The 57671-nt window shown below is 46.1% G+C and carries 54 protein-coding genes and 1 tRNA gene (1 of these 55 running past the window's edge); 26 read left to right on the top strand and 29 right to left on the bottom strand.

Annotated elements, in window-relative coordinates; genetic code table 11:
* The 3 genes from pyrE to KVT36_RS27845 form a co-directional block, all read left to right on the top strand.
* Positions 1 to 196 carry the final stretch of an orotate phosphoribosyltransferase gene (pyrE, locus tag KVT36_RS27855; RefSeq protein WP_217606719.1) on the top strand. The gene continues 440 nt to the left of window position 1, outside the view, so the window shows 196 of its 636 coding nt (coding positions 441–636); its start codon lies off the left edge, out of view; its stop codon occupies positions 194 to 196.
* A 40-nt stretch (positions 197 to 236) separates the two neighbouring features.
* Complete coding sequence (locus KVT36_RS27850; protein WP_217606718.1) at positions 237 to 614, top strand: heavy-metal-associated domain-containing protein; 378 nt, start codon at positions 237 to 239, stop codon at positions 612 to 614.
* Positions 615 to 678: 64 nt separating this feature from the next.
* Positions 679 to 1236 (top strand): hypothetical protein, encoded by a 558-nt coding sequence (locus KVT36_RS27845; protein WP_217606717.1) that lies wholly within the window; start codon positions 679 to 681, stop codon positions 1234 to 1236.
* A 41-nt stretch (positions 1237 to 1277) separates the two neighbouring features.
* On the opposite strand, the gene KVT36_RS27840 is transcribed toward KVT36_RS27845, so the two are convergent.
* Complete coding sequence (locus KVT36_RS27840) at positions 1278 to 1754, bottom strand: LEA type 2 family protein (protein ID WP_217606716.1); 477 nt, start codon at positions 1752 to 1754, stop codon at positions 1278 to 1280.
* Positions 1755 to 2206: 452 nt separating this feature from the next.
* Positions 2207 to 2389 carry a hypothetical protein gene (locus KVT36_RS27835; protein ID WP_217606715.1) on the bottom strand — a complete coding sequence of 61 codons (183 nt, stop codon included), beginning with the start codon at positions 2387 to 2389 and terminating at the stop codon, positions 2207 to 2209.
* Between the two features lie 319 nt (positions 2390 to 2708).
* Here KVT36_RS27835 and KVT36_RS27830 point away from each other — a divergent pair, with 319 nt between their 5' ends.
* The gene (locus KVT36_RS27830) at positions 2709 to 3365 is read left to right on the top strand and encodes a WbqC family protein (protein WP_217606714.1); all 657 of its coding nucleotides are present in this window, start codon (positions 2709 to 2711) and stop codon (positions 3363 to 3365) included.
* A gap of 556 nt (positions 3366 to 3921) precedes the next feature.
* Positions 3922 to 5319: an arginine decarboxylase gene (locus KVT36_RS27825; RefSeq protein WP_217606713.1), complete on the top strand. Its 1398-nt coding sequence runs from the start codon at positions 3922 to 3924 to the stop codon at positions 5317 to 5319.
* A 108-nt stretch (positions 5320 to 5427) separates the two neighbouring features.
* Here KVT36_RS27825 and KVT36_RS27820 read toward each other — a convergent pair whose 3' ends face one another.
* The 3 genes from KVT36_RS27820 to KVT36_RS27810 all read right to left on the bottom strand — a co-directional run bounded on the left by KVT36_RS27820 (position 5428) and on the right by KVT36_RS27810 (position 7693).
* Positions 5428 to 5904: a nuclear transport factor 2 family protein gene (locus KVT36_RS27820; RefSeq protein ID WP_217606712.1), complete on the bottom strand. Its 477-nt coding sequence runs from the start codon at positions 5902 to 5904 to the stop codon at positions 5428 to 5430.
* Positions 5905 to 6212: 308 nt separating this feature from the next.
* A complete protein-coding gene (locus KVT36_RS27815; protein ID WP_217606711.1) occupies positions 6213 to 7079 on the bottom strand; it encodes a hypothetical protein in 867 nt (288 codons plus the stop codon).
* Between the two features lie 164 nt (positions 7080 to 7243).
* Positions 7244 to 7693, bottom strand: a complete 450-nt coding sequence (locus KVT36_RS27810) for an Hsp20/alpha crystallin family protein (RefSeq protein ID WP_217606710.1) — start codon at positions 7691 to 7693, stop codon at positions 7244 to 7246.
* Positions 7694 to 7947: 254 nt separating this feature from the next.
* On the opposite strand from KVT36_RS27810, the gene KVT36_RS27805 reads away from it, so the two are divergent.
* The 14 genes from KVT36_RS27805 to KVT36_RS27740 all read left to right on the top strand — a co-directional run bounded on the left by KVT36_RS27805 (position 7948) and on the right by KVT36_RS27740 (position 20974).
* Entirely contained in the window at positions 7948 to 8361 is a 414-nt protein-coding gene (locus KVT36_RS27805) for a BrxA/BrxB family bacilliredoxin (protein ID WP_217606709.1), read from the top strand.
* 136 nt (positions 8362 to 8497) lie between these two features.
* Positions 8498 to 9661 carry a prolipoprotein diacylglyceryl transferase gene (locus tag KVT36_RS27800; protein WP_217606708.1) on the top strand — a complete coding sequence of 388 codons (1164 nt, stop codon included), beginning with the start codon at positions 8498 to 8500 and terminating at the stop codon, positions 9659 to 9661.
* A 7-nt stretch (positions 9662 to 9668) separates the two neighbouring features.
* Positions 9669 to 10100 carry a hemerythrin domain-containing protein gene (locus tag KVT36_RS27795; protein WP_217606707.1) on the top strand — a complete coding sequence of 144 codons (432 nt, stop codon included), beginning with the start codon at positions 9669 to 9671 and terminating at the stop codon, positions 10098 to 10100.
* Between the two features lie 399 nt (positions 10101 to 10499).
* Positions 10500 to 12968: a TonB-dependent receptor gene (locus KVT36_RS27790; RefSeq protein ID WP_217606706.1), complete on the top strand. Its 2469-nt coding sequence runs from the start codon at positions 10500 to 10502 to the stop codon at positions 12966 to 12968.
* A gap of 291 nt (positions 12969 to 13259) precedes the next feature.
* The gene (locus KVT36_RS27785) at positions 13260 to 13796 is read left to right on the top strand and encodes an RNA polymerase sigma factor (RefSeq protein ID WP_217606705.1); all 537 of its coding nucleotides are present in this window, start codon (positions 13260 to 13262) and stop codon (positions 13794 to 13796) included.
* A 13-nt stretch (positions 13797 to 13809) separates the two neighbouring features.
* A complete protein-coding gene (locus KVT36_RS27780; protein WP_217606704.1) occupies positions 13810 to 14370 on the top strand; it encodes a hypothetical protein in 561 nt (186 codons plus the stop codon).
* Entirely contained in the window at positions 14354 to 15436 is a 1083-nt protein-coding gene (locus tag KVT36_RS27775; RefSeq protein WP_217606703.1) for a DUF4097 domain-containing protein, read from the top strand. Before KVT36_RS27780 ends, KVT36_RS27775 begins: the two co-directional genes overlap by 17 nt.
* Before the next feature lie 75 nt (positions 15437 to 15511).
* Complete coding sequence (locus KVT36_RS27770) at positions 15512 to 16246, top strand: head GIN domain-containing protein (protein ID WP_217606702.1); 735 nt, start codon at positions 15512 to 15514, stop codon at positions 16244 to 16246.
* A 137-nt stretch (positions 16247 to 16383) separates the two neighbouring features.
* Positions 16384 to 16875: a YajQ family cyclic di-GMP-binding protein gene (locus KVT36_RS27765; protein ID WP_217606701.1), complete on the top strand. Its 492-nt coding sequence runs from the start codon at positions 16384 to 16386 to the stop codon at positions 16873 to 16875.
* A 116-nt stretch (positions 16876 to 16991) separates the two neighbouring features.
* Entirely contained in the window at positions 16992 to 17246 is a 255-nt protein-coding gene (locus KVT36_RS27760) for a type B 50S ribosomal protein L31 (RefSeq protein ID WP_217606730.1), read from the top strand.
* Between the two features lie 69 nt (positions 17247 to 17315).
* Positions 17316 to 18491 (top strand): putative sugar nucleotidyl transferase, encoded by a 1176-nt coding sequence (locus KVT36_RS27755; RefSeq protein ID WP_217606700.1) that lies wholly within the window; start codon positions 17316 to 17318, stop codon positions 18489 to 18491.
* A 72-nt stretch (positions 18492 to 18563) separates the two neighbouring features.
* The gene (gene tpiA, locus KVT36_RS27750; protein ID WP_217606699.1) at positions 18564 to 19325 is read left to right on the top strand and encodes a triose-phosphate isomerase; all 762 of its coding nucleotides are present in this window, start codon (positions 18564 to 18566) and stop codon (positions 19323 to 19325) included.
* 137 nt (positions 19326 to 19462) lie between these two features.
* Positions 19463 to 20068, top strand: a complete 606-nt coding sequence (locus tag KVT36_RS27745) for a 2'-5' RNA ligase family protein (RefSeq protein WP_217606698.1) — start codon at positions 19463 to 19465, stop codon at positions 20066 to 20068.
* A 630-nt stretch (positions 20069 to 20698) separates the two neighbouring features.
* Positions 20699 to 20974 carry an acylphosphatase gene (locus tag KVT36_RS27740; RefSeq protein ID WP_217606697.1) on the top strand — a complete coding sequence of 92 codons (276 nt, stop codon included), beginning with the start codon at positions 20699 to 20701 and terminating at the stop codon, positions 20972 to 20974.
* A 235-nt stretch (positions 20975 to 21209) separates the two neighbouring features.
* On the opposite strand, the gene KVT36_RS27735 is transcribed toward KVT36_RS27740, so the two are convergent.
* The 8 genes from KVT36_RS27735 to KVT36_RS27700 all read right to left on the bottom strand — a co-directional run bounded on the left by KVT36_RS27735 (position 21210) and on the right by KVT36_RS27700 (position 31103).
* Complete coding sequence (locus tag KVT36_RS27735; protein ID WP_217606696.1) at positions 21210 to 22331, bottom strand: C1 family peptidase; 1122 nt, start codon at positions 22329 to 22331, stop codon at positions 21210 to 21212.
* A gap of 151 nt (positions 22332 to 22482) precedes the next feature.
* On the bottom strand, positions 22483 to 24534 hold the full coding sequence (locus KVT36_RS27730; protein WP_217606695.1) for a M56 family metallopeptidase: 2052 nt from the start codon (positions 24532 to 24534) through the stop codon (positions 22483 to 22485).
* Between the two features lie 38 nt (positions 24535 to 24572).
* The gene (locus KVT36_RS27725) at positions 24573 to 24965 is read right to left on the bottom strand and encodes a BlaI/MecI/CopY family transcriptional regulator (protein ID WP_217606694.1); all 393 of its coding nucleotides are present in this window, start codon (positions 24963 to 24965) and stop codon (positions 24573 to 24575) included.
* A gap of 326 nt (positions 24966 to 25291) precedes the next feature.
* The gene (locus KVT36_RS27720) at positions 25292 to 26161 is read right to left on the bottom strand and encodes a sterol desaturase family protein (protein WP_217606693.1); all 870 of its coding nucleotides are present in this window, start codon (positions 26159 to 26161) and stop codon (positions 25292 to 25294) included.
* 298 nt (positions 26162 to 26459) lie between these two features.
* Positions 26460 to 27104 carry a hypothetical protein gene (locus KVT36_RS27715; RefSeq protein ID WP_217606692.1) on the bottom strand — a complete coding sequence of 215 codons (645 nt, stop codon included), beginning with the start codon at positions 27102 to 27104 and terminating at the stop codon, positions 26460 to 26462.
* Between the two features lie 151 nt (positions 27105 to 27255).
* On the bottom strand, positions 27256 to 28128 hold the full coding sequence (locus KVT36_RS27710; protein WP_217606691.1) for a DUF4249 domain-containing protein: 873 nt from the start codon (positions 28126 to 28128) through the stop codon (positions 27256 to 27258).
* 61 nt (positions 28129 to 28189) lie between these two features.
* Positions 28190 to 30565 (bottom strand): TonB-dependent receptor, encoded by a 2376-nt coding sequence (locus KVT36_RS27705; RefSeq protein WP_217606690.1) that lies wholly within the window; start codon positions 30563 to 30565, stop codon positions 28190 to 28192.
* Positions 30566 to 30893: 328 nt separating this feature from the next.
* Positions 30894 to 31103 (bottom strand): hypothetical protein, encoded by a 210-nt coding sequence (locus tag KVT36_RS27700; protein ID WP_089915749.1) that lies wholly within the window; start codon positions 31101 to 31103, stop codon positions 30894 to 30896.
* 105 nt (positions 31104 to 31208) lie between these two features.
* Between KVT36_RS27700 and KVT36_RS27695 the strand changes: the two genes are divergently transcribed.
* Positions 31209 to 32219 carry a helix-turn-helix transcriptional regulator gene (locus KVT36_RS27695; RefSeq protein ID WP_217606689.1) on the top strand — a complete coding sequence of 337 codons (1011 nt, stop codon included), beginning with the start codon at positions 31209 to 31211 and terminating at the stop codon, positions 32217 to 32219.
* Between the two features lie 2 nt (positions 32220 to 32221).
* Here KVT36_RS27695 and KVT36_RS27690 read toward each other — a convergent pair whose 3' ends face one another.
* The 9 genes from KVT36_RS27690 to KVT36_RS27650 form a co-directional block, all read right to left on the bottom strand.
* Positions 32222 to 32644 (bottom strand): Rrf2 family transcriptional regulator, encoded by a 423-nt coding sequence (locus KVT36_RS27690; protein ID WP_089915746.1) that lies wholly within the window; start codon positions 32642 to 32644, stop codon positions 32222 to 32224.
* Between the two features lie 119 nt (positions 32645 to 32763).
* Complete coding sequence (locus KVT36_RS27685) at positions 32764 to 34962, bottom strand: sodium-translocating pyrophosphatase (protein WP_217606688.1); 2199 nt, start codon at positions 34960 to 34962, stop codon at positions 32764 to 32766.
* A 139-nt stretch (positions 34963 to 35101) separates the two neighbouring features.
* Complete coding sequence (locus KVT36_RS27680) at positions 35102 to 36628, bottom strand: NAD(P)H-hydrate dehydratase (protein ID WP_217606687.1); 1527 nt, start codon at positions 36626 to 36628, stop codon at positions 35102 to 35104.
* A 102-nt stretch (positions 36629 to 36730) separates the two neighbouring features.
* Complete coding sequence (locus KVT36_RS27675) at positions 36731 to 37258, bottom strand: hypothetical protein (protein ID WP_217606686.1); 528 nt, start codon at positions 37256 to 37258, stop codon at positions 36731 to 36733.
* A 42-nt stretch (positions 37259 to 37300) separates the two neighbouring features.
* Positions 37301 to 37726 (bottom strand): hypothetical protein, encoded by a 426-nt coding sequence (locus KVT36_RS27670; protein ID WP_217606685.1) that lies wholly within the window; start codon positions 37724 to 37726, stop codon positions 37301 to 37303.
* Between the two features lie 170 nt (positions 37727 to 37896).
* The gene (gene nhaA / locus KVT36_RS27665) at positions 37897 to 39066 is read right to left on the bottom strand and encodes a Na+/H+ antiporter NhaA (RefSeq protein WP_217606684.1); all 1170 of its coding nucleotides are present in this window, start codon (positions 39064 to 39066) and stop codon (positions 37897 to 37899) included.
* A 40-nt stretch (positions 39067 to 39106) separates the two neighbouring features.
* Positions 39107 to 40996 carry an OstA-like protein gene (locus KVT36_RS27660; protein ID WP_217606683.1) on the bottom strand — a complete coding sequence of 630 codons (1890 nt, stop codon included), beginning with the start codon at positions 40994 to 40996 and terminating at the stop codon, positions 39107 to 39109.
* A gap of 11 nt (positions 40997 to 41007) precedes the next feature.
* Positions 41008 to 42006 (bottom strand): MlaD family protein, encoded by a 999-nt coding sequence (locus KVT36_RS27655; RefSeq protein ID WP_217606682.1) that lies wholly within the window; start codon positions 42004 to 42006, stop codon positions 41008 to 41010.
* 164 nt (positions 42007 to 42170) lie between these two features.
* Complete coding sequence (locus tag KVT36_RS27650) at positions 42171 to 43442, bottom strand: N-acetylmuramoyl-L-alanine amidase (protein ID WP_217606681.1); 1272 nt, start codon at positions 43440 to 43442, stop codon at positions 42171 to 42173.
* 420 nt (positions 43443 to 43862) lie between these two features.
* Between KVT36_RS27650 and KVT36_RS27645 the strand changes: the two genes are divergently transcribed.
* Positions 43863 to 46484 carry a putative LPS assembly protein LptD gene (locus KVT36_RS27645; protein ID WP_217606680.1) on the top strand — a complete coding sequence of 874 codons (2622 nt, stop codon included), beginning with the start codon at positions 43863 to 43865 and terminating at the stop codon, positions 46482 to 46484.
* Here KVT36_RS27645 and KVT36_RS27640 read toward each other — a convergent pair.
* Together KVT36_RS27640 and ung are read right to left on the bottom strand one after the other, a co-directional pair.
* Positions 46472 to 47218 carry a 1-acyl-sn-glycerol-3-phosphate acyltransferase gene (locus KVT36_RS27640; protein WP_217606679.1) on the bottom strand — a complete coding sequence of 249 codons (747 nt, stop codon included), beginning with the start codon at positions 47216 to 47218 and terminating at the stop codon, positions 46472 to 46474. The genes KVT36_RS27645 and KVT36_RS27640 overlap by 13 nt on opposite strands.
* A 147-nt stretch (positions 47219 to 47365) precedes the next feature.
* Positions 47366 to 48040 carry a uracil-DNA glycosylase gene (gene ung, locus KVT36_RS27635; protein ID WP_217606678.1) on the bottom strand — a complete coding sequence of 225 codons (675 nt, stop codon included), beginning with the start codon at positions 48038 to 48040 and terminating at the stop codon, positions 47366 to 47368.
* A 114-nt stretch (positions 48041 to 48154) separates the two neighbouring features.
* Between ung and KVT36_RS27630 the strand changes: the two genes are divergently transcribed.
* Together KVT36_RS27630 and KVT36_RS27625 are read left to right on the top strand one after the other, a co-directional pair.
* Positions 48155 to 48228, top strand: a tRNA-Arg gene (locus KVT36_RS27630).
* A gap of 249 nt (positions 48229 to 48477) precedes the next feature.
* Positions 48478 to 49272, top strand: coding sequence for an arginase family protein (locus tag KVT36_RS27625; protein WP_217606677.1), 795 nt, complete (start codon positions 48478 to 48480; stop codon positions 49270 to 49272).
* Between the two features lie 163 nt (positions 49273 to 49435).
* On the opposite strand, the gene KVT36_RS27620 is transcribed toward KVT36_RS27625, so the two are convergent.
* A complete protein-coding gene (locus KVT36_RS27620; RefSeq protein ID WP_217606676.1) occupies positions 49436 to 50245 on the bottom strand; it encodes an endonuclease/exonuclease/phosphatase family protein in 810 nt (269 codons plus the stop codon).
* 170 nt (positions 50246 to 50415) lie between these two features.
* On the opposite strand from KVT36_RS27620, the gene KVT36_RS27615 reads away from it, so the two are divergent.
* Together KVT36_RS27615 and KVT36_RS27610 are read left to right on the top strand one after the other, a co-directional pair.
* The gene (locus KVT36_RS27615) at positions 50416 to 51654 is read left to right on the top strand and encodes a hypothetical protein (RefSeq protein ID WP_217606675.1); all 1239 of its coding nucleotides are present in this window, start codon (positions 50416 to 50418) and stop codon (positions 51652 to 51654) included.
* A gap of 107 nt (positions 51655 to 51761) precedes the next feature.
* Complete coding sequence (locus KVT36_RS27610) at positions 51762 to 52268, top strand: hypothetical protein (protein ID WP_217606674.1); 507 nt, start codon at positions 51762 to 51764, stop codon at positions 52266 to 52268.
* Between the two features lie 50 nt (positions 52269 to 52318).
* Here the strand turns inward: KVT36_RS27610 and KVT36_RS27605 are convergent, their stop codons facing one another.
* Entirely contained in the window at positions 52319 to 52699 is a 381-nt protein-coding gene (locus tag KVT36_RS27605; protein ID WP_217606673.1) for a hypothetical protein, read from the bottom strand.
* Positions 52700 to 52785: 86 nt separating this feature from the next.
* Positions 52786 to 53085, bottom strand: coding sequence for a hypothetical protein (locus KVT36_RS27600; RefSeq protein WP_217606672.1), 300 nt, complete (start codon positions 53083 to 53085; stop codon positions 52786 to 52788).
* 178 nt (positions 53086 to 53263) lie between these two features.
* On the opposite strand from KVT36_RS27600, the gene KVT36_RS27595 reads away from it, so the two are divergent.
* A complete protein-coding gene (locus tag KVT36_RS27595) occupies positions 53264 to 54022 on the top strand; it encodes a hypothetical protein (protein WP_217606671.1) in 759 nt (252 codons plus the stop codon).
* A gap of 170 nt (positions 54023 to 54192) precedes the next feature.
* Here KVT36_RS27595 and KVT36_RS27590 read toward each other — a convergent pair whose 3' ends face one another.
* Together KVT36_RS27590 and KVT36_RS27585 are read right to left on the bottom strand one after the other, a co-directional pair.
* Positions 54193 to 55620, bottom strand: a complete 1428-nt coding sequence (locus KVT36_RS27590) for an efflux transporter outer membrane subunit (RefSeq protein WP_217606670.1) — start codon at positions 55618 to 55620, stop codon at positions 54193 to 54195.
* Positions 55621 to 55683: 63 nt separating this feature from the next.
* On the bottom strand, positions 55684 to 57671 hold a 1988-nt coding region (locus KVT36_RS27585), incomplete at its 5' end, for an efflux RND transporter permease subunit (RefSeq protein ID WP_217606669.1).

Raw genomic sequence — 57671 nt, 5'->3', positions numbered from 1 at the left:
AATAGGCATGGTATCTATCTTTAATTATGGTTTTGATATAGCGGTGCAGGCATTTGAAAAAGCCGGCGTACCCTACCGCTCACTCAGTAATTACAACGCATTAATAGAGCTGGCGGTTGAAAAAGGGATGGTATCTGCCGCAGAACAATCTACCCTGCAATCCTGGCGCAGCACTCCGGATCAATGGGGGAAGTGATTACATTTATGATTATCTTCGGGTATCAAAACAATTTTTTATGCGTATCATCAAGCTCGTAATGGTAATGCTGCTGGTTGCTGTAGGCACCACTACCATGGCGCAATCCAAAAAAGGCACTCTCGTAACGGCAAAGATCAGCACACCGACCGTACAATGCCAACAATGTAAGGACAGGATTGAAAAATACATGCTGCAGGAAGAAGGCATAGCCTCTACCAAAGTGGATGTTAAAAAGCACATTACTACGGTAAAGTTCTTTACGGACCGTACCAATATTGAAAATGTGAAAACAGCCATTGCCAACGCAGGTTATGATGCGGATAATGTAACCGCTAACCCGGAAACATACGCCAAGCTGCCCACCTGCTGCAAGAAACCTGAAGATGGTGGCGGGCATCCCGACAAAAAACACTAAAATTTCTTGTAACTGTAAATTGAATAGCTCCCGTTCCGGCCCTCCGGAACGGGACTTTTTTTAGATGTCAGCCGCCGGATTACATAATATACAGTTCAACGCGCTCAAGCACCACCTGGGCGCCATAGGTAATTTTATAGCTACCTGCCCGGTAGCAGAGCTATCTCAACACCTGAAGGTGCTGGGCAATTCCCAGATGGACCTGTACCTGGGCCACCTGCAGGTAGCAGAAATTGGCCAGGAAACCCTGGATGCCCTGTGGGAGCGGGATATCAATACCCTGCCGGAATACGCCCACTGGCTGGATCAGGAGGAGGGTTATCAGTCCCTTACATTATCCGATCAATCAACCTGGATCTTAAGAATGGGGCAGGAGGAAACCGGCAAATACATTCACCTGCACCCCGGCCGTTATTCCCCGCACTCCGTACGGGTAAAAGCCACGGTATTAAAAACCGCCATAGCCCTGGCCAGTTATTATGAGCATGGATTAATAAAAGAATTGGATCTGCAGGCCCTGAACCAGGTGCGCACTGCTGTGGTGGAGCTGCCACCCATAAAAGACCTTTCCGAAAGCCGGCACATTTTAACCATTATGGAATTGGTAACCGGCAGCTGGTAGGCAGCTGCCCGCTTTTGGAGACCCTATAGGAGGGCTGCTTTTTAGAAGAAATTCAGCGGTTGTTTAGTTTCACACTTAATAGGGAAAGGGAAATATAACCCGCCTTTACCCACCTTGCAATTACCCGTAGCCTTAATAGTTACCTCTTTATTGGCAAAAGCGCTCCAGGCATTTTTGAGCACATTAGCCATGCTTACCTCCAGCTTTACAGGGAAGTAAAAAGTGTCTTTAGCCGGTATGCGGATGAGGGTATCCTGTACGGAATGGCCTACCTGGGTATCGTCAAAGAAGAGATCAAAATTGGCATCTTTCAGCTGCAGGTTAAAGTTATTAGGGTTATAATAGGCGAGGGTCATGCGGACAATGCTGGTGCTCATACCCAGTTCGTCAAAGCTAACGCCAGCTACCCGGATAAATTCCAGGTCCTTCATTTTTTCGCAGGAGCTGGCCATGCCCCAGGTAAGCAGCACTAAAACGGAGAGGCGTATATATTGAGTAAAACGGGTCATTTGTTGCATGAGGCAAAATTAGCGAAATACATTTTTCCGGGGTAAGCCGGCTAATAAATTCACAAAATCTAAACAAATCGATCCCTACTATTTTAAGTAATAAAAAGTGTGCTTGTCCACGGTCAACCGGCTTTAGTTTTTAGCGCCGGAACCGGCCTGCATTTTTGGGTGCTTTTGTATAAACAGCAATTCAACAGCTACCCCAAAACGCCAGATCTATTTTTTGCTATCCGGTAATTTGGCCATGTTAACGATCGTTTTTCAGGGGCAGAGCCCATCACCAATTACCCCAAAAAATGGCTTTTTCAGGCGCCGGGTTTCCCGTTTTTTGACTACCGGAAAATGGACTTTTCTGAAAATTCCAGTCTACGAAGTTTTCGTTTTCCAGGATTAAGGTTCGTACAAAAAAGCTGTTTTCTTAAAAATTGAACCTGAAGCGTCCCCATCATTAAGCCTAATTTTTACCCTGAACCTGCCATTTCATAAAATTCATCAGCACTCCCAAACCTGCACTTTTCCTCCTGTTTTCTCAAAATAGGAGTGTTTAAAAATGTTTGATTTTTGTAATCATCCATGTTTTTTAAATCTTCCTTTTTTAATGGGCTTTCTGCTTGCGATCCCATCCATTTTATTTCCCTTTCCATTTTTACGGCCTTCCGTTTTTCAACTTTCTTCCCAAAGACCGGTAGGGTGCAAGTGGCAATTCAGCCAACTCAGCTTTACATTTTTCTTCAGGTGAAAAAGCCTTGAAAATGAACAAAAAAACTACTAATTACTTTAGTATTTTTGCATGTAACTAAAATTTTGCTTTAAAAGGCAAAATGCTAATTACAATAGCATATTTTTTATTTTTCTATGAACTGTTTTAGAGGTAGTTGCAATTAATTGTTAAGTAGCAAATGGTAATTACCTCAACACCTGACATCATAGGTTTTTATATAGTAGGCACCAAATTTTGACATTATGACAGCAGTACAAAAAAACGAAATCTTATTAATTGAATCACAATACTTTCCATCAATTTACTACTATAAAACTTTAATTGACCACTCCATATTACAGATAGAGAGATATGAACACTACCAAAAGCTCAGTTATCGTAACCGTTGTTACGTTGCCGGACCTAACGGAACTATCCTGCTCAGTGTTCCTTTAGCCAAAGGAAAAAATCAGCGTACCATAATGAAGGATGTGCGGATCAGTAATGAGGAGAAGTGGCAGGCCCTGCATTGGAAGACATTGGTGTCCGCTTACCGCCGTTCCCCATGGTTTGAATATTATGAGGAAGATCTTCAGGGATTATTTGAGCAGCCTCACCAGTTTTTGCTGGATTGGAACATGGCTTGTTTTGAATGGGCCAACCGGGTAATGGGATATGATTGTACACCCACCTTTACTGACCGGTTTGAAAAACAGGTTGATCCCGCCTCGGGGATCACCGATGCCCGGGACCAGCTTAAGCCGGGTGAGCGGGAGCAAAATTGGGAGGGACCGGAGTACACCCAGGTGTTCCAGGACCGCACCGGTTTCTTGCCTAACCTCAGTATTCTGGACCTGCTTTTTTGCGAAGGCAAACGCAGCTTAACACTATTGGAGAGCTCGGGGCCAGCTGAACATTAAGGGAAATGGACCTGGCAGACGGCTATAAATTAACTATGGGAATTGTAAGGCTCTTTAAGGCCTGTTTGTATATAAGTGATTGTATATCAATTTATTTTTAAATTTTGAAAGCCAGCCATTGTCATATGTTACTCGTTTAAGTAGTGTTCTGAGGGTTTACCAGCCGGAATGTGGCTGCCGGTAAAAATGTAACTAACTGGTTATTAGCATTTTAATAAATTGAGCTGGCCAAACAGGCCATAGGAGAGGCCAGGTTATTTAATTGATTGATTTACACAATATTAGTATGCTATATGGGCTAAAACCAGCCCGGTTCTCCTCTCACGCTCAAAAATTAACACACCTCTTAAATAATTGATTCGTAATTATTTACTTTGATATGACGTTTCCCTGTAAAAAGGGCCAAATTTTTTGCTTCGGCAATAGAACAAAATATTTAGCTTTGCAACCAATTTTGCTGGGTTTCGAACTGACGTAGGTGTGTAAACCAGGAGTTTCTCCAGCTAGACCTGAGTTTAAATTTTATTACTAACCTAAAATTCATTCGCAGATTTAGATGAACAACACCTACACAGATCTCGTGAATCAAACCTTTGAGTTTCCGCAGGAAGGATTTGAGGTGAACGACAATTATCTGGAATTTAATGGTTTGAACATCAAGGCGTTGATTGATAAGTATGGTACGCCCTTTAAGCTAACTTACCTGCCCAAGATCGGGATGCAGGTAAATAAGGCTAAGAAGATGTTCCAGGATGCCATTAAAAAGAACCGGTACGACGGAAACTATTATTATTGCTACTGCACCAAAAGCTCCCATTTCTCCTTTATAATGGAGGAGACCCTGAAGCAAGGGGTGCATATCGAAACTTCTTTCGCATATGATATTGATATAATCAATAAATTATACGAACGGAAGAAGATCAATAAAGAAACCTTCATAATTTGCAACGGTTATAAAACCAAAGCATATACCCGGGCTATTTCCCGCCTCGCCAACAGCGGTTTCAAAAATGTGATACCTGTGCTGGATAATAAGGAGGAGCTGGAAGAATACCAGAAGCATATACGCACTAAGGAACCCGTGAAGCTGGGGATGCGTATTGCCGCTGAAGAGGAGCCTACCTTTGACTTTTATACCTCCCGTTTGGGCATACGCTCCCGTGATATACTGGAGTTTTATGTTGACAAGCTAAAGGGCAATGAGAAGTTTGAGCTGAAAATGCTGCACTTCTTCATGAACAAAGGTATTAAGGATGATATTTACTACTGGAGCCAGTTTAACCGGGTGCTGAACCTGTACTGCCAGTTAAAGAAGATCTGTCCGGAGCTGGATAGTATTAATATAGGAGGGGGATTCCCCATCAAACATTCGCTGGGTTTTGACTTCGATTATAATTACATAGTAAATGAGATCGTAGCCACTATTAAAAGTGTATGTAAAAAGAATAAGGTACCCGTACCGGACATCTATACAGAATTTGGCTCTTATACCGTAGGCGAAAGCGGCGCGGTTATATATAGTGTAATAGGAGAGAAGATGCAGAACGACCGTGAGAACTGGTATATGATAGACAGCTCTTTTATTACTACCTTACCGGATACCTGGGGCATAGGAGAAAAGTTCCTGATGCTGCCCATTAACAAATGGGACCAGGAGTACCAGGAGGTGCACCTGGGAGGGCTTACCTGCGACGGATATGACTTTTACACCTCGGAAGAGCATATTAACGCAGTGTTCCTGCCCAAGCTCAGTAACGGGGAGCCATTGTACATCGGCTTCTTCCATACAGGGGCTTACCAGGATCAGCTGAGTGGTTATGGCGGTATTAAACACTGCCTGATCCCTTCACCGAAACATGTTATTGTAGGATACGACAAAAACGGGCAGCTCAAAGATTGGCTGTATGCCAAAGAGCAAACTGCCCAGAGTATGTTAAAGATTTTGGGTTATTAAAAAAATGGGTTAGTAATCCACTGAAAACCCCTCGATTCTTCGAGGGGTTTATTTTTTTGCCCCCTACTCATTTCAGGGAATATCAGCATTCTAACACATTCATTTCCATTACTTACACGTTTTACGCCGGGTATCTACCAGGTACACGATCTTCCACTGGCCATCCAGCTTAACCAGCTGAAAAGAGTTTACCCCGCAGTGGCTGAATTGCCCGCCCAGGTAAAATTCGTAGGGTGTCCACACAGCGGCCAGCTTGTCGTCAATAGCAATATGACCGTAGGTGATCCGCTCATCCCACACGTCCGTGTGAGGCTTTCCCACCGCTTCCAGGAAACCCTGCAGTGGCTCCGTACGCAGCCGGGTACTGCCCCCGGCAGGAGAGGCAATGGTCTGCAAAATAGCTCCCGGGGCAAAGGCGCCCTTTACCATCGTGCTATCGCCCTTACGCATGCCCACAAACAGTTGCCCGATAGCGGTCTTCACGGCAGCTTCCTCGCTTTCCTGCGGTAGTGCTGTATTTGGATGGCCGGGTAGTGTGCATGCCAGTAAAATTATCAGGAGGCGATAAACGTTGAATAACATCATATTATTATAAATGAGGAGTGAAAGGAATGTTAAAAATTACAACTTTTTGGTATTACCAGGGTTTATGGGGTTTCCTATCTTTGTATCTCTAACCGAATATGCCCGTCTATTTTCCTGTATGCCTTGTGAAGTTTGCTATTTTCCTTGTACCGATTGAAGTTTTACTATTTCCTTATGCCTTTTGAAATGCTATTTTCCCTTATACCTGGTGAAATTGCAGTTTTTGTCTATCCTATGGAATGGAACGTTTTTTCCGCTCTATCTATGAAATGAATTTCTTAGCCTATGCCTTGGAGTAAGCTCCTCAGTTAATGAGGAGCTTTTTTATTGGATTCCACCTCCAATGTTTTATGGGTATGCTGCAGCAGGTCAATAGCTGTTTCGCATTGTTTTTCAATCTCGGTAAGGCAGGCTTCCAGGAGTTCCAGGTTTCCTTCCAGGTATTTTGTTTTGCCGGAGCGGGACAGGCCTTTTACCAGTATAAACTGTTTGGTCAGGTTCTGGCGGATGAGGGCCGCATGCTGTTTTTGCTTTTGCAGCGTTAAGCGCTGCTCCAGGATCATAATATTATTATAGTGCCGGCCAATGACCCGTATAATAAATAAGATATACAGGGCGCAGGTGATGGGGGCAGCGCCATAAGAATTTTCAATGGAATAACCGGGCGCCGCAAAAGATATTACATGATGCACCTTTATATATGCGGCCAGCCCCAGGTACCCGCACAACAGGCTGCCCAGCAGCAGGGTGGTGGGCAGGTTAGTGGTGAGGTAGCAGAACAGGATGCTTAATATCCAGACGGTGCCATAAGTTACAGAGATGTCCTGGTTGTTCAGGAAAGAGGATAACATGGCAAATATCAGGGTGGTAAATGATACCAGTGCACCCACGGACTGGGTAGCTACTCTTTTCTTCAGCATGCTCATACCCAGCAGGCACATAGCCAGGAAAAAGGGATATAATATCAGCTGGGTTGTATTCTGGAAGTATAACGTAAAGAACACTTCCGGTACTATCAACAAAATATGAAAGAAAAGGTAATCGAATATGAGTTTAATATTATAGTGCTCCCGGCTGTCGAGGGTCTTTCTCAACGCTATACCTATTACAGCTTTTTCAACTGTAACATAGAGTTTTCCGGGTACTGCCCACCTATATTTGGCTTTAGGTGCCATAGAATTTTCGGTTCAGAGGGCAAATTATCATATTAAAATAGCATACCTGTTAAACGTTTGTGTGAATTGTGATTACTATTTCGTGTTACATAAAAGAAAAAATCCCGGGGTGGTAAGGCCCCGGGACTATGCAAAATCCACTAAAATCTATTCATCCTCAACACTTATGCAACGGTAATGGATTTGGATTTAGGCTGTGCCTGCTCTTTCTTAGGCAGCTGCAGGTTTAGTACGCCATTGTCGTATTTAGCCTGGATCTTTTCAGCATCTACGCTTTCATCCAGGGTAAAGGAACGTTTAAAGGAACGGAAGTTAAACTCACGGCGGATCTGTTTCTGATCTTCAGCCTTCTGTTCAGCTTTCTTTTCTGCGCTGATAGTCAGCACGTTGTTTTCTAAGTTGAGCTTAAAATCTTCTTTAGACCAGCCGGGTACCAGGATATCCAGTACATAAGCTTCTTTGTTTTCAGTAATGTTCACTGGGGGATAGGTACCGAAGAAGTCGCTGGTTAAAATATCATCTTTCCATAATTTGGAGGTATTGTTAAATACTTCATCCATAAGACCGCCTAAAGTTCTGTGAGCCGGGTGTTGATTGAATTTTACGAATGTCATAGCTATTAAGTTTTAATTTTTTTTTGGTTTAACCATTTGTTGTTTGTTCAACACCCTTACCTAATCAAATGAAATACCATGCCGTAAAAAAGGCAATTTTGCCAGTTTTTGATATAGGTGTTATGACATGTTGTCTGTATGGGATGATTTTATATGCCAAAAAGTCTTTTTTGAATGATTTTTAAAAAGTGATGCTATATAATTAACTTTGCAGAAGCAATTAATCTTTAAAAACCAGAAAAAATTATAGTGATATGTATCCCGCGGAATTAGTATTGCCAATGAAGGCAGAGTTAACAGATAATGGCTTTGAAGAACTGCTGACCCCTGGCTCAGTAGACGACATCTTAAAGAAAGACGGCACTACCCTGGTAGTGATCAACTCCGTATGCGGCTGTTCAGCCGGTAGCGCACGTCCCGGTGTGTTGATGGCAGTAGCCCACAGCGAAAAAAAACCGGACCGTTTAACAACCAGTTTTGCAGGTTTTGATATGGCTGCTGTACAACAGCTGCGTTCTCACCTGTTACCTTACCCGCCTTCTTCTCCTTCTATCGCATTGTTTAAGAATGGCGAGCTGGTACATTTCATTGAGCGTCACATGATCGAAGGCCGTCCGGCCCAGATGATCGCCGCTAACCTGGCGGACGCTTTTGAACAGTACTGCTAAAAAATTCCCCTCCGCTAACGGGGGGAATTTGGAAATTGCGATTTTTCCAACTTACTTTGGTGGTTTGATTTTCCTTTTGATTAATTCGGCTTTGTTCATAGGAAAACTCAGATCACCAAATTTTTTTATAGCTACTATGTATCCTAATCTTTATTACGCTTTTAAGGACCTGTTTGGCGTTGAGCTCCCTTTCCTGAAAATCTTTCAAACATTTGGTTTTTTTGTGGCCATTGCCTTCCTGGCAGCAGCCTATGTATTAACCATTGAATTAAGAAGAAGGGAAAAGCTTGGCTGGCTGCATGGGGTGCCGGATGTAATAGAGGTAGGTAAACCGGCCAGCGCCGGTGAGCTGGTATGGAACGGGGTATTGGGTTTTCTGCTGGGCTTTAAGCTGATAGGGGCTTTCCTTGCCAAGGAGGCCGTTTCCCAGGACCTGCCGGGTTTTATCTTTTCTGCACAGGGCAGCTGGGCAGCCGGTATTGTACTGGCGGCAGTATTTGTGTGGTTAAAATATAATAACCGTAAAAAGAAGACCTTACCAACGCCTAAAAAAGAAACCATAATGGTAATGCCGCACCAGCGGGTGCCGGATTTTACGGTGATGGCGGCCATAGCCGGGTTAATAGGCGCCAAAATATTTCATAACCTGGAGAACTGGAATGATTTTGTGCAGGACCCCATTGGTTCCCTGATATCTTTTAGCGGGCTTACCTTTTATGGAGGGTTAATAGTAGCTGCCATTGTTATAATAAGGTATGCTAATAAAAAGCAGATTAACACTTTTCATTTAATAGACAGTGCGGCACCGGCTTTAATGCTGGCCTATGGCGTAGGCCGTATGGGATGCCACTTTGCTGGCGATGGCGACTGGGGTATTGTGAACACGCATCCCAATCCTTTCTCCTGGCTGCCTGACTGGGCCTGGTCTTTTAACTACGCGCACAATGTAGTGAATGAAGGTATTCCCATTCCTGGTTGTGACGGCCGGTACTGCCACATGCTGCAACCGCCCGTATATCCTACACCGTTATATGAGATCATTGCCTGCCTGCTGCTGTTTGTGGTGTTATGGAGCATTCGTAAAAAAATTACCGTACCTGGCGTAATATTTGGCATTTACCTGATACTGAATGGTATTGAAAGATTTTTTATTGAAAAAATAAGGGTGAACACCCGGTATAGTATTTTTGGTTTCCATCCTACACAGGCAGAGATCATCTCCACACTAATGGTAATAGGAGGAGCGCTGCTCATCTGGTATAGCCGTCGTAAAGCCTATTCCGCAAAAAACATTTCCTGATTTCCTTATGATTCGTCATGCAGCTTTAGTGCCATTATCACAGGAACATAAGCGCCTGTTATTTGTATGCCGTTATCTGAAAAAAGATGCCGCTGCGTATGAAGGGTTTCCTTTAGAATTACCCGCTAAACTGGAGTATATAGTAAAAGTGTTCCAGGAGGTAATGGTACCGCATATCCAGAAAGAAGAGTACCTGTTTGAAGCCTGCGCCGGCAAAGATGCGGCCCTGGATGCTTTAATACAGGAGCTGGTGCTGGAGCACCAGCAGATCTCCCGTATGTACAGCGGCCTTACTGAGCAAACCGACCTGGAAAGCGCGATGGACCAGCTGGCCCGCAGCCTGGAGGAGCATATCCGCAAGGAAGAACGGGTGTTCTTTGAGCAGCTGCAGCAAAGCCAGGCCGCCCTGCTGGACAACATCCGCTGGGAAAACAAGTAATTTTACCGCCTTTTTTACCGCAACTTATCTACCGGCAGCCACTTACCGGTTAAAAACCTCATTTTACCTAAAAGGGTTTGTACTAACCCATTAGCAGGGATACCTTTGATCTGTTATGAGTACAAAAAAGTGAAGCTTAGCTGTAACAAAAAGGTTATTCCACCTACCAACAGGTTGTAGTTTTAAAAATCGTCTGTAACAAAATAGTAGCATCAACGTCTTTGTAATGTTCCTTTTCAATGTTTTTACCAATCGTCCCCATATAGCGACCGTTTGTGTAATACTATGTACTGTGTAATGCATAATACCTACTTTTACACTGTAGTTGACAAAGAAAGGAACTATAGCATTCTAAAAACCGTTAATGACTAAAAGTTTATAAATCTAAATCCGCCTTATATGAAACATTTGATCGCGCTGTTAACCTTGAGTAGCATCATCGGCAGCGCCACCCTGAAACCAGCTTTAGCACAATCATCCAACCCCGTAAAATTGAACGGCCAGGTAGTAAGGGCCGACAGCAAACCGGTAGAGTTTGCCACAATTACCTTATTAAAAGCAAAAGACTCCTCCCTGGTAAAAGGAGCCATAGCAGATGTGAATGGCCGCTATGAATTTGAAAATATTAAACAAGGCCGTTACCTGGTAGCTGCCGCTTATGTAGGGATGGTCAGAGCTTACGGAAAACCGTTTGAAGTGAATGGTGAGTCCGTAAACCTGGGTTCCATTACCCTGGCGGCAGATACCAAAAATCTGAAAGAGGTGAACGTAACTGCCAAGAAGCCTTTTATAGAACAAAGAGCCGATAAAATGGTGGTGAACGTAGAAAACAGCATTGTAGCCGCCGGCGGTACCGCCATGGAGGTGCTGGAAAAATCACCAGGTATTACTGTTGATAAAGATGATAACATTTCCCTGAAAGGAAAGAACGGTGTGATCATCATGATCGATGGCAAGCTTACCAATATGAGTTCCCAAGACGTTGCCCAGCTGCTGAAAAATATGCCAAGCAATAATATTGAGCAGATAGAGCTCATTGCCAATCCTTCCGCCAAGTACGACGCAGCGGGCAACGCCGGGATCATTAATATTAAACTGAAAAAGAACCGTAGCTACGGTACTAACGGTAGCCTGAACCTAGGCTTTGCACAGGGCCGCAGCTCCAAGTACAATGGCGGTTTAAACCTGAACCACCGTGCTGCTAAAATGAACCTGTTTGGCTCCTATAACTACAATCACCGTGCAAACGACCAGCGCCTGGGCCTGTACCGCACCGGTACTAATAAAGGCGAGTTCAATGTGTTTGATCAGCACAATCTTATGAAGAACAAATCCGACTATCATTCAGCAAAAGCCGGTGCAGATTTCTTTGTAAGCAAGAACCACACAATTGGTGTAATGGTGGATGCTTCTTTCAACACCTGGGGCAGTCCCGGTACGGCAACTACCCTGATCGGCAATGGACAGCGTGTAGACTCAACCCTGATCACCCGTACGGAAAATGCTTCCAACTGGGACCGCTGGGCCTATAACGTGAACTATAAAGGAGTGCTGGACAGCAGTGGTAAAGAGCTGAATGTGGACCTGGACTATGCAAGGAACACTTCCAAGCAAAATGCCAACATCTTTGCCTCCACTTTTGAAGGAAATAATAAAGGCTATCTGCGCGGTGATACTTCCCGCAACCTGCAGCCTTCTACTATTGATATTAAAACTATTAAAGCGGATTATTCAAACCCGCTGAAGAACCAGGCCAAGCTGGAAGCCGGTTTCAAGGTGAGCTTTGTGGAATCTGATAACGATGCCCGTTTTGATTCCCTGCGGAATACCAATTGGGTGTATGATGCTAACCGCTCCAACCACTTTATATATAAGGAGAACATCAATGCCGGTTACATTAACTTCAACAAGCAGTTTAAAAAGGTAGGGGTGCAGCTAGGCCTGCGTGGTGAGCAAACGCATGTAAAAGGTACTTCTGTAACATTGAATACCATTAATGATACCACTTACTTTAACCTGTTTCCCAGTGTGTTTGTAAGTTATGCTGCCAGTAAGAATCACCAGCTGGGTATTTCGTATAGCCGCCGCATACAGCGTCCCAGCTATGAAGATCTGAACCCGTTTGAATTTTACCTGGACCGTTATACCAAGGCATCCGGTAACCCGTACCTGCGGCCTCAGTATTCCAACAACTTTGAGATCACCCATACATTCAAGCAGTTCCTGATCACCTCTGTAGGTTACAGCCATACAAAGGATATGATCACCCAGATGCTGGAAGCGGACCGGGATGCAGTAACCGGCGATACTATTGTAATGAAGTATAAGTACCTGAACGTAGCCAAGTCAGACAACTTTAACCTGAACATTTCTGTGCCCATGCCCATTACCAAATGGTGGACCAGCTTCACCAACCTGTCCGGCAACTATAGCAAATACCAGACAGTGGTGAACAACAGTCTGGTGAATGTGAATGCTGCCGGCTTCTTTGGCCGCACCCAGCACACCTTTACCCTGCCCAAGGGCTTCAGTACAGAGCTGGTGTTCTTCTATATGTCGCCGCAGATATCCCAGGAAGGGCTGTTTAAAATGAAAGCTATGTATGCGCTGGATTGGGGTATCTCTAAATCAGTACTGAACAAGAAAGGTACTTTGAAGCTGAATGTGAGTGACGTTTTCAACAACCAGCGTTTCCAGGGTACGTTTGACAACGCCGGCTATTATACCCGCGTAAGCGCCAAGTGGGAGAGCCAGCAGGTACGCCTCAACTTCACCTATCGTTTTGGTAACACCAATGTAAAAGCCGCCCGCAACCGGAAAACCGGCCTGGAGGATGAGCAGAACCGTGTAAAAGGAGGAGGTAATTAATCAGTTGGCAGTGGCAGGCAGGCAGGCAGGCAGGAGGCAGTTAAAAGAGCCGCCATTCTGAAAAATCAGGTAAGAGATTGGTAATCAAACCAATAGTTTTCATCCGCCCCCAAATTACCTGATAAGCTGCAAACTGCCTACTTACTACTGCCAACTGGTTTTTAGGTATATATAAGGATGGAAGAAGCGCGGCCCTGTAGGCCGCGTTTCTATTTCACGAAATTTTTTCCGGTGGGCATGCAACCCTTTTCTCACCTTATCGTCTTTATAATGCAAAGATTAACCGACAACTTGAATCCAACGCCCGCAACAGACCAATTAGTGGCCCGATGTAAAAAGGGCGACGTACGTGCTTTCAAAGAGCTGTACGATGCTTATTCCGCCGCTATGTATAATATCTGTCTTAGAATGACGGGTAATATAACAGATGCGGAAGATACCCTGCAGGAGGCCTTTATGCAGGTATTCGGAAACATTGGCAAACTGGAGCAGGCGGGTAGTGTAACTGCCTGGATTAAACGGATCGTGGTGAATCATTGTCTGAGTCATTTGCGCCGTAAGAAGGTATACTTTGAAGAGGTAGACCGGGTAGAAGTAGAGGAAGAGACTTCCGTAGATGAGGCGGGCTTTACCGGAACGGTGAATGCTGTAAAAGAGGCCATTGCAGCTTTACCGGTAGGGTATAAAACTGTGCTGAACCTGTACCTGTTTGAAGAATACTCCCATAAGGAAATTGCCGGCATGCTGGATATATCGGAATCTACCGTAAAAACCCAGTATATGCGGGCAAAAGAGAAAGTGAGGCAGATGGTGAGTCAGAAATTATGAAATTCAGAAATGCATGTCAGAACACAATTTTGAGGATTTTATCCGGCAGCACAGGGCCGGTTTTGAGGAGCAGGGGCCAAACGCCCGTGTGTGGAAAGACCTGGAGCAGCAGCTGAAAGCGCAGCAGAGGCACAGCCCCAAGGTGGTGCAGCTGTTAAAGCGCCACTGGCTGAAAGCCGCAGCAGTGCTGGTATTGGTGGTGAACAGTGTTATGATATACCAGTTCCTGCAGTTTAAGAAACAGCAGCAGGACCTGGGTACCATCTCACCGGAGCTGCAGGAAGCAAAATTGTACTATACCTCCCAGATAGAGCAGAAGCTGGAAGACATTCGCCAGTACTCCCCGGAGGCACTGGGCCTGGATAGCACAGCCCGTAAGGAGCTGGAGCTGCGCAATGACACTTACCAGCTTTTGGAAAAAGAGCTGGAAGCCAACCCGGGTAATGAACGCATCCGCTCTGCAATGGTCCGCTATTACCAAATGAAGCTGGACCTGTTAGATAAAATATTGGAAGAACTGCAGGCCAAACAGCCTGGAACCAAAACATTCAATCATCATGAACGTGAAATCTAAAATTCTACTCTTTCTTTTACTGCCGTTGTGGGCCTGCGCTCACCAGGGCGACATTGAGTTCAAACGCACTATAGCAAAAGAATTTACCGTAAACAGCAATGCCAAACTGGATGTGCACAATAAGTATGGCAAGATCATCGTACACACCTGGGCTAAAAACCAGATAAAGGCAACCGTTATTATTACCGGTTACGGTAAAAGCTCGTCAGAAGCACAGGAGATAGCCAATGGTGTAGACATACAAACCAATGCAGATGCCGGCGCCGTGAGCCTGCAAACCAGCTACAACCCCAGCAAGGGAAGTAAGTGGTTCTCCTGGGGCAACCGTAAAGATTCAAAGGATTATGTGAACATTGATTACGAACTGTATGTGCCACAAAGTTTAAACCTGCTTACACTGGAAAATAATTTTGGCGATGTGATCACGGACGAGCTGCCCTTTGCTGCCAAAATGAATTTAAACTACTGTTTTTATGCTATCCGGGAAGCCAGCAAAACGCTGGATATGGACCTGAACTATTGCAATAAAGGCAAAATAGATAAAGCCGCTGACCTGCAGATCAAGGCTAACTATTCAGACATACGCTGTGATGCAGCCGATAAGCTGGATACCAAATCCAACTACTCTGATTACACATTGGGTAGTGTGGGAACCTTGATCACAAAAGCCAATTACAGTGATTATAAGATCCGGCAGGTGGGCAGCCTTAATGCTACTGCTAATTATAGCGACTTCAATGTCTCCAACCTGCGGGAAAGCCTGGATGCACGGCTTACTTATGGCGACCTGAAAGTAAAAGAGATACAGAGCGCTTTTAAAGGTGGGGATATTCAGCTTAATTATAGTGATATTGAACTGATCTTTGCACCTAAAGTAGCGCTGCGCCTGACTGTTAATTTAAACTATGGAGACCTGGGCATAGACGGGCTTCCGGTAAAAAATGTAAGCTCTGTTAAAAAGAATACCCGCTTAGCTTACAGCGCCACCACGGCCAGCGGCAGCGAACAATCACCTATGCTCAGCATCAATGGCTCACAGAGTGATGTGAACATGAAAGAGCAATAACGCGGACGTATATACGGTCATTCCAAAACCTTTGTATAAACCAAAAACATTCACCGATCTAAAAAATTCTTAGTCATGAAAAAGTCTATATGGTTCCTGAGCATTCCGTTGCTGGCTGCTATTATGGTGTTCTCCTCATTTGTGGTACGGCAGGAGCGTGAGCGTGTGAAAGGAAATGGCGATGTAAAGCAGGAAAAACGTACCGCATCTGCCTTTAAAGATATTGGCACCTCCGGCGAGTTTAAGGTATATATACAACAGGGTAGTACCCATTCTATAGAAGTAGAAGCAGAAAGCAACCTGCTGCCTTACATAGTAACAGAGATCGATGGAAAAGAGCTGGAGATCAAGGTGAAGAAAGGTTACTCCATTAAACCCTCCAAACCGATTAATGTATATGTAACCATGGAGCAGATCAATGAGCTGTCAGCCAGCGGTTCGGGTGGTTTTTACAGCAAAGGCAAGCTGAAGACCGATGAGCTGGAAATTTCCGTGAGCGGTGCTGCAGATACAGACCTGGATGTAGATGCACAGAAGCTGAAAGTAGCGGTTTCCGGCGCAGGTAATGTAAAGCTTAAAGGCAGCTCCACTGCAGCGAATTACAGTGTTTCCGGCAAGGCGGACATTGCCGCTTTTGACCTGCAGTCAGACGATGTGCACATTGGTATTTCCGGCAGCGCTAATGCCAGTGTAAATGCAGCTAAAAAATTAGAAGTAGGCGTTTCCGGCATGGGGAACGTAAAGTATAAAGGCAATCCTGCGATCTCCCAGTCGGTTTCCGGTATGGGCAGAATTTCAAAGGAAGGCTAAACGCGCTACACCTAAGCCGGTCTCTACCGGTAAGGTAGTTGGATAACAAGTTTAATATTTAACGGTTATTCCCGTCCATCTCAAGGGCGGGAATTTTTTTTATATTTGCCGGAATCAATTATTAAAGTATTTCAATTATGCCATCCTTTGATATTGTTAGCAAAATAGATCTGCAAACGCTGGATAATGCCATTAACACGGTAAAGAAGGAGATCACCACCCGTTTTGACTTTAAGGGCTCCCACGTGAGCATTGAGCTGAATAAGAAAGACCTGGTGCTGAACCTGGAAGTGGAAAGTGACATGAAGCTGAACCAGGTAATAGAGGTGCTCATCAGCCGTACCATGCGCCAGGGGCTGGATGCCACTATTTACGACCAGAGTAAGGAACCTTACCAGAGCGGGAAAGTATATAAGAAGGAGGTTCCTGTACGTAATGGCATTAAACAGGAAGATGCCAAGAAGATCGTGAAAATGATCAAGGACGCCGGTTTAAAGGTACAGGTTGCCATTATGGATGATATTATACGCGTAACGGGTAAGAAAATAGATGACTTACAGGATGTTATACAAAAATGCAAGGAGGCTAACCTGGGTATTCCCCTGCAGTATGTGAACATGAAATCGTAAATCGGGCGTCCGGTATTGGCTATTTAAAATATTCTGTTTACCTTTGCCGTCCGTATTAAATAAAAAATAACAATCAGATGAAACCATCGTTTCGTCTGGCAAAAACAAATAAAATAATGAAACAGGGTATCCATCCAGAAAGTTACAGGTTTGTAGTATTCAAGGACATGTCTAACGGATTCAGCTTTTTAAGCCGTTCTACTGCTCCTTCCCGTGAGACTGTTAAATGGGAAGACGGTAATGAGTATCCGTTGATTAAGCTGGAAATTTCCAACACTTCTCACCCTTTTTACACTGGTAAGAATGTATTAGTTGTTACTGCCGGCCGTATCGATAAATTCAACAAACGCTACGCGAAAAGCGCTAAATAAGCTTTTTAACAAATATTTTCCCGTCCCACTGGCTTTTGTCGGTGGGATTTTTTTATTTTTAGCTCCCGTATGGAGCGTAACTATATTCTTTTTGACACGCCCGCCCGCGATCTTTTATATCCCTTCACCTACACAAGACCTGTAGCTGCCTGCAGGGTCGGTATCCTTACTATTCAGGAAAAATGGGAACAGTGGCTCCAAGCGCCTGTATGCCACTTTACAATGTCTTACCTCCAGGAAAAGTATCCTCTGCGGTTAGGTACCGCCAATACTGAGCATGTGCTGATCAACGGGCATATTGTGCCGGATAAAGCGCTGGTTGATACTATTGCCTCCTTAAAAGCCGGGCAGGAGCTGTATAAGAAGAACCACCTGCTGGTAAAGATTGTGCCTGGTAATGACCTTACCCTGCCTGCAGAGGACCGTAAGAACTATAACGGACCCGTAGATACCCTGGACCTGCCCTGGCAGATCTTTGGCCTAAATGATAAAGCTATCCGGGAAGATTTTGCCCTGCTGACCGCGGGGCGTACTTCTGCGCCTATACCTGCTTCTAACCAGGTAACTGCAGCGGAAAATATTTTTATAGAAGCAGGCGCCGTGGTAGAACATTGCGTGCTGAATGCATCTACCGGCCCTATTTACATTGGTAAAGACGCTCACCTGATGGAGGGCTGCCTAGTAAGAGGGCCGCTAGCTATGGGGGAAGGCGCCGTATTAAAGATGGGCACCAAAGTGTATGGTGCTACTACCCTGGGCCCCGGCTGTACCGGCGGGGGAGAGATCAAGAATGTAATGATGTTCGGTTACTCCAACAAGGGGCATGATGGTTACCTGGGCGATGCGGTAATCGGTGAGTGGTGTAACCTGGGCGCCAATACTACCTGCTCTAACCTGAAGAACAATGCCGGCGAAGTAAAGGTATGGATGGAGGCCCGCAAAGAAGCCTGGCCTGCGGGGCGCAAATGCGGCGTTTTAATGGGCGATTACAGCCGCTGTGGTATTAATACCATGCTAAACACCGGTACGGTCATTGGGGTGTCCTGTAACGTCTTTGGCGGTGGTTTTCCGCCTAAGTTCATACCTTCCTTTACCTGGGGCGGCGGAGAGGGAACCACGGTGTACCGCCTGCAGGAGGCTACCCGGGATGCCGTGGCCTGGATGGGCTTTAAAGGCAGGCAAATCACAGAGGCGGAACGCAAAATATTAGGGGCTGTTTATGAAACGGTTGTTAAAAATGAGTAATTAAGGATAATAATTAATAATTTTCGCCCCCGATTGAAAAAGCGTAACTCTTTTTAAACTTAATACAGCATCATGAGAAAAAAAATTGCAGCGGCAAACTGGAAAATGAACCTCACCCTGGCACAGGGCGAACAGTTGATCAATGATATTCTGCAGGCCGGTATTAAATTACAGGACGGGCAGGAAGTGGTGGTTGCCACGCCGTTCCCCTACCTGTTAAAAGCCAAGGCCCTGTTGAAGAACTACCCGGGTTTTTATGTGGCTGCACAAAACTGTTATTCTGAAAAATCCGGCGCTTATACCGGGGAAGTATCTGCAGAAATGCTGCAATCTATCGGTGTGGATTATGTGATACTGGGCCATTCTGAAAGAAGGGAATATTTCCAGGAAAGCAATGCCATGCTGGCTAAGAAGATCGATGTAGCGCTGGCTTATGGTATAAAACCTATTTTCTGCTGCGGGGAGCCTTTAGAGATCCGGAAGGCGGAAACACAAAATGCTTATGTAGCCAAACAGCTGGAAGAAAGCCTGTATCACCTGACTGCGGAGCAACTGAAGCAGGTGGTGATTGCCTATGAGCCTATCTGGGCTATTGGCACCGGGTTAACTGCCAGCGCACAGCAGGCGCAGGATATGCATGCATACATCCGCGCGCAGATCGCAGAAAAGTACGGAAGAGAAGCTGCTTTAGGACTGAGCATCCTGTATGGCGGCAGTGCTAAACCCGGGAATGCCGGTGAGCTGTTTGCGTGCCCGGATGTAGATGGTGGCCTTATTGGCGGCGCTTCCCTGGTAGCGGCCGATTTCACAGCTATTATATCAAAACTGGGTTAATCAATACTAACAATACTAATTTTTTGCGCAACCAGGTTGCGCAAAAAATTAGTAGGAATGCTAAAAAAATTAGTAAAACCGAAAAAAGGTTGTATATTTGTGTTGTCAACAATCGTGAAGGTTTAAAGTTGTTGGTTATGCAAACACAGATCCTTTTAACAGCCGAAGAAACGGCACTCTATGATTACCTGGTGGTGATTAACCCGGACGCCCGGACTGCGGGTGAAGTACGCAGCTTCAAAGAAAAAATAGCCCAGGAGCTGGGCATTTTTACCAGCCGTTATTCCAGGGCGCACATTTCCTTATTCCGTTCTGTATTCCCGGAAAAATTCCAGGAGGATTGTATTCACCTGCTGGAAGAAATTGCCCGCAAACAATCCGGTTTTACGGTATACACTTCCAAATTTGATCACTTTGATCACGGTAAGGTAAAACGTACTATTTATGTAAACGTAGCTAATCCCAAGCCCATAACGGAATTACGGAAAAAGATCCTGCAGCAGTTTGAGCTGAAGCCAAATGATTACAAGCCCCATATTACGGTGGCCAGGGCTATCAGCACCCGTGAGTTTGACCAGGTATATCCGATGTTTGATCACCAGCTGTTTGTACGCAGCTTCAATTGCAGGAGCTTTGCTTTGCTGAGGAAACCGGCTGCCGGTGGTGCTTACGAGCTGGTGAAGGAATTTACGTTTGGTGGCGAGGCGCAACAGAACCGCACCTTGTTTAACTACGCAGCCTGATCTATAAGTTTTTATTTCACCATATCTATATTGATTACGCCTGGCTTGACAAAGAACAGTAACCATGAATGTAACCGGAAAATTAATGTCCCCTGTTAACCCTGTTTTGTTGTTGTTAACCCTGCTTGCCATGTGATAGTAACAGTCAATACCAGGTAACTCTAAAATGCCTGTGGGTTCTTGAATATTTGTGGGCGCTTGAATGCCCGTGGGCTCTTGTTGCCACTGTATTCTTGCCCCCGAGGCAGCTCCCGTGGCATTTGCACGGCACGGGCATGGGCTACCAGTTGTACTACGATCGTATTTAATTTTACGATGGGTGTATTGCTATGCTCTTTCTTTTTGTGTGGTGCGTGTGCGTGGAGGGAGTGGAAAGGGTTACCTGGTTTGACGGGCAGGCATAATGTAAATGCAAATAAGGCATTGTCGAAAGCGATGATTGATGATGAATGTTTAGATGATTGGTGAATGTTCAATAGAAGGGTAGAGCCGGGAATGGTCTATTATGGCTTCGGATGAATGATCTGCTGTTACGGAGGGGCCCGGAGATTGGATGCAACGGCATACCGGATCTTAGATTATTTGTAGTTTTGGTATCTATGTTGATGGTTAGTTTATAAAATGCAATCTATGGCTAAGATACACAAGCAGATAATTGTAAAAGGAAAGGTGCAGGGTGTTTATTTCAGGGCCAGTACCAAACAAACTGCAGAGCAGCTGGGTATTACCGGGCAGGTAAAAAACTTACCGGATGGTAGTGTGTGGATTGCTGCGGAAAGCGAGGCTGCAGCTATGGAAGCTTTTATTGCCTGGTGCCGGCAGGGGCCGCCCCATGCCGTAGTGAACGCCCTGGAGTTAACAGATGCACCTGTACAGCATTATACAAAATTTGAAGTAGTACGTTAGGTGAATATGCGGATATGCAACGATGTAAAAGTGAATGTATAAGCTACACAGGTGAGCTGCCATGCGGTATTTGCCGCTACTATGAATAACCCCGAAAGGGCTGGCCTGTTTTATATCGCTATACTTTTTGTTGCTTGTCTTGTTTAAATTATACAGCAATCTGTTTGAGAGTAGCTATATATTCATTCATACGTTGTATATCCGCATATGCACTTATCAAAATATAGTTGACACATTAATTCTTCATAGCCATTGCCAACTTTTCTTTTATTGACTTATCCAGCGCTGCTTTGGGTACGATGATCGTAATAGTATTGATTGCGAAGTAGGGTTCGGATACATTTACGTAACCGCCTAAAGGTCCATTGGTGCCCCAGGAGTTTTTAACGATGAAGAAATCTTTGCCTTTAGGGCTTTTACCTAAGCCGGTAATATGCATCAGGTGATCGTCCTGGGTAACCAGCTCTTCGTACAGGCGTTGGCGGTATTCCTGTGAGTTAGGCCGTTCCTGCTGGTCGGGATCTATGGTGCTGCCCATAATGGGTGCATCCTCTGCAGGGGCCAGGGCATAACCTTTGCCGGGCATCCAGCCGCGGTTGCTGGCATCTGCATCCCACATTACCGTGTAGCCGTTTTGTATGGCCGTTTTGGTAAGGCTGATCAGCTCATTTAAGGGCACGTTGTAATAGGCGCCGTTGGAAAAATTATCGGGTACTTCTACCACAAAGGACTGGTAAAAAGGGTGGTGGCTGAAGGAGGTAAAGAAGGCATAATCTGCCTGATCAAATTTTACTACCTCTTTGGCAAAGGTGAGCGGTGTATAGGTATGGCCATTGTATTCAAAGCTGGCCGGCGGTTTACCCAGGTGCTGGTCCAGGATGGCGGTAACGCGCTCCTGCCAGTTATCCGGGATAGGGCGTTTAACTTTCAACAGGCTATCCAGGTAGCTTCGCAGCTCACTTACCAGCTCGGTGTGGTTATGCTGCGTTTGGCCATTAATAAGGCCACTGTAGGCACTTTCCGGCATAATGCCGTAGGTAGCCATGGCATGTATCACATCGTGCCCCAGGCCGCCTTCGTCAAAACGGGCAGCACCCTGGCGCCGGATGTAGTTCAGGGCTTTTTCCATGTACATATTACGTACGGTGAACATTTCGGAGAGGTCCGGGCTGGATGCTCCTTTACGGATACACTCTGATTCTACCAGCGAGGTGGTGGAAAAACACCAGCAGGTGCCGGTTTGTGCCTGGTTTTTTACTGCGGTAGCCGCATTTTTTTTCTGAACAATAATTTCATTGGTTTGGGCATACACCTGTACTGCACAGAGTACGGTTAATACGATCACTAATACACGCATGTGAAAAAAAGAGTTTTATAATCCTAAAGATAGGGTAACTGCTAAAATTAAACGCTACTGCTGTATGAACGGCAGTAGCGCTTAAAAAATGCTTATTTGCGAATGGCGGTCAGGCAGATAAGCGGGTATGCGGATGTAATTAAGCAGCGGTTTAATCCTGTATGTTAATGTTCAGGTTATCCTTTTCTCCTTTGAGAATTATCGTGTTACCTTCTTCCAGGTAGGAGCGGTATTTATCCATTACTGCGCTGGATTGCTGTGCGCCGTTAATATAGAGCTGACCATTCTTTTTTTCGATAGAATAAGCTTTGTTGGGATCCAGCAGGTTATCGGCAGCCATCTTTTTAACTAATTCATTATACCGGGCGCGGGTAACTTCTGCTTTGCGCCTGGCTACCTCTGCCTGGCGGCGGCCTTCTTGTGCCTGCTGACGGGCGGTGGTTTCACTGCGCCTGGCATCTGCCCTGGCATAATCCATTTGCTCCCTGGCTTTTTTAGTTGCTTCCCGGGTGTTCTTCCGCACTTCTTTTAGTGCCTCCTCCTGTGCCTGCCGGGCTTCTTTGCGGGCCGCAGCTATTTCTTTACGCATAGATTCTTTTTCTTCCGGGCTAAAGCTTCTTTTCATGCCTTCCTGGGCTTCCTGCATACTGTTCTTAATGATCTCTTCCAGGTTAATGGAGGCCATTGCTTCCTTAGCGCTTTGTAAGCCCAGCTGCACGCTTTGGTTAATTACTTCGGGGTCCCAGGACTGCTGGCTTTCTTTGATCGATGCATTTATTTCTGCATTGATCTTTTTCCAATCAACGTTCTTCATGGCCTCATTCACATTCTTATTGATCTGGTTCCAGTCAACATTTTTCATTGCCTTTGCCGTTTCCTCATTGATCTTTTTCCAATCAATGTTCTTCATGGCCTGCTGCATGGCTTTCTGCGCTATGATCATTTGCTCCTGGGCAGCATCCATTTTTTCTTTGGCATCCTTCATGTCCTTGTCACTGTCATAATCAAAGTCTGCATGATCAGCGGAGCTACCAGGGGTGGCTGCCTTGTTACCCCGGTCATCCGTGCTGGTTGGCATGGGAGCAGGTGTACCACTTTTAGCAGGCACGGTATCCTGGTTTGCCGGTGTGGCAGCAGGAGCAGCGGCTATGGCCGGCTTTGCAGCAGCAGCTTTGTTATCCTGTTTAGCGGAAGGAGTGATCCAGGCTATGGCGGTTAAGCCAACGGCAATAATTAAAACTGCCATTAATTTTTGACTATAGTTGAGATGGGACGTTTTCATTTCCATGATACGTTTAATGCGGTAAAACAAATGTTGTTTATTGTCTGCAGCCGCCATTGCCATCGGGTTGGTCGTGAACCGGTATTCTTCCAACGCTACCAGGGCTTTGGCATAGTGCAGGGGCTGTACGGTATGGGCTATTACCATATCGTCGCAGCAGTGTTCCCTTTCCAGGCGGATGTACTTAGAGATCCACCATACAAAGGGGTTAAAGAAAAGGGTTGTTTCTACAATGGATTGGAAGATATTCAGTATATAATCATTGCGTTTTACGTGCGCCAGCTCATGCAGCAGGATAGCTTCCAGCTGTTCGGCGCTCAGGTTGTTGAACATGGCGATAGGCACCAGTATTACCGGTTTCAGAAAGCCCATCATCACGGGAACCTGTATGTGCTGCGATACCAGCAATTTTACCTTGCGGGGTATTTGCAGCTGTTTAGACAACTTACGCAGGTATTGTTCCCAGGCAGTATCTGCAGGCAATCCCTGTTGTTTGCGGATCTGCTGCAGCTGCGCCAGGTCTGCAAAAAGTTTAATGCACATTACACCTACACCTGCCATATACAGCGCTACCAGTATGGGAAAACAGAACTCCAGGTTAGGAAAAGCCCAGGTAAGCTCCTGCTGGTTCTGATATACCACCGGCACATTTAGCAATATGGGCGATGCAGCAGCTGCCGTGTTAGCAACAGCATGAACCTGGGTAACTGCATCCAGCTGCTGGAACAGGGTAACTACAAACCAGCCGAATATACCTGCCAGTGAAATAAAGGAGAGGTTATATTTGGTGCTGGCCGTAGCAGCGGGCCATAATTTGAGCACAATACGCAGGCAGCCAAATATGAGCAGGGCCTGCCAGATGGAGTGCAGAATGGCCCAGCCAAGGGCTGTTACCAGGTCTGTAGTGTAAGGGAGGAACATTGCAGCCATGATTTTAAAATGATTATTGCAAAGGCGAACTACTTCCGTTGTTGCTTTTCAATTTCGTTCAGATACTCTTTGATCTTCTCCAGCTCTTCCTTCGATGATTTATGATTGCCCAAAGCCTGCAGCACCAGCTGGGAAGCAGAGCCATTGAACACGGTATCTATCATTTTATCCAATAACTGACGCTGGGTATTTTCCTGCGATACGGCAGCAGCATAAATATGTGTTTTACTGCTGGCATCTCTTTGTAACAACCCTTTTTCATGCATGATCTGCATGAGCTTCAGGGTGGTGGTATAACCCGCGTCTTTACTTTGTTCCAATATCTCATGCACTTCCCGAACGGTACTGGGCCCTTTTTCCCAAAGTACCCTCAGAATTTCCAGCTCGCTTTCTGTAGGTTTTAATTGTTTTCCTGCGCTCATAATCAATGTAATACTATACTTTCAATGAATATACGAATATCTTCGTAAACAAATGTACGATAGTTTTCGTAAATGCAAAATGAAATCTTGAAAAGATGGCGGGAATGGCAAATAAAAAGGGTGATCTGAAGGTAAGAGGGGATGAGTGGTAGGGAAACGGGATGTTTGAAAAGATAGGGGTTGAGGTTGGGTAAAATAGATTTTTAAAAGATGGCAGGGGCCCTAAGGTTGAGAGGATAGTGGTAGGGGTGAGGGAATTTGGAAAAATGCAGGTTTAAGTTGGGTAAGATGAATCTTGAGAAGAGACAGGCATCTTAAGGTTGAGGTTAGGAGAGCGGGTGTTCCCGTCGTAGCTGCTTTGTTGTTTTGCGGGTACCGTCATGGCTCCAGCCGGGGGCATCAAATAAATAATGCCAGGCATCCTTAAAAGAGCGGCTATGGCGCAGATCTTTCCAGATATCTACCCACTCGTGGGTAGCAATGCGGAGCGGGTTGTAGGTGTAAATATTCCTGGTAAGGCCATAAACAGGCCGTTCTGTTTCCGGGGTAAAGGTGCCAAACATGCGGTCCCAGATAATGAGCACACCGGCATGGTTACGGTCTAAATATTTAATATCTGAAGCGTGGTGCACACGGTGGTGGGAAGGAGTGTTAAAGAACCATTCTATAAACCGGGGCAGCTTATGAATAGCTTCTGTATGGATCCAGAACTGGTACAATAAACTAATAGCCTGCATGGTCAGTACCATGGCAGGATGAAACCCCAGCAAAGGCATCCATACCCAGAACAGGAAAGTGCCCGTGAAGTTACCGGTCCAGTTTTGGCGCAGGGCAGTAGCCAGGTTGTATTTGCGTGAGGAGTGGTGAATGACATGCGAGGCCCAGAAAAAGCGTACGGTATGGCTTACGCGGTGAAACCAGTAATAGCTGAGATCATCTGCAAAAAAGCATAACACCCAGGCCCACCATACAAAGCCCAGGGTAAACAACCGGTACTGATATACAAAAGTGTATACACCGAAAATAATAGCTTTGGTAAACAGCCCCAGGAACACATTACCCAGCCCCATTGCAATACTGCTGGCAGCATCCTTAGTTTCGTAAAAGTCCTTTTTTTCAATGGCGGAAAAGATCACCTCCGCCAGCAACAGCAGCACAAAACCCGGAATAGCGTAGTGTATAAGGTCAGGGGACATACTGTAATTTACGGAAAAAGGGCGGAATGCGGAATGCGAAACGCCGAAGGTTTAACACTGAATCCTGAACGCGGTTGGCTGGCCTATGGCAGGAATGCAGTATACAAGGAAAAGCCCGAAAGTGTGCGAGTTAGGATATTGGGGAAGTGATACGGTTGTGTGGATTATAGCAGGGATGTAGCATACAGGAAAGCTGGAATACCCTCATAAGCTCAAACAAGCATGCTTAACATCCGATGCAGAAAGGCAAGCATTCATACATCAGTGTTAAGCATGCTAGGATAATGGGTAAAATTTTTTAGAATTTACCGGCCTTAATACCTACATGAAAAGCACCGCCACTCAGATCACTGTCTTTTAAACCCGGTGTTTCAGAACCGCTTATGAAACGGTAGCTGCCACCTACATTCAGGCGCAGGTAAGAAGTAATATTCACTTCCACGCCAACAAAAGGTTCTGCTACAAAAAAACCGCTGCCGCCATTCCAGCCGTGGTGACGATCATCATCATCATTATGCCAGCCATGGTGCCTTTCATCCCGGCCTACACCGCCACCGCCTAATAATGCACCGGCAGACCAGTGGATCAGCTTATTGGAATTGTGAGTGTACTCCGCCATCAGGCCGGTATACCACATTTGTATGTATTCATCTGTTTCATTTGGCACATTCAGCTTAGGCGCTTTAATGCTGTTGGCTAAACCATAACCGCCGGCGCCAAACATCCATTTATTATTCAGCAGCACACCGCCCTGTAAGCCGGTAAGCACGCCCAGCTTGCCATTGATGGGGGTAAGCTTACCGATGGCGGTGCCATAAGCGCCTACTGTTACCTTTTTCTTTTCTGTACGATTGTTGCTGAAAAGTGATTCGATCGGGGCACGCTGCGCCCATGCCTGCTGTGCTGTAATCAGCACCAGCAGCGCCAGTCCTATTTTTTTCATCTTGTTTAGATTTTATTTTTTAGCGGAGGAAGGAGAAGGAAGAATGAATAATTAATAATGAATAAAACCTGCCGTATATGGATGATAGCGTTGAATTCCCTTGTGCCTGTCTGTTGCGCGATTATTAATTATTCATTCTTCTTTGTAAAAATTATTGGATGTCTTTTTCTTTAAAGCTTACTGCAGAGGCGCCAAACCAGCCCAGCATCTTCTGCTGGCCGCCGTTGGTAACATTTACTATATTGGGCTTTACGTTTTCCAGCACTTTGGCAAACAAACCGCCGCTGTTTAACTGGTCAATTACCTGTTGAATAAAATAATAGCTGGGATGGGAGAGAGAGGCGATACGGGCAATTACTTTCTCACCTTTCTGATAAGGCTTATCATCATCTGTAATGCCTTCCTTAATGGGCTGTATAAACACCCAGCCATCAGCTACATCATCATTATAGGCGCCGTTAATGGCGTAAACGTCTGTATTGCGGTGCTGGCGGTCATTACGGTAAGAACGGATCCAGTAGTAATCATTACCACCTGCAAGATCCTTTGCATTCATGTAGGCATAATAACCTTCTTCACCGCTGGTAGATTCGTCTGCTTTTTTGAACTCGTAAGTAATGGAGTCAATTTCAGGTACGCGTTTAATGGTGTCTGTAGCTTCAAAGGTTTCACCTTTATACAGCACGGTTAATTTATACACGTGGCCTACTTTACCAATGCTTAGATCTCCACCCGGATCGTAAGTGTAAGCGCCATTGCTGAAAGCAAAATTATACGTCTTGGCATCCGTAAGATCCTGCAGGGTAATGGTGGCATCGGACAGCACCGGCGCCGGTGTATTGTTAGTATAAGAGGTAACGGACTGTGTAAGCCTGATGGACTGCGGACCGCCTTCTGTAGTGATCCACGCATCCAGCACGGGATACGTTTTACCATTGGGCACTTGCAGGTCAATGGTATCCTCGCAGGCGGTAAAGCCAGCTGCTGCGAGGGTGATTAATATGGCGAAGCGAATATTTTTCATGAGCATCATTTTTGTCTTTATCATTTGCCTTGCGGCAGTGAGTATCTCTTAGTTTGTCAGCTTAGAATTTGAAGTTGTACGTAATACCCGGCAGTATGGAACCTATGATAGACAGGCGTTTGGCGTCTTTCTTGGAAGGATCATCTGCATTCTGCTGGAAGTAGATCGTATAGGCATTCTTGCGGGCATATACGTTGTACAGTGAAAATACCCACTCGCCCTGCCAGCGTTTGTGCTGCTTACCTTTACGGGTAAACGAAAGGTCCAGGCGGTGGAAGGCGGGCAAACGATAGTTGTTACGCTCATCAGAACTGTTATACGGGATGTCCCAGTCCTGGTATTCCAGGCGGCTGTCTGCAAACGTACCGGGCGTACCGGAAGCATACACCCAATTGGCGGAAAGAGAGCTGCGTTTGTTGAACTCGTGGGATACAACCAGGTTGATGTTATGTGTACGGTCATAACGGTTCAGGAACCATTCATTCTTGCTGATGCCGTTAGTTTGACGCTCTGTGCGGGATAAGGTATAACTTACCCAGCCGGTGGTTGCGCCTACCTCTTTTTTAGCCATTAATTCCAGGCCATATGCGCGGCCTTTGGAGGGCAACAGGTCTGCTTCAATGTATTGGTTCAACTGCAGGTTGGCATTGTCAATATAATCCACCTGGTGCTTCATGGTTTTGTAGAACAGCTCACCACTCAGCTCCAGTAAGCCGGAAGGCGCATCATAAAAATATCCTAAGGTATATTGGTCGGCTACTTGCGGCTCTATGTTATTGGTGCTGGGTGTCCAAATGTCCAGCGGGGTAGGGGAGGCTGTGTTTGACAGCTGGTGCATAAACTGTGTAGTGCGTGCATACGCTACTTTTACAGCATGGTTGTCGTTGATGTTGTACTTGGCGCTTACCCTGGGTTCCCAGTAGTAATAACCTTTTATCAGCTCATTATTGCCATAATCCTTGGAACCTATTAATCTTCTGCGTACTCCTGGTGTAGTATCGTTATAGTAATACGCCGTGCCTTTACCCAGGTATTGGTATGCAGAGAAACGAACGCCATACTGGATGCCGAACTTCTTGCTGGGTTTATACTCATGATCCAGATACACAGCGGCTTCCAGTGCGTGCTGGTCTTTCAGGAGCACTTCACTTTCTTGATTATCCTGCGTGCCGCCGCCTTTACCGGGTTTAAAGGTGTAATAGATACCCTGCACCCCAAAGTGCAGGCTGTTGCTGGTGCTAATGTAATAGGTAAAGGAAGGTTTTACACCGTAGTTAATGATATTGGAGGTCCAGGAAGAATTCTGATCCGGCTCATTAGCCGTTTTATCATCCTCATTGCTGAACTTCAGACTGTAATCATACTTGCTGTAAAAGGTGGTCATGTTCAGGAACAGGCGGTCGTTAAATACGTGGTTCCAGCGTACGGTACCGGTGGTGTTACCCCAGTTCATGTTTATGTCTTTACCAAAACCAAATACATCGCGGCCCAGGTAACCGCTTACAAACAGCGTATTGTTCTTATTCAGCTTAAAGTTGCCTTTGGCGGTAACATCGTAGAAATACAGCTTGGTATCTGCCATGTCGCCTTTCAGGAAGGGTTTGAACAGCACATCCACATAAGAGCGGCGGGCAGCTATTATGAAAGATGATTCATCTTTTTTGATAGGTCCTTCCACGGCCAGGCGGCTGAAAATGTTGCCGATACCGCCGGTAAGACCCAGGCGCTGGTTATCTCCATCCTTCATACGAATATCCAGTACAGAAGAAGTACGGCCGCCATATTCTGCCGGGAATCCGCCTTTGATCAGGTTCAGGCTTTTCACGGCATCCGGGTTAAACACGGAGAAAAAGCCCAGCATGTGCGTGGAGTTGTACAGGGGGGCTTCATCCAGCAGGATGAGGTTTTCATCAGTAGCGCCACCACGTACGTTAAAACCATTGGCGCCTTCCCCTACGGTAGTTACACCGGGCAGGGTTTGTATGGCGCGCAGCACATCTACCTCACCCAGGAAGGTGGGCATCTTTTTCATTTGTGCAATATCCAGGCGGTTAATACTGGTATTCAGTGTATTAACTGCTTTTTCCTGCTTACCGTTAATAACTATTTCGCTTAACTGGCTGCTGGATTTTTCCAGTTTAATGTTCAGCTGCTGGTTGCGGTTAAGCGTAATGGTTTGTTTAATTGCGGTGTAACCAATGTAGGAAAATTGCAGCTCATGTTCCCCGGCGGGCAGGGTGAGTGAAAAGAATCCATACTCGTTGGTAACCGTTCCCAGGCTGGTGCCTGCTTTGGATACGGAGATGCCGATCAGGCTTTCGCCGTTCTGTTGGTCTTTTACGTAACCACTAACTGTAAAACGTTGTTGTGCGTGCAGTGTCAGTCCTTGCAGTATAAAGCAGGCCAGCGACATGAGCAGAATCAGGTGTTTTCTCATATAAGATTTATATATATGTCCATGTAAGACGGTAGTACCTACCCTTTTATTTTAGGAACACGGTATTAAATTTTGTGTTTCTGCATATATGACGGGAGTTAATTAGTGTACCCCTAAATTGGAAGGGAAATTTTTCATTACAAATTGTTCAATTACGAATTACGAACCCGCCTAAGCGGGCATGAGCACCCTTGAGAATAATGTAATGCAGTGGGGAATGGGAGATGCATATACGTTGTAACAAGATTATGCAGGTTATAAAATTGAAAAACGCCCCTACCTGGTGGCAGATGACGTTTCATGCGTGGTTCCCATATTATTCCCGGCCTTAATCCAGCAGATCGCAGTGGTAGCCCAGCCTTTTAACAAAGCTCATAATGGCGTCTTCCACTACCTGCTGACCCACAATGCGTAACACCCGGTCGCAGTCCTCAATATCTATGCTGCAGGCCATTACGTTAAAGTTGGCTTCTATTTCCCCGATCACCCTTTTCTTATCATGTTGGGTGGCTATATTCGTTCTAAATATTCCAATCATGGATATTATATTTTTATATTCGGAATATTTTTGTGCAAATTTGGGGACTGCCTATTTAGAACTGTTGCATTAAAAGGATTAAAATTTACACTAAACGGATTTTTTATGCCCGTAGTTATCACGAACGATTCCCGGAATGTGCTGCATAGGGAAGATAAACTGCTTACCTCCCAGGAGTTATTAAGCCCCCGTATTATAGAAGAGGAGATGAAATTGCAGTTTGCTTTTGGGACCGCCAGTTTCCGGGAAATGTATTTTGACGGGCTGCATATTGCTTTTGGCCATGCGCATGTATATGAAAACCTGAATGTTGCCGTGGAGCTGGCGTCAGATGCGCCCACCATGGTATCCCAGCATTTTGTGCTACAAGGCAATTTTATGAGCAATTTACCCGGTAAGCGTAACTACAACTTTTCCCGGCTGGAGCATAACCTGCTGTATAACCCCACTTTATCAGAAAATGCACAAATAAAGAAACAGGATACTATAGAAATGGTGTCGCTTAGTTTTGCCCGCGACCGTTTCCTGGAGTTTGCAGAAAATAACGGCCGTGTAATGGACCGTTTGGCAGAGCAGGTAGCCGGCAATAAGCTGGTATTCCTGAACCAGCGTAATAATCAGCCCATTACCCTGCAAATGTTAAAGGTGCTGGAAGAGATACGCAGCTGCCAGTTCATAGGCGGCATTAAAAAGCTGTTCCTGCAATCTAAAGTGCTGGAACTGCTGGCTTTACAGTGCGAACAATATGAAAGGTCGGAGAGTGGGAGCACACCTGTAAGCGCTGCTTTATCAGCCACAGACCGGGAAAAGGTGTACTATGCCCGCGACCTGCTGATGAGCGATATGCAGCAGCCGCCTTCCCTGCGCGAGCTATCAAGGCTGGCAGGGCTGAATGAATTTAAGCTGAAAGCCGGTTTCAAACAGGTATTTGCTACTACGGTATTTGGTTACCTGAATGATCAGCGGCTGGACCATGCGCGGGAGCTTTTATTACAGCAGCATAAACCCCTCACAGATATTGCCCATGAACTGGGTTACTCATCTCCCCAGCATTTCAGTAATGCGTTCAGTAAAAAGTTTGGGATCAGCCCGGGAAGGGCACGGCGGAGTAATTAAACTCAGGCCTGGGCGTTAATGACCTGTTTTGTGAAAGCGGCCAGGGTCATACGTTTGAGGCGGTTATAAATAGTGTGATCTATTTCAGTGAACAATTCATCCAGCGCATCATTAATGCCTGCGCCAACAGCGCAGTCCGGATTGGGCAGGTTAGGGGAGAAGCCAAATACATGATCCTCCTTTACAGCCTGGAACACGTCAGACATGCGGATCTGCGAGGCAGGTTTACGCAGGCGGCTGCCACCGCTTTTACCTTCTTTACTTTCTACCAGCCCGGCTGCTCTTAATGCACTCAGCTCTTTGCGCACCAGGGCAGGATTGGCATTCATAGAACCGGCAATGTAGTCGGATGATAGCCACTCTTCCCCACCGGTACTCAGCAGGCTTAAAATATGTACTGATATTGCGAACTTACTCTTAACCATTCTGTAATTAATGAAATTACAGTACAAAGATAGGGATTAATGAGAGGATGTGCAAATATGCAAATGTGCAGATGGCCACCATTTGCACACCTGCACATTTGCATATTTGCACATTGAATTTATTTTTTCACGATCAGTGTACTTTCTTTATCCGTTTTCACCACCTGTTGTGTAGGCTGTGTTTTCTTTTTGGCTACGGTATCTGCATTATTGCCGTGGATCTGTGCCAGGGTAGGCGCAATTACCAGGGATACAATAGACATCAGCTTAATGAGGATATTCATAGAAGGGCCGGAAGTATTTTTCAAAGGTCCACCTACGGTATCGCCGGTTACAGGAGCTTTGTGCCGCTCTGATTTTTTGTTGTAGGTTTCGCCGTTTATTTCAACACCTTTTTCAAAAGACTTCTTTGCATTATCCCAGGCGCCGCCGGCATTGTTCTGGAACATACCCATTAATACACCGCTTACGGTAGCACCGGCCAGGAAACCGCCCAGCACTTCAGGGCCAAAAATAAAGCCTATTATCAGCGGCATAAGAAGCGCAATAGCACCTGGCAGCAGCATTTCTCGGATAGATGCCTGCGTGGAAATAGCTACACATTTTTCATACTCCGGCTTGCCTTTGCCTTCCATAATACCCGGAATTTCGCGGAACTGGCGGCGTACTTCCTCTACCATCGCCATAGCTGCACGGCCTACGGCCGCAATAGCCAGTGAGGAGAAGATGAAGGGGATCATACCACCTACGAACAGGCCGGCCAGCACATTGGCCTTATAAATATCAATGCTGCTGATCTTAGCAATACCCACAAAAGCGGCAAACAGCGCCAGTGAGGTAAGCGCGGCAGATGCAATGGCAAAACCTTTACCGGTAGCGGCGGTGGTGTTACCTACTGCATCCAGTATATCTGTTTTTTCACGTACCTCTTTCGGCAGCTCGCTCATTTCAGCAATACCACCCGCATTATCGGCAATAGGGCCAAAAGCGTCAATGGCTAACTGCAGGGCAATAGGGGCCCTCATACCTGCAGCTGCAATGGCTACACCATACAGGCCTGCAAATGCGTAAGAACCGTAAATGCCCCCTGCCAGCACCAGAATGGGCAGCGCGGTAGATTCCATACCTACAGACAAACCACCAATGATGTTGGTAGCATGGCCGGTAGCCGACTGGCGGATAATGGAACGCACGGGACGTTTACCCATGGCCGTATAATATTCCGTGATAAGACTCATGAGGGTACCTACCACCAGGCCCACGGCTACAGCGCCAAATACACCGCTTTTTGTGAACTCATGGCCACGCAGCAGCATGCTTTCCGGCAGCAGCCATTGTACCATAAAATATACTACAACAGCGGTGAGCACAATGGAGCCCCAGTTACCCATGTTCAGGGCTTTTTGCACAGCGCCGGTATTTAAACCGGCGTTGTCGCTGATCCTTACAAAGAGGGTACCGATCATGGAGAAGATGATACCCATGCCTGCAATCAGCATAGGCAGCAGAATAGGGGCAATACCGCCAAAGTTGTCTACAGACTGGGTTTCAGCGCCCAGCACCATAGTGGCCAGCACGGTGGCTACATAAGAGCCGAACAGGTCAGCGCCCATACCGGCTACATCGCCTACGTTATCGCCTACGTTATCTGCAATGGTAGCAGGGTTGCGCGGATCATCCTCCGGGATGCCGGCTTCCACCTTACCTACCAGGTCAGCGCCTACGTCGGCAGCTTTGGTATAGATACCACCGCCTACACGGGCAAACAGCGCAATGCTTTCTGCACCCAGTGAAAAGCCGGTGAGCACTTCAATGGTCTTGATCATTTCCGGCGTGTTGGCAGCAGCGCCGAAATAAGTTTTGAGTATTATGAACAGGCTACCCAGGCCCAGTACGGCCAAACCAGCTACGCCCATTCCCATTACAGAGCCGCCGGTAAAAGATACCTGCAGGGCTTTGGCCAGGCTGGTACGTGCGGCCTGCGCGGTGCGTACATTTGCCTTAGTGGCAATGCGCATACCTATGAAACCGGCCGTAGCAGAGAATACGGCCCCCATAATAAATGCCAGTGCAATGGTCCAGTCGGAATTTTCATGCGAAGCTCCCATATAACCCAGCAACAAGGCTGCGATTATTACGAAGTAGGTAAGGACTTTGTATTCGGCTTTCAGGAATGCCATAGCGCCTTCAGCGATATGTTTGGCTATTTCGGTCATTCTTTCGTTTCCGGCATCCTGGCGAACAACCCAGGAGCTTCTGACAGCAGTGAACAGTAATGCAATTAATCCAAAACATGGAACAAGGTACACGATACTCATATAAGCGATTTTAAAATATACAAGGTTGACAAAAATAATGTTTCCAAACTACTTTTGCTAATGTGAATTTAATGTGCCGGCATTTGCCCGAAAGCCGTACCAGTAGCGGGAAACATGGAATAACGTATTATTTTCACCATCATAGCTGGAGGAAGGCGGGTCCCAAACAATCTATAATGCTCCCGGCGGTCATGGCTTCCTGCGACATACGGGAGGCTGCAATATCGCCGGCCAGTCCATGCAGGTAAGTGCCCAGCAATATAGCGGCTTTAGGTGCATAACCCTGCGCCAGCAGGGAAGTAAGTATGCCGGTCAGCACATCGCCACTGCCGCCGGTAGCCATACCGGGGTTGCCGGTGGAGTTAAAGTACACGGCGCCATCCGGGCAGGCCATGGCTGTAAACCGTCCCTTTAGCAATATATACAGCTGCAGGTTCACTGCCTGGCGGGATAACAGCTCCAACCGCGCAAAATCATTATCACTGCTGCCAAATATACGCTCAAACTCTTTGGGGTGGGGTGTTAGCAGGGAGCCATACGGTATGCGGGGTAACAGGAACGGGTATTCGCTGATAATATTCAGCGCATCCGCATCCAGCACCATTGGCTGCCGGTACTGCTCCAGCAGCTGTTCCAGGGCTTTAGCCGTGCCCGTGGCGGTACCCAGCCCCGGGCCTATACCAATGGTCTTATATTGTTGCAACCCGCGTGTTTGTGGTGCGCTTTCATGAAAATGGCTGCTGTAGGTTTCCTGTATATCGGTTACGCACATAGCGGAGGGGGCGCTAATCTGTATGATCTGGTACCCGCACTGCGGCACATGGCAGGTAAGTAGCCCCACACCAGCATGTAAACAGGCTTTAGCGCTTAACACGGCGGCCCCCATTTTACCATAACTGCCGGCTACCAGCAGTGCATGCCCGTAAGTGCCTTTGTGGGCAAAGGGCTGGCGGGGCTGGTAAATGGTACGCATCATATGCGCATCCGTTACATGAAAGCGGGTAGGCGTTTGCGTAAGGTAGTCCGGGTGCAGGCCTATGGGCAATATGTGCACCTGGCCGGTACGCGCTGCATTTTCCGGCAGCAGAAAGGCCAGCTTATATACTTCAAAACTAAGGGTAATACTGGCGTGCACTACCGGCATATGCGCGCTGGAAGCATCTGCCAGCATACCGGAAGGCAGGTCAATGGCTACCAGGGTGTGCCGTGTCTGCATATCATTCAGCTGGTGAATAAGGCCGGCCATCCAGCCTTCTATGGCGCTCCGCAGGCCGGTGCCAAAAATAGCGTCTATAATAATGCTTTTAGGCGGCAGGGTAGGCAGGTCGGCCACTGCGGCAACATCGTATATGCTTTGGGGATACTGCTGCTCCAGCAGCTGCCGGTTAGCCGTATGGTCTGCAGATGCTTTGTTACTGTGGTGGATAATGCAGGCGGTAGCTTTATACCCATTGTTCAGCAGCAGGCGGGTAATGGCCAGCCCATCGCCCCCGTTATTGCCCATACCGCAAAACACGTAAAAAGGCTTCCGGGCATCAAAGTGGCGGAACAGCCATTGCGCGCAGGCTGTGGCTGCCCTTTCCATTAGCTGCAGGCTGCTAATGGGTTCGTGCTGTATGGTATAAGCATCTGCTTCCCGTATTTGTGTAGCCGTAAAAATTTTCATACACGTAGTGTATAAAAATACGGGAAAGTTTTGATCAAAAAGAAAAGCCCCGGCGTTAAACCAGGGCTTTTCAACCAATTCATATTTATAGTGTGACCACTATTAGAAAGTATACCGTGCAGATGCGCCGCCAATCTCTTCGCCCATGAAGTGAGTACCACCGGAGAAGTTAAAGAACGGTTTCAGATCAGCACTCACGCTCAGCGGGATCTTTTTGAAAGTGTATTCCACGCCAAAAATGCCGTCCAGGCCGGCGGTAACATACGTACCGTCACCATTGCGGAACCAGCGGTCGCGGTCATAATTAAAACGGTCGTAAATACCTACGTGTGCACCACCACCTGCATACATCAGGAATTCCGGTTTACCGAACACATTCCAGTGATATTCATACAAACCGGTGAAAGTAACGTTGCTGCCTTTGTCGAAGTTGGTGAAAGCCAATCCTTCAATGGCGTGAGGGCCGGAAATGAAATGTTTAATGGTAAAACCTACGATCCAGGGATTCATACGGATACCGATGGCTGTTCCATAATTAGCAGGTGCTTCGGCGCCTCTTCTCAACTTTTGTGCATTTGCCTGTACTGCCAGCAGGGCAACCAGGCCAAGGATTAATGCCGCTCTTTTCATTTTAGTTCTATTGTTTGGTTTTATATTGTAAAGATCAAATGGTTATTTCCTGTTTAAAATATACCTGGCAGATACTGCAAAGGAGGCCAGGTCAGAAGGTGTGCTGAAATGTACCGCCGGTTTCCAGTCAAGGCCCAGGTTCAGCGGAATAGCTGCAAAGTTATAATCCAATCCCAATATCCCATCCACTCCTGCTATAAATTTCGTACTACCCTCATATTTCCGTACGCCCATATGCGCCCCGCCGCCTACATACCAGGCAAAGCCCTGTACGGTAAGCGCCGACAGATCAAAATGGCGTTCATATAAGCCTGTAACAGTAAATGTTTCATTATAAATGCCGGCAATGGCTTCCACGGCATCTGCATCGGTGAAGAAGTAGCGTGCGGTAGCGCCCAGCGGTAAACCTAAGCGGATACCTACCTGGGGGCCTTTTGATGCTGTTGATTGTGCTTTGAGATCGTACATACATCCAATTAAAATCAGGGTTAATAATATAAACCGCTGGTAAACCTGCAGCTGATACCTTTTTTTGTCCCCTGAACCATGTGTTGTTATGCCCGCTTTCATGTTGGTATGAGGATTTAACAATAACAATGCCAAGATAGCTTATAAATAACGAAGGAAGCGCCTGCTTATTATACCTTGTTAGGTTTCAATAGCTTCAGGTAAATAAATCCTACAAGGCCGGCCAGCAGGGAAGCCACCATTACAGACATAATAGAAATGATCTGCAGCTCCGCCTCTTTATACGCCAGGGTTGAAATAAAAATAGACATGGTAAACCCAATGCCCGCTATCATACCCGCTCCCAATAGCTGCGCCCAGGTGGTTTTATGCGGCAGCGCCGCCCATTTTAACCTGGCAGCTATAAAAGAAAATAAGAAAATACCCAGCGGCTTGCCCAGCACCAGCCCGGCCAGGATACCGTAACTAACCGGCGATGTGAAGGCCTGCATAATATCCTGCGGAAAAATAATAGCGGTATTAGCCAGCGCAAAAATGGGCATCACTATAAAGTTAACCGGGTCGTGCAGGTGATGAATAAGGTCAGCTATTTTGGTAAGCGGTATGCAAAAGGCTACCAGCACACCTGCAATGGTGGCGTGAATGCCGGAATTGTAAATACAGTACCATAATACCAGTCCGGGTATAAGGTAAAAGATAAGCCGTTGTACCTTCAGCAGGTTGAAGATAATAAGCAGAACCATTACACCTGCGCCGCATAACAAATAGGTTAGCTGCAGGGTAGCCGTATAAAAAACAGCAATGGCCAGTATGGCGCCGAGGTCGTCGATAATAGCCAGGGCCATTAAGAATATTTTCAGCGCAAGGGGTATGCGCTTTCCCAGCAGGGATAAGATGCCTAGTGAAAACGCAATATCCGTGGCCATGGGAATGCCCCAGCCATGCGCGTGGGCTGTGCCTCCGTTAAAAGCCAGGAATATCAATGCCGGGCATACCATGCCACCCAGGGCTGCCAGCACCGGCAACAGGGATTTTTGAATGGAGGATAGCTCGCCCACGGTAAGCTCCCGTTTTATTTCCATACCCACCAGGAAAAAGAACATCACCATTAATCCATCATTGATCCAGTGCAGCAGGGAGTGGGGCAGGTGCCAGCCATCCGGCATGTGTACGGCTGTTTCCCAGAAATTAATATAGGCCAGCTGATAAGGTGAGTTAGCTATTATAAGGGAAACAACGGTGCATACCATTAATACTATTCCCACCGCACGGCTATCCTTCAGAAATTCGTACAGGGGTGAGAGTAACCTTTTGAATTTATGTGTTACGGAGGTTGCCATTCACAAGGTGTTTTAGATTACAAAATATAATCTGTGGCGGCTATTTACCCATTAGCTCATACTTACTTTTAGGTTTGCGCTTAATGTCCCAGCGGAAATTTTCCAGCAGCATCTCATCTTTAGGCCGTTGTGTGAAGGGATACATGATACCTTCCGGGTCCTTGATGAATACAACTTTATTGAGCTCGCCGGCGGTGAAGTGAATATTAATAATAGCGCTGAGCGATTTATTTACGCTTATAAAGCCGCCCTCATCATCCTTCACATAATAAATGCTTTCCGCATTGCCATCCACATGCATCCAGTCCAGCGCATCACCGGCAAAGTAGCCGGTAATAATATTGCCTTTGATCTGGTTATATAATGGTTTGTTGAGCTCTGCTTCATTTACTATCAATGCATTAGGCTGCATTACCAGCTTATCTGCCTTCTGGTTTTTGGTATACAGGTAAATAGTATCGCCGGTAAGCTGGGTATTATTAGCCCATAAGATAGGATCGCGGTAAAAGCGGAAAATAGAATCGCGGGAGGAGTAATATACACTATCTGCCACGCCCTGCAGGGAATCAGAATAAATGCGTACATGGTGGTAGGCCAGTATGTAGCGCTTTTCCGTTGTATCCGGTTTTACAGTATCCTTAGGGGGCGCCAAAGCCAGTGAATCCGGGCCTTTCAGGTTATGAGCAACCAATGCGCTATCCTTTTTTAGTAGAGCCTTGCCGGTGATAAGGGTATCCTTGCTTTTTATGAGCGTATCTGCTTTTGTAAGTTTTAAGGCAGTATCCACCTCCTTCGGTACGGCGGTAAGTGAATCTGCAATGGCCCGCCGTGCTGAATCCATCTGCGCAAATTCCTGCAGTGAATCCGGCGGCGGCAATTGTTTGGGCGCTTTTATTTTCCTGGGTGCTGCGGTATCCTCTGCCAGGCTATCTACCCCCGGGCGTTTAACCGGCGCCGTTATAATGCTGTCGCCCCTCATTACTCCTGAAAAAAGGGTATCGGCCACCATATACAGGGTATCCTTGTCGCGTTCCAGTATCAGCAGGGGGTGCTGGGTGGCCAGCACGGTTTTATTAGCCTGGTTCACCTTGCCATAGTTGGAAAGCAGCGACATTTTATTGGCGGTATCCCTGTACACCATATTACCCGTAGCGTAAGAGTAACCGGTAAGCTTATCGGTTTCAATATTATCCGCAGTAATAGTGCTGGCGCTGTCTACAATAGTGGGGCGGTTGCCAAAATTGCCATAACCGCTTTCCGTGTTGTAGTAACCGGAGGTGGTGTACATAATGGTTTTACCATCATTAATAGTAGTAGGGGCTACCATGGTGGCAATTTTGGTATCGGTGTTATATAATAAGGTATCGGTGGTAAGGGTATAGGAGGGGTCTACCAGCAGTACGTTGTATTTAAAATATACATCCTTGGTATCTGCATAATAAAAACCTTCTTTACTGGTAAGCGTGCTGGTACCGTTAATTAATTTACCGCCCTGTGTGTAGGTACCAATGCGGGCATTCATATCATATTGCAGCTCAGGGCCGGAGATGTTCACCTTACCATCTGTTAAGCGGGCATTCCCTTTCAGCGTAGCTAATTTGGTATAGCCTTCATAATGCAGGTAATCGCCGTACACCTGTACGCTGTCGGCCTGGTTAATATGTACGTGACCGTAGGCGTCCAGCTGGTTGGAGAGGCTGTTCTTAAAAGCGCTGTCGCAGGAAATAATGGTATTACCCTGCCGGAAGGAGGCATTCCCGATAAAACGGGCCAGCTGTACGGAATCGCGGGTAATATTGTTCAGCGTATCTGCATGCAGGATGTGAATAACGGAGGTACTGTCCCCGGTTTTCTGCTGCGCTGCCGCCCCCATTATTCCCAACAGGTAAATGCCAATGAGAACAAGGCCATATCTTATAAAGTGCTGCATTTTACAAATCATCATTGAGCCGTTACCGTATCAGAAGGGAGGGGCTTTACTTTATCTTTTTTGCCAAACAGCGAGAAGTGTACATACCGTTTCGGGTTCACACGCAGATCTTCCAGCAGCTTATTCAGGCTGCCCAGGGAGGTTTGCAGGTTGTTGTACACCTTTTTATCATTCATCAGCAGACCCAGGGAACCATCATTGCTATTAAGCTTGCTGGTCATCTGGTTCAGGTTGGCCACGGTATGCTGCAGGTCCTGCAGGGAAGAATCCAGCTGCCCGTTGGCCAGGGTACCGGTGGCTTTTTCAGCATTGGTAAGAATGCCGGTTATCTTATCATTATTATTTTTCAGATTCTCTGAAATAGCGGCCAGGTTATTAAAGGTTGCCTGTACGTTGCCCTTTTCAGGATCCATCATACGATTCAGAGAGCTGGAGGTGGCAGAAAAATTACCCATGGTATTTTTCAGATGGGCCACGGCTACACGAAGATTGCCTTCTGTGGTAGTATCAAATATAGCGTTCACCGTTAGTAATACGGAATCTACTGCGGAGAGGGTGGTTTCCAGCTTTTTAACCAGGGGGTTCAGCTGCTCTTTAAGCGCATCTGTAATGGAACCATCTACAGCGGCATAAATGGTATCGCCGGATTTCAGATAATCGTTGGCGTTACCAAAGTCGATCTGTACTGCTTTAGTGCCTAACAGGTCGCCGGTAATGCGGGCCACGGAGTTACGCGGTATTTCCACATCTTTTGTGATACGCAGGGTTACCAGGATGCGGCCGGCATTGTTATCCATGATGTTAAGGTCTGATACGCTTCCCACCTTCAAACCGTTGACCTGCACAAAGTTAGAGGGTTGTAAACCATTTACCTGTTTGTATACAGCGTAAATAGTTTTATCGGATGAAAAGAGGCTTTTTCCTTTCAATAAATTAAAGCCTAATACCAGCAGGACAATAGCGACTACAGTTAGCACTCCCACTTTGGTTTCATTAGATACTTTTATCATGAGATACGTATACGTTGCTGCAAAAGTAATCGAAAATCCAACTCCCGGTACCAAATTCCAATTTTTAGCTCCGGCGGTCAGTTATAATTTAGTAAGGATCAGGTGATAGGGTAAAAAGGATAGGGGTAATTATTACTTGGGGTGCTTGCTGGTCGGGGATTACATTACATCTGTGCTTCTAACTTCAGGCCATTCTTGTATGGGACGATGAACGCATCTTTAAAGCCCATCCGCTTGGCCTTTCGCAAGGCAGCCCCGGCCTCCGGTTCCGTTCGGAAGCTGCCCCATATATATTTGTTAAATTTTTTCCGGTTAATGATCACCTTCTCCTGTTGTATTGGGCCCCCCATCTTTTTGAAAATGGGGGACTTGGCAGAATAATTTTTATCGCTTACCAGCAGCTGTACCTTATACATAACGGAGGAGGAGGCAGCAGTGGCAGATGTTTTCCTGGGTTGTTTGTAACCGGTTTCAATCACCGGCTGTACTACGGGCTGCGGTACTACCGGTTGCGGCGGTGGTGCGGCTTCCTCTTTAAAGTTACCAAAGCGTTCCAGCTCTTCTTTATAACGTTTTACGGCTTTAAAGATGCACTGGGCGGTTTCCTGCTGCCCGTTGGCTGAGTTCAGGTATTCTTCCTCATCCGGGTTGCTGATAAAGCCTAACTCCACCAGCACACTGGGCATAGCAGTTGCCTGCAGCACCCAGATGCCTTTTTCATTACGCTGGCGGGCGCCCCGGCTGATGCGGCCTACTTTGGTAAATTCGTCTTCCACCATGGTAGATAAGCGCAGGCTCTGATCAAAAAAGGCATTACGCAGGGTATTGAGCATAATAAAGGTCTCCGGGTCAGCAGCGTCCATTACTTCCTTGGCTTCTTCAGAGTTGCCGTCCAGCACCATTACAGAGCTGGTTTTCAGGGATTCCATTTTGGCGTTGTTCTTACTGGTAGCCCATACATATGTTTCCGTACCCTGTGCCTGGCTGGGAGAGTATGCATAAATAGGCTGCCTTACGGCTACTTTCCGTTTTCCCCTTTTACGGTACACGGTTTTGTACCCGGTTACATGGCGGCTTTTAGGGGCAGAGTTACAGTGAATGGATATAAAAAGATCGCCCCGGGCATCATTAGCAATTTCTGCTTTGCGGCGGGGATCATCAAAGCGGTCCACTTTACGTGTATACACCACCTTTACATCCGGCATATTCTCTTCTATGATCTTTCCCAGCTTTAAAGCAACATCCAGGGTTACTTCTTTTTCGGTGGAGTAGCTGCCGCGGGCGCCAATATCCTGCCCGCCATGGCCTGCATCAATTACAATGGTACGGAGAGGTTTGTCCTGCTTTCTTTTAAAAGGCTTGTCCGTAGCCCGGATAAATAAGGTAAAGATAAATAGCGTTCCGCATCCTAAGATCCAAAATCGGTTCCAGCGCATGTTTCAAAGTTTAATGGGCGTTAGTTAGTTTAATTACGAATTCACGGAATTACGAATTACAAATTGGGTAGAGGGGATGGCATGATCTCCGCTGCCTTTAATTAGTAATTAGTAATGCGTAATTGATAATTCATAATTTGGTAATTCATCCTGAATCGTTAATACTTTTATAATTGTAGAAAACCAGTGTATCCCCAGGCGTTCTTTTTCGTTTTACGAATGATAATAATTTGTATAAAAACATGTAGGTTTGTGCCCGCTTGACACATGATCCCTGACTACAAAAATAATTATAAAAAGTTTTTCAGACAGTACCTGTTCGTGGCAGGTGCCATCTTTGCTTTTATCCTTATTATAGATGCATTTGCCTGGGCCGGGCCACACAGAAGTGTGAATTTTAACAAAAATTTCACAGATACCGTGCCAGTAAAGTCAGATACAGTGCCGCTTTCCAGGCCCAGGATAAAGGATACCGCCCGTACCGGCCGGGATACCATACCACGGCTTACTGATAGCACCGCTACTGACACTACCGTGGTAGACACCCTGTATATGCCCAAACTGTCCAAAGACAGCCTGGATGCCCCGGTGAACTATAAGGCTAAGGACTCCATTGTACTGATGGTACCCGCCAAACGCTTTTATTTATACGGTACGGCCAACACCAAGTACAAAACTGTGGACCTGACAGCAGAACGGATGAACTTTAGCCAGGCTACCGGTGTGCTGGAAGCCACCACCGCACAGGATACCAGCGGTAAGGCCTATGGCCGGCCGGTGCTGAAAGACGGCGAGCAGAATTTTGATTCCGACACCTTACGCTACAACTTCAATACGCAAAGAGCTAAAATTTATCATACCCGATCCCAGTATGGCGAGGGCTTTATTCACAGCCAGCAAACCAAAAGGGAGGCGGATAACAGCATTTTCGGCTGGAAGAATGGTTATACCACCTGTAACCTGGATACCCCCCACTTCCAGTTCCGCGCCCGCAAGATAAAGGTAATACCGGACAAACTGGTTATATCCGGCCCGGCTAACCTGGAAATAGAAGGGGTGCCCACACCTTTATTTATACCGTTTGCTATTTTCCCCATCACACAAGGGCAGCGTTCCGGCATCTTACCGCCGCAATATGTAGTGAATGCGCAGAAAGGCGTAGGCCTGGAAAACGGTGGTTATTACCTGGGCCTGGGGGAGTATTTTGACCTGACCATGCGCGGTGATGTATATTCCTACGGCAGCTGGAGCTTAACGGCCAGCCCTACCTACCGCGTACGGTACCGCTATAATGGTGGTTTGAACCTGAGCTTTGCCACCACGCGTTTTGGCGACCCTGCCGTGAAATCAGAGTTTACCCGTTCCCGTGACTTCCGGGTAACCTGGAACCACAGCATGGACAGCAAGGCCCGGCCAGGGGTGAACTTTGGCGCCAACGTAAACTTTGGTACCTCCTCCTACAACCAGTACAATGTATTTGACTATTATACCAGGGTAAATAACAACATAGGATCGTCCATCAGCTTTTCAAAAACCTGGCAGGGCAAACCCTATAACTTTACCATGAGTTTGAACCACCAGCAGAATCTATCCACCAAGGATATCTTCATCTCTTTCCCGGACGCCTCTTTTAACGTAAATACCATTTATCCTTTTCAACCTAAGGAGTTGGTAGGTACGCCCAAGTGGTACCAGAAAATAGGGGTTTCCTACAGCACGGTGCTGCGTAACAGTGTGAATTTCAAGGATACTATGTTCCTGAAAAAGGAAATGTTTGACCGTTTGCAAACAGGTATGCAGCATACGGTACCCATCTCTTTTTCCATACCGGTAGGTACGTTCACCTTATCGCCCGGCATTAACTATTCAGAATACTGGTACACCCGTAAAATGATCCGTAGCTGGAACCCAAGGCGGTTTAACCCGGCTACCGATACCCTGGGCGGTATAGATACCACTTACCAGACGGGCTTTTTTGCTGCCCGGCAGGCCAGCGCAAGCGTATCATTATCTACTGCAGTGTACGGGATGTATGTGTTTAAAAAGGGCTCCAAGATAAAGGCCATCCGCCACGTGATGCGCCCCACCATGAGCTTAAGCTACCAGCCTAACCTGGCCCGCAGCGCATATGATTCCCTGCGTTATGGTTTTCAGCCGGAGGATGTAAGCCGTGTATCTTATTTTGACGGATCTGTAGTGGGCGTGCCTGGCGAAGGGAGGGCCGGGTTAATATCGTTTGGTTTGGATAACAACCTTGAAATGAAGGTGGCCTCCAAGAAGGATACCTCTGCCAATAAAGAAAAGAAAATTAAGCTGCTGGATGGTTTTGGTATTAACGGCAGCTATAACCTGATAGCAGATTCCTTTAAGCTGAGCACCTTTAGCATTTATGCGCGTACCAACCTGTTTGAGAAGCTGAACATCTCTGCCAGTGGTAATATTGATCCCTATGTTGTAGACAAGCGGGGGCACCGGCTGGACCAGTACGTATGGCAGGCAGGTAAGCTGAGCCTGGGCCGCTTAACGAATGCGAATATTACCATGAGCACCTCCTTCCAGTCGGCCGATAAAAAAAGCAAGGATAAGGAAAAGCAGAAGGAAGATCTTGAGAATGAGCAAACCGGCGATGCTGCTATGCAGGCGCAGCAACGGCAAATGCAGATGGTGCGTAACAACCCGGGCGAGTATGTGGACTTTGATATTCCCTGGCGTATTGATCTCTCTTACAGCTTAACCTACAGTAAATCTATTATACCGGATTCCGGCGGGGTGGTGGTGAATTTTAACCAGTATGTGAACTTTAACGGCGATTTCAGCTTAACGCCCAAGTGGAAGATAGGCCTGAACAGCGGTTATGATTTCATTAATCACGAGATTGCCTATACGAATATGTATATTTCCCGCGATCTGCACTGCTGGCAAATGTCTATTAACCTGATACCCTTTGGTACGTACCGGCAGTTCAGTATTACCATTAGCCCCAAATCCGGGCTGCTGCGTGATCTGCGCATAAATCGAACGCGGCAGTTCTATGATCTGTAATTTTCAATATAATCCCACATTATTTTAAATACCTTTTCTTTTAATGCCGGCAGGTCATCTTTGGTTAATCCTTTTGTGGGGATGGGCGGCAGAAAGTGAAAATCTACCCTATGCGGCAGCGCGTAAAAGATGCGGTCCGGCGGAAGGATCTTACGTGTATTGAATAATACAGCCGGCATAATGGAGTGCTGCGTATCTATAGCCAGCGCAAAAGCACCATCGTAAAAAGATTTCAGCGGATCATTTGTTTTGTTGCGGGTACCTTCCGGGTATAGGGTCATGTGCATGCCCTTGCTGAGCACTTCTTTCATTTCCTCATAGCTGCGGTGGCGGCTGTCTTCGTCTTTACGATCTACCAGCACACTGCCTATTTTATACATAATACCAAACAGGGGCGTGCTGGCCATTTCTATTTTGGCCAGGGTTTTATGGTAACCGGGCACACCGGGCGTGGTAACCGGTACATCCATTAAAGAGTTGTGATTACATACTACTACATAGGTAACGCCGGGTTCAAAATTTTCCAGCCCTTTTCTTCTTACGGGACAAAAAAGCATGGGCATAAATACTTTCATCCATCCACGCATCAGTGGAAAAAAACGGCGTGTTCTTTTGGGCTCCGGCAGCCGGGAGATCACCCACATTGGCAGGAACATCACGATGATGTTGGCAGCGAATACCAATGATCCATAAATAGCGTATAACCGGCCAAGAATATTCTTTAACCTGCTCATAAACAATTGACAGTCAGTATTTCACAGAACCACGGCTTTTAATGCCGTTTATTTTTCATATTACGGGATAAATTTAATTAATATATCAACACGAAAATGTGCCTGCTCAGGCATCTGGTTGACGGTTTCAATCCATATGAAGTGGCATTACTCCAGCCGCCAGTCAACCGGTTCCAGGCCGGCTTTGGATAATAATTCATTAGTCTTTGAAAAATGGCGGCAGCCGAAAAAACCTTTGTCGGCGCTAAAGGGGGAGGGGTGGGCTGCTTTTAGGATATGATGTTTGGTAGCATCTATCAGCACCTGTTTATCCTGGGCAAACTTACCCCAGAGCAGGAACACTACATTTTCTTTTTTATCGGATATCTTACGTATTACAGCATCTGTAAAGTTTTCCCAGCCTATTTTGCTATGGGAGGCGGGTTCGCCGGCCCGTACGGTCAGGAAGGCGTTGAGCAGCAGCACGCCATGTTCTGCCCACTTGGTGAGGTTGCCACCACTGGGCGGCGTAAGACCCAGGTCTGTTTTCATTTCTTTATAGATATTGACCAGCGACGGGGGCGGGGGTACGCCATCCTGCACGGAAAAGCAGAGGCCGTGTGCCTGGCGGGGGCCATGGTAGGGATCTTGGCCCAGTATTACCACCTTTACTTCATCGAAAGGGGTGGTATTGAATGCGTTGAAAATGAGATTACCGGGGGGATAGATGGTTTTGCCGAGGGCTTTTTCATGTTTGAGGAACATGACGATCTCTCCGAAATAGGCTTTGGCAAATTCGTCTTTTAAAACTTCTTTCCAACTGGCTTCTATTTGTACGTCCATGGCTATTGTATTATAAAAACGGCTAAATTTGAATTATTGGATGAATTTTATATAAATTTGCACTCCCAAAATGAAAGATAAATATAGTGTTTATTTTAGTTTGGGTGAAAAATAGGACCGGTAGCTCAGCTGGATAGAGCAGCTGCCTTCTAAGCAGCAGGCCATTGGTTCGAATCCAATCCGGTTCACAAAGCGAAGTCATAACGGCTTCGCTTTTTTATTTAGGGCTGGATAGCGCATCCCGGCCTTAAGCCGGCGGCGCAGCCGCTCAGGTTTCCGTCAACTATACTTTCTTTGTTTTCAAAGACCCGCTTTGCGGGATACCGGTGAACCCGCCTGCACCTTACCTTTGTTGTAATCATGCAATACAATACCTGTAAGTTTCGTAAATACAGGCATTGGTGGCAATTTTTAAAAGAAACAAAACGATATTAATTATGATATTTATAAATCCACAATGGCAAGGCTCAGGTTTGACAGACGAACTAAAAAAAGGCGCCGATACTTTAGCTCAATATTTTAAAACTGACTTTACAGCAATTCCTTTGTCCGGCAAAGAACTTACTACGGTATACAATATTATAGGGTTCTATCCTATCCTTGAACAGGCTGAAAGTTTTAAACAAATAATTAGTGATAGTAAATTAGAGAAGATCTCTACTATTGGTGGCGACTGCGGAATTGAAATTATCCCCATATCGTATCTCAATAAAGTTTATGGCAACGATCTCTTTATTATTTATATCGACGCACACGCCGACTTAAATACGCCCGCTACTTCACCAAGCCAGGCTTTTCATGGAATGCCGCTCCGGTTATTATTAAATGAAGGGAATGAACTTATTAAGCAAAAACTTTTCTCTTTTATTCAGCCGGGTCAGATATGTTATGTCGGACTTAGAGATTTAGATGAAGCCGAGAAGATCTTTATTGAGGAGAATAAAATAATTTCTTTGACAACTGCTGATTATGAAATTATTGAATTAACAATTAAACAAAGTAAGAAAAATAAAATTTACATTCACCTTGACCTGGACGTTTTAGACCCCCAAGAATTCAGACATTCACTGTTCCCTTCTGATAACGGTTTAAAAATAAAAGATGTTGCAAATATTATCAACAATCTTAAGGAAAGTTTTGATGTAGTGGGCATTTGCGTGACAGAATGTACGGCAACTACACTGGAAGACTTACAACCAATCGAAGAAATTTTAAAGCAAGTAAGATTATAGCTAAACCGGGAAAAGCTACTTCCAACATTGGTATGCCAATAGTGCTTTCATCAGGCATTTATATTACTGTTTTCTAGTCAAACAGGGGCGTGGTGTCCCGGAAGTTTGTGAAGTAGGCGCCTGGTGTTTACGGATTATGGTACCTTTTCAAAAGAAATAAAGATCAAAGCTGATAGACAACAAAGACCGGAACGTGATCAGAAAGTTTCCTCGCTGCTTTCAGGTCTATAAAATCCTTGTAAAAGTGGATCACACCACCACTTAGTAACTTGATCGTTGAGGGATTAAAGTAAAAGTTATCAAACTCAGAGGCTAAACAATCTCCATTGATACACTGCTGTCTAAGTGATGTTTTCTGTCCCTTAAGCATAGCGGTATAACCCATCTTTTTCAGGGGATTAAATACTGTATGAGACGCTGGAACATTAAAGTCACCGCAAAAGATTAGATTGTCATCCGGATAGGACGCTGGCAAGAATTTAAAATACTTGATCTCAGTCTCTGGCTGCCTGGATTTGGGTATTGCATGAAAGTTCACAAGTGTGAATGTTCTGTCAGCAATCTTAAACCTGCCATAGAATGGCTCCCGTTCAATGAGAAGTCCATATTTTTGTTCAAGCCATGGCTGGCCAACCCTTATAACTTTTTTCGCTTTCCATATAAAAGCATACCGCTCAGCTTTATGTAAAGAGATCCCGGAAGTGATCTCACTCACCGCATAGTCCCATTTATCACCGCTCCTGTTAAGCGCATCAACTAAGCGGGCTACAGCCTGGGAGCCGCTAAAGCCAGCTACAACCTCCTGAATGGCAATTAAATCATATGCTTTTACCGTATTTGCAATAAAATTTATTTCCGGACCATCCTTTGACTTTCCAAAATCTTTTAAGTTCCATGACAAGATCTTAACTGTTGTCTGAGCAGAGGCTCCAAGGCAATAAAAACAAAGCAGTGCGAAAACAAGGTATTTCATTATATAAACTGACCGGTCTCTTTTACTTTCAAATCTTAAATTTAGGAGTTATTTACAAATAGTTTCCTGTCTACGTTTTTTTGGAATTATTGATTATTTAATTTAATTTATTGACCGCACACAGTTCGCAATTTTGTTTTGTCATTCCCTATAACAATAACCTAAGAAATATGTCCGTCACTAAACAATCCATTACCGTAAAGAATGCGTTGCTCATCATTCTGATGATGATGATGGGATTATATCTTGCCCTTTCCGCTATTTTCTCCCTTTCTTATATTAAGGACTCGCCTGCCGACAAAGCAGCTGTCATCAAACGTTTTGACTCCACTTACCGGTATCCCGTTACGAGATTTGCAACTATCAGTGAAAGCTTACCCACTATGGTGAGCATGAAAGGTATTATTTCAACGGTGGGCAGCTTGCAATCCTTTAAAGGCAATGAAGGGGTATTGAAAGCGAACATACGCGTTCACACCCGCCTGGAGGCAGTGCTGGACGAAGCTGCTGATACTCTTAACCGGCATATAGAAAACCTGGTGCTCGAAAGTGATCTTATTTATAAACAGTACCAGGACTTTCTAACCCAGTTGGAAAACCTCTATGAGTCAGGCAACAACCGCTTCCAGAGCGCAACTGCACGCTTGTCGTCCGGGCTTTTGACCAAGTACAGTGAAGACCTTATAACGTTGATAGGCGATTATCAAACAGATGCTGCAACCATCCTGCATCACAACATCTCGGATTTCAGCCGGAAATTTTCAACACTTGACCGGATCACCCAAAACAGCCTGCAAAGCCTGGATGTTATTCACGGCAAACTAGTCATGAATGATACCTCGCTCGCTAACTTACAGCTCTCAGCCATATTGAACACGAATTTCCTGCCGCAGAACACACCATTCATGGAGATGCCCGATTCCCTGCAGGCCGGCTACAGAACATTACCAAAGTCAGGCGAAGTAGGGCAGGACTGGGGCATCGTCTTCACAGTGCTCATTAACCCCATTGCGCAGAGTAAGAATGTAGATGTGCTGCTGGTTTGCGGCATGTTAGGTTTTGGACTGTTAGGGGCCGCCATAGCCATCTTCATAACAGGCACCAACCTGGCCACGGATTCGGTAGGTTCCAATCTGTTGCAGGTAACGGTGAGAGGGTTTTCGGCAGCAATTGTTGTTTACCTGGCAGTAAGAGGAGGAATCGCGCTGGTAGCCAGCAGCAACACCGATCCCAGCCCGTTAGTACTGTTCCTGTTCTGCTTTATCGGGGCCGTGTTCAGTGAACGTATATGGGCCTGGGCAAAGGTACAGATATCGGCATCTTTTGCTGACCAACCGCCTGCGGATAACAAGGATAAAGATGCATCCCAGAAGTCTAAAGCCAAAGTAGGGCAGGAGATTATTTTATAAGATCAGAAAACGTTAAGTAAGGAATTAAATGCAAATACGATCCGGAGATATTGACGCTCCTTTTTGGTATAAAATTTAATATGTTTACTGCCGAAATTTCCAGCTCAATGAATCGAATTATTATTGCCCTGTTACTGACAATTGCTTTGCCTGTTCTGAACCTTCATGCTCAACAGAAAAATACTGAAACGGATATTTCAGCTATTCGTGCTGCATTCAAAGAGATCAATACCCTATCGCTGAAACAGGAGCAATTCAAGTATGAATCTGACGGCTGCGTGGAGGATGGTATTGTACAATACTTCTTTAAGGGCAAAGAGATCGTAAAGATCATAGAATCAGGTAGTATTGGGGATGGCAGCTGGAAAAAAGAATACTATTACCAATCCGGTAACTTTATCTTTTCCTATGAAAAGCTTATTGGCGGCTCAGCCGGGGGAGAGGTAACCCAAAGCGAATATCGTATATACGCGAAAGATGGTGCAGCCATTCGCTACATGGAGGATCAAAAGATCATACAGCCCGATAGCAGAGTTAACCAAACATTGGCGACTGCGGGAAAATTACTGAAAGCCTATACTACAAAAAATTTTGCAGCAGCTTTGTGTGAATGATCAATGAGCGCCCCTAAAACTACCAGGCAAATTGCTGTTGCCTGCATTGATCACTTTTTAAAAAATGTTCCCCCAAAGCCAATACCAAACACCAATAAAATAATGGCTACTGGTAATTCGGGATAATCAGTATTAGTTACAATTGTGCTTATTATAGGCACCACTCTTACTTTTACCGTTGTTCCTACCTGGAACTTGCCGCTGTTGTACTCACGCCTGGATAAATAATAATCATATGCTTCGTTATCTACTGCAACTACAGCCCTGTTATTTTTGCGTCCTGCGGAGCCGGGTGTAGCTATTATTACCGCATCTACCTCTTTGCCGAAATACTTGCCATAAGCGTATAAGAAAAAGTATCCAAAGAATAACACCGCAAAAAGACTGAATGCAGATGCTATGATGATAAAGTCCGTTTTCTCTCCAAACATATACGTGTTTACTTTTGTTAATTGATTTCGCGCCAATCCTAAGCTGAAACAAAATGCAATAGCCCGTAGCCGTAGGTTAAATATGGCTATTGCTTATTCTCCGTTATTGACTTGAGCGCAAATTTTGCCAGCTCCACATTAGCTGTGGTTGTTGCGGTAGAGAAAATCAGATCGCCTTCATGCAATTTTTTAGCTTCCGTGTTAATAGGGTGGTTATTCATAATTTCATAGTTTACCTGGCCCGTAGTGGCTACGAGGTCAGTTTGGGTTAAGACATGTCCAAGGTTATCTTTAAAGATTATATTTTCAGATGCCTGGGCATCACCTGGTTGACAGGAGAATAAAGCCAGGACTACTAATCCTGAAAGACTTCTTCTAACTTTCATGGAAGCCATTGCTGTTTGATAAAGGGATATATTTAATCAGCCTAAATATATTAAAAATATTTTATGATTGATCTGCCTGATCCGGCAATAAAGTAAGCAGCTAACAGTTATTTCGCTGCCTGTAACTTCATATACATATCCAATTGTTAAAAGCCGGAACAGTTTATAAATTTAGCCAATGGATAATAATACACCCCAACGCGCTAAAATGAAAAGATACCTGTTGCTCCTTGCCGTTTTCAGTACGGCCTGTTGTTATGGCCAGCAATACAGCCGTGAGATAACATGCGGTACTGACACCGTTACCGGGTATTCTTTTTACGAACCATACCCCGCGTTTGCCTGTACACAGGTTTCAGGATGGGGACTACGGGCCGAAATAGGCGTTTCAGGATACGCTTACAACAATAAGACCAAACAGTGGCTTGGCAATCATTTCGGCGGATCACTGGGGCTTGCGGTGGTTTATAAGAATTTTACCATAGGCTTTAGATTTAAACCCTGGACCATAAGACCTAAAACAGATCTTGCTTTCGGAAGCGATACTTTAACCCGGTCGGCAGAACTTAATCCCATTAAGCTGGATTATTATGTTGGTTACTCAATAGATCTTAAGCACAATATCTCGGTGGAGCCCTACATTGGGTGGACGAGCAGTGTATTTGAAGTTATTAATGAAAAAGACCTGCACCGGTCGTACGATATCCGGACTGCAAATGGGCTGATAACAGGTGTAACGCTCAATAAATATTTCAGGATAAGTGAATTTCAATTCCTTTCGGTTTTTATAAGTACAGGATATGCCACCACTGGTTTCTCAAAAACCAATAGCCGGCTTGGCAATGGATATTACGAAGGTACTTTCGGTATTGCCTACAAGGGCTTTTACAGAAGGTATTTTCTGCAGCGGGCAGATGGCAGCAAAAAGTATCATTAGGGGATCTGTGGCTGCATGTTATTGGTGCTTACTTGCCCGCCCGTTCGGTATGTTAAAGTTGAGCTGCTTTTTCCGCCCATAAATAAAAGGCCAGGGAAGGAATGCCCCGGCCGGTTTTAAAACCTACAACTGTTACATACTGTAACATAACACTATCTTAATAATGTGATCTATTGCCAGCCTCCGCCCAAAGCCTGGTATAATATTACTTCCGCGCTCAAACGCTGCCGCTGCAAACCTGCCAGGATAAGGTCTGCCTGCAGCTTATTATTCTGCGCTGTCAGCACTTCCAGGTAACTGGCATCGCCGGTATCATACAGCAGGCTGGAATTTTTTACCGCCTGCTCCAGCACCCGCACCTGCCGGCTGGTATGCTGCTCCTGCTCCTTGAGCTTAACGATCTGTGAAAGGGAATTGGATACTTCGCCCAGCGCGGTTAATACCGATTGTTTGAACTGCAGCTCCGCCTGTTCGCGGCTTATCTTTGATTGTTCGTATTGTGTTTTTAAGCGTTTGTTCTGCAATATGGGTTGTACTAATGAACCTGCGCCTGTTGCAAAAAGAGAGCCGGGGATCTTAAACCAGTTGCCTGCATCAAAAGCATTCAGGCCTCCCTGGCCGGTAATGGTTAAAGAGGGGTACATGCTGGCGCGGGATACATTTACCATGGCATGCGCCTGCATCAGCGTCATTTCAGACTGGCGTATATCCGGCCGGCGGCGTACCATATTTGCGGGAATGCCTGCTGATAATTTTTCGTGTAATGATAAGGACGAGATACCTCCTGTTCTGCCTATTTTACCGGGGTTCTTTCCTGTTAGCACAGACAGCGCATTTTCCTGCGCTGCCAATTGTTGTTCCAGCTGCGGCAGCATGGCTGCTGCCTGCTCGCGCGATGCTTCCAGCTGCTGTATGGCCAGCGTGGTTACATTACCGGCATCCCGCAACATGGTTGTTACGGTAATAGAGCTGTCGTATAAAGCAATGCTTTTACGGGTTACTTCCAGTTGCGTATCCAGCATCAGCAGGTTATAATATCCCTGCGCAATATCAGATACCAGCTTTGTTTGCACTGCTTTTGCCGCTTCCTGTGATCCAAGATAGTCGGCCAGTGCAGCGTCTTTCCGGCTTTTTATCTTACCCCATATATCTGCTTCCCAGGAGATGTTTAAACCAGTGGTATAATCTGCTATATAACTCTGCCCCAGGAACTGGCTGGCAGTAAGCCCATTCAGGCTGTTATCTGAAGGCCGGGAAATAGAGGCCTGCCCAACGGTAAGGTTAACCGTGGGCACATTGTTCCATTTAGCCTGTTTAAAGGCCTGTGCGGCATAATCAATTTGTTTGATAGCCACCTGCAAATTATAGTTGTGCGTTATGCCGCTGTCTATTAATTGCAGCAGCACCGGGTCACTGAAAAAGGCATGGTAAGAGATAGTAGCTATGCCGGAATCAGATACATTACTGATGCTGTCTGTGCGGAAAGCAGCCGGCAGGTCCAGTGCCGGAGCCTTGTACTTCTGCGTTACGCAGGAATTAACCGCAGCGGTGATCACCATTGCACAAAGAAAAAGAACGGACCGTTTATACTTATACATATCTGCCACTGTTTATGAGATCAAAAGCTGGTGGCGGTATCACCGCCACCAGGTAAAATGTTTTTAAATATGCCCGGGTATGGCTTGTCCGTATTCATCATACACCTCCTGTTTTGAGGGGCGCTTTACCAGCTCCTGCAGGTATTGGAACACCACAAACAATACCGGTATAATGAATATGCCCAGCAGCACTCCGCTTAACATACCTACAACAGCTGCCCAGCCTATGGAGTGGTTACCAAGGGCAGAGGGGCCTACGGCACGCAGCAGCGGTATAAGGCCTGCAATAAAGGCAAGGGAGGTCATGATAATAGGGCGCAGCCTTGCTTTGGCTCCATCTACTGCTGCAGCTACCAGTGATTTGCCGGCACGACGGCGCTGTACCGCATACTCCACAATAAGGATGGCGTTCTTTGCCAGCAAACCTATGAGCATGATCAGGGCTACCTGTACATAAATGTTGTTCTCTATACCACCGATCTTTATACCGATGAATACGCCCATTAACCCGGTAGGGATGGAGAGCATAACGGAAAACGGCAGCAGATAGCTTTCATACTGTGCGCTTAGCAGCAGGTACACAAATACCAGGCACAACGCAAATATGAAAATGGTTTTACTGCCTGCAGATTGTTCTTCACGGGTAAGCCCTTTCCAGTTGGTTGTATAACCTGTTGGTAAATTGGCAGCCTTCACGCGCTCAATAGCTGTAATGGCCTGGCCGGTACTAAATCCCGGTTTAGGCATTACCGTTGCACTGATAGCGTTAAACATGTTAAAATGGTCAACTGTTTCTGTACCGTACACCCGTTTCATGTTGATCAGTGTTTTTACCGGCACCATTTGTCCATCGCGGTTCGACACCGAAATACCATCCAGCGAAGAAAGGTCTGCGCGGTCTTCTGCTGCGGACTGCAGCACTACGCGGTAGTACTTGCCAAAGCGGTTAAAGTCCGATGCCTGCATACTGCCGTAAAACCCTTGCATTACCGTTACCAGGTCCTTTACATTAACGCCTAGCTGTTTGGTCTTCATCTCATCTATTTCCATCTCATACTGCGGGTACCCGGTGTTAAAGGTGGTAAATGCAAGGGCTATTTCCGGCTGTTTCATTAGTTCCCCAAGAAATCCCTGGGTCACCTGATTAAATTTATCTATGCTGCCTGCGGTGCGGTCCTGCAGTACCATATCAATACCGGTAGTGGTACCAAAGCCCTGTACCGTAGGTAATGCCAGCACATAAAAGAAGGCGCCTTTCACATCCATGAGCGTGCCTTGCAGCATTCCCAGGATCTGGTTAATATCTTTTGTTTTTCCGCGTGCTTCCAGGTCTTTCAGCTGTACCAGCATTAAACCGGCCGAAGAGCTGGCGCTGTTCGTTAAAATATTAAGACCGGAAACAGACACGGTATTCTTTACAAAGGGGAACGAGGAGATCATATCCCTCCCTTTCACCATGGCTTCGTTTGTGCGTTCCAGTGAAGCGCCGGGCGGCAGTGAAACGGACACGATCAGAAATCCCTGGTCTTCATCCGGTATAAAACCGGTAGGCGTTGTTTTGGCTAAAAACACAAGCAGGGCAAAAACGCCGGCCAGCGCTGTAAAGCCCACCCATTTCTTTTTTATTAAGAAAAGTACGGAGAGGCCATAACGGGTGGTGAGCTTATTAAAGCCGGCATTAAACCCTGCAAAGAAACGTTTGCCAAAGCTGGTCCTCTGTTGGGGATGTTCGCCTTTTTCACCGGGAGCATGGCTATGCACATCCTTCAGGAACAAGGCGCAAAGCGCAGGGCTTAAAGTAAGCGCATTCACCGCAGAGATCAGGATGGCAATGGCCAGCGTTAATGCAAACTGGCGGTAGAATACGCCGGTAGGCCCATCCATAAAACCTACAGGTAAGAACACTGCCGACATCACCAGGGTAATGGATACAATGGCGCCGGTGATCTCGCTCATGGCCGACACTGTGGCCGCCCTGGCAGGCAGCTTCCGCTTTTCCATTTTGGCATGGCCGGCCTCCACTACCTCAATGGCGTCATCCACCTCAATAC

The sequence above is a fragment of the Chitinophaga sp. GbtcB8 genome (genome assembly GCF_019091455.1).
Classification (GTDB): Bacteria; Bacteroidota; Bacteroidia; order Chitinophagales; family Chitinophagaceae; genus Chitinophaga.
This window is presented reverse-complemented; position numbering and strand designations above follow the sequence as displayed.

Excerpts from the sequence above, each read along its gene's own strand:
- KVT36_RS27850 (WP_217606718.1), top strand. The coding sequence starts at position 237 with ATGCGTATCATCAAGCTCGTAATGGTAATGCTGCTGGTTGCTGTAGGC.
- KVT36_RS27845 (WP_217606717.1), top strand. The coding sequence starts at position 679 with ATGTCAGCCGCCGGATTACATAATATACAGTTCAACGCGCTCAAGCAC.
- KVT36_RS27840 (WP_217606716.1), bottom strand. The coding sequence starts at position 1,754 with ATGCAACAAATGACCCGTTTTACTCAATATATACGCCTCTCCGTTTTA.
- KVT36_RS27835 (WP_217606715.1), bottom strand. The coding sequence starts at position 2,389 with ATGGAAAGGGAAATAAAATGGATGGGATCGCAAGCAGAAAGCCCATTA.
- KVT36_RS27830 (WP_217606714.1), top strand. The coding sequence starts at position 2,709 with ATGACAGCAGTACAAAAAAACGAAATCTTATTAATTGAATCACAATAC.
- KVT36_RS27825 (WP_217606713.1), top strand. The coding sequence starts at position 3,922 with ATGAACAACACCTACACAGATCTCGTGAATCAAACCTTTGAGTTTCCG.
- KVT36_RS27820 (WP_217606712.1), bottom strand. The coding sequence starts at position 5,904 with ATGATGTTATTCAACGTTTATCGCCTCCTGATAATTTTACTGGCATGC.
- KVT36_RS27815 (WP_217606711.1), bottom strand. The coding sequence starts at position 7,079 with ATGGCACCTAAAGCCAAATATAGGTGGGCAGTACCCGGAAAACTCTAT.
- KVT36_RS27810 (WP_217606710.1), bottom strand. The coding sequence starts at position 7,693 with ATGACATTCGTAAAATTCAATCAACACCCGGCTCACAGAACTTTAGGC.
- KVT36_RS27805 (WP_217606709.1), top strand. The coding sequence starts at position 7,948 with ATGTATCCCGCGGAATTAGTATTGCCAATGAAGGCAGAGTTAACAGAT.
- KVT36_RS27800 (WP_217606708.1), top strand. The coding sequence starts at position 8,498 with ATGTATCCTAATCTTTATTACGCTTTTAAGGACCTGTTTGGCGTTGAG.
- KVT36_RS27795 (WP_217606707.1), top strand. The coding sequence starts at position 9,669 with ATGATTCGTCATGCAGCTTTAGTGCCATTATCACAGGAACATAAGCGC.
- KVT36_RS27790 (WP_217606706.1), top strand. The coding sequence starts at position 10,500 with ATGAAACATTTGATCGCGCTGTTAACCTTGAGTAGCATCATCGGCAGC.
- KVT36_RS27780 (WP_217606704.1), top strand. The coding sequence starts at position 13,810 with ATGTCAGAACACAATTTTGAGGATTTTATCCGGCAGCACAGGGCCGGT.
- KVT36_RS27775 (WP_217606703.1), top strand. The coding sequence starts at position 14,354 with ATGAACGTGAAATCTAAAATTCTACTCTTTCTTTTACTGCCGTTGTGG.
- KVT36_RS27770 (WP_217606702.1), top strand. The coding sequence starts at position 15,512 with ATGAAAAAGTCTATATGGTTCCTGAGCATTCCGTTGCTGGCTGCTATT.
- KVT36_RS27765 (WP_217606701.1), top strand. The coding sequence starts at position 16,384 with ATGCCATCCTTTGATATTGTTAGCAAAATAGATCTGCAAACGCTGGAT.
- KVT36_RS27760 (WP_217606730.1), top strand. The coding sequence starts at position 16,992 with ATGAAACAGGGTATCCATCCAGAAAGTTACAGGTTTGTAGTATTCAAG.
- KVT36_RS27755 (WP_217606700.1), top strand. The coding sequence starts at position 17,316 with ATGGAGCGTAACTATATTCTTTTTGACACGCCCGCCCGCGATCTTTTA.
- tpiA (WP_217606699.1), top strand. The coding sequence starts at position 18,564 with ATGAGAAAAAAAATTGCAGCGGCAAACTGGAAAATGAACCTCACCCTG.
- KVT36_RS27745 (WP_217606698.1), top strand. The coding sequence starts at position 19,463 with ATGCAAACACAGATCCTTTTAACAGCCGAAGAAACGGCACTCTATGAT.
- KVT36_RS27740 (WP_217606697.1), top strand. The coding sequence starts at position 20,699 with ATGGCTAAGATACACAAGCAGATAATTGTAAAAGGAAAGGTGCAGGGT.
- KVT36_RS27735 (WP_217606696.1), bottom strand. The coding sequence starts at position 22,331 with ATGCGTGTATTAGTGATCGTATTAACCGTACTCTGTGCAGTACAGGTG.
- KVT36_RS27730 (WP_217606695.1), bottom strand. The coding sequence starts at position 24,534 with ATGTTCCTCCCTTACACTACAGACCTGGTAACAGCCCTTGGCTGGGCC.
- KVT36_RS27725 (WP_217606694.1), bottom strand. The coding sequence starts at position 24,965 with ATGAGCGCAGGAAAACAATTAAAACCTACAGAAAGCGAGCTGGAAATT.
- KVT36_RS27720 (WP_217606693.1), bottom strand. The coding sequence starts at position 26,161 with ATGTCCCCTGACCTTATACACTACGCTATTCCGGGTTTTGTGCTGCTG.
- KVT36_RS27715 (WP_217606692.1), bottom strand. The coding sequence starts at position 27,104 with ATGAAAAAAATAGGACTGGCGCTGCTGGTGCTGATTACAGCACAGCAG.
- KVT36_RS27710 (WP_217606691.1), bottom strand. The coding sequence starts at position 28,128 with ATGAAAAATATTCGCTTCGCCATATTAATCACCCTCGCAGCAGCTGGC.
- KVT36_RS27705 (WP_217606690.1), bottom strand. The coding sequence starts at position 30,565 with ATGAGAAAACACCTGATTCTGCTCATGTCGCTGGCCTGCTTTATACTG.
- KVT36_RS27700 (WP_089915749.1), bottom strand. The coding sequence starts at position 31,103 with ATGATTGGAATATTTAGAACGAATATAGCCACCCAACATGATAAGAAA.
- KVT36_RS27695 (WP_217606689.1), top strand. The coding sequence starts at position 31,209 with ATGCCCGTAGTTATCACGAACGATTCCCGGAATGTGCTGCATAGGGAA.
- KVT36_RS27690 (WP_089915746.1), bottom strand. The coding sequence starts at position 32,644 with ATGGTTAAGAGTAAGTTCGCAATATCAGTACATATTTTAAGCCTGCTG.
- KVT36_RS27685 (WP_217606688.1), bottom strand. The coding sequence starts at position 34,962 with ATGAGTATCGTGTACCTTGTTCCATGTTTTGGATTAATTGCATTACTG.
- KVT36_RS27680 (WP_217606687.1), bottom strand. The coding sequence starts at position 36,628 with ATGAAAATTTTTACGGCTACACAAATACGGGAAGCAGATGCTTATACC.
- KVT36_RS27675 (WP_217606686.1), bottom strand. The coding sequence starts at position 37,258 with ATGAAAAGAGCGGCATTAATCCTTGGCCTGGTTGCCCTGCTGGCAGTA.
- KVT36_RS27670 (WP_217606685.1), bottom strand. The coding sequence starts at position 37,726 with ATGTACGATCTCAAAGCACAATCAACAGCATCAAAAGGCCCCCAGGTA.
- nhaA (WP_217606684.1), bottom strand. The coding sequence starts at position 39,066 with ATGGCAACCTCCGTAACACATAAATTCAAAAGGTTACTCTCACCCCTG.
- KVT36_RS27660 (WP_217606683.1), bottom strand. The coding sequence starts at position 40,996 with ATGCAGCACTTTATAAGATATGGCCTTGTTCTCATTGGCATTTACCTG.
- KVT36_RS27655 (WP_217606682.1), bottom strand. The coding sequence starts at position 42,006 with ATGATAAAAGTATCTAATGAAACCAAAGTGGGAGTGCTAACTGTAGTC.
- KVT36_RS27650 (WP_217606681.1), bottom strand. The coding sequence starts at position 43,442 with ATGCGCTGGAACCGATTTTGGATCTTAGGATGCGGAACGCTATTTATC.
- KVT36_RS27640 (WP_217606679.1), bottom strand. The coding sequence starts at position 47,218 with ATGAGCAGGTTAAAGAATATTCTTGGCCGGTTATACGCTATTTATGGA.
- ung (WP_217606678.1), bottom strand. The coding sequence starts at position 48,040 with ATGGACGTACAAATAGAAGCCAGTTGGAAAGAAGTTTTAAAAGACGAA.
- KVT36_RS27625 (WP_217606677.1), top strand. The coding sequence starts at position 48,478 with ATGATATTTATAAATCCACAATGGCAAGGCTCAGGTTTGACAGACGAA.
- KVT36_RS27620 (WP_217606676.1), bottom strand. The coding sequence starts at position 50,245 with ATGAAATACCTTGTTTTCGCACTGCTTTGTTTTTATTGCCTTGGAGCC.
- KVT36_RS27615 (WP_217606675.1), top strand. The coding sequence starts at position 50,416 with ATGTCCGTCACTAAACAATCCATTACCGTAAAGAATGCGTTGCTCATC.
- KVT36_RS27610 (WP_217606674.1), top strand. The coding sequence starts at position 51,762 with ATGAATCGAATTATTATTGCCCTGTTACTGACAATTGCTTTGCCTGTT.
- KVT36_RS27605 (WP_217606673.1), bottom strand. The coding sequence starts at position 52,699 with ATGTTTGGAGAGAAAACGGACTTTATCATCATAGCATCTGCATTCAGT.
- KVT36_RS27600 (WP_217606672.1), bottom strand. The coding sequence starts at position 53,085 with ATGAAAGTTAGAAGAAGTCTTTCAGGATTAGTAGTCCTGGCTTTATTC.
- KVT36_RS27595 (WP_217606671.1), top strand. The coding sequence starts at position 53,264 with ATGGATAATAATACACCCCAACGCGCTAAAATGAAAAGATACCTGTTG.
- KVT36_RS27590 (WP_217606670.1), bottom strand. The coding sequence starts at position 55,620 with ATGTATAAGTATAAACGGTCCGTTCTTTTTCTTTGTGCAATGGTGATC.